Origin of the sequence: Paraburkholderia sediminicola, assembly GCF_046026855.1 — a bacterium.
Taxonomy (GTDB): domain Bacteria; phylum Pseudomonadota; class Gammaproteobacteria; order Burkholderiales; family Burkholderiaceae; genus Paraburkholderia; species Paraburkholderia sediminicola_A.
The window spans coordinates 403267-460370 of record NZ_JAQQET010000001.1; the positions used below are offsets into that span (position 1 = coordinate 403267).

Sequence of the window (57104 nt, forward strand, 5' to 3'; positions counted from 1 at the left end):
GCGTTGCTGACGCTCATCGCCGTATTCGTGACGCCGTCCAACCGGCTCGCCACTTTGCTCGCCGAATCGCGCGGCGGTAATCTGACCTTCTACGAAGAGAGTGCGGGCGGCACGGTGGCGGTCGTCGAACAGAACGCCGGCCAGCGACAGTTCCGGCGGCTCTATATCCAGGGTGTCTCCAACTCCGGAGACACGATGGCGTCGCTGCGATATATGCGCCTGCAAGCCCTGTTGCCTCTGATCATCCACCGCGAGACGCCTCGCACGGCACTGGTGATCGGGCTCGGTACCGGCATTACGGGCGGCGCGTTGCTGACCTGGCCCGGGCTGGAACACCGCGCGGTCGCCGAACTATTGCCGGCTGTCGTGCGTGCCGCGCCGCAGTTCAAGGGCAACTACAACATGAGTACCGACGCGCGCATGGACATCCGGATGCGTGACGGCCGGCGCGAACTGCTGCGCAATGCCGGGCGCTACGACCTGATCACGCTCGAACCGCCACCGCCGTCGGCCGCGGGGGTCGTCAATCTGTACTCGTCGGACTTCTACCGCCTCGCGGCGTCGCGCCTGCAGCAAGGCGGCATCGTCGCGCAATGGCTGCCGTTGCCGACGCAGAATGAAGAGGACACGCGCTCGCTGATCCAGAGCTTCATCCAGGTGTTTCCGCACGCCACGTTGTGGACTACCGAGTTGCACGAAATGATGCTGGTCGGTTCAATGCAGCCGCTCGAACTGGACGTGCCACGAATCGAGGCGCGCTTTGCGCAACCGCAGGTCGCTGCGGCGCTGCGCGAAGTCGGCATTGCATCGCCGGCAGCGTTGCTGGCCACCTGGATCACCGACCGCGCCGGTCTCGAGTACTACGCCGCGGACGCCCGGCCGGTCACGGACGATCAACCGCGTATCGAATACGCCACGTGGGTTCGTCACGACGCCTTCCCGGCGACATTGACACACCTGCTGGCACTTCACACAGCGCCGCCGTTGCAGGGCGCCGACGACGCGTTCCGCGCCGCCATGGAGAACTCGCGCAGCGCACTACAGAGCTTCTATTCAGCCGGACTGGACGCCTATAAGGGCGATCGCGAGGCGTGGGCAGAGGACATCGGCAATGTCTTACGCACTGACCCAGGCAACGCTTACTACCGATGGCTCATTGGAGACGGTAGTTAAATCAGGCGCCTTGCGTCGGGACGGACACCGGCGCATTGGCAATGCTTCACATCATGAAAGATCCTTTGCGTTCCAGCAAAGCCACACGCCGCTTTCTCCCCAGCGAAATCTCTTGAATTTAAGAACGATCAGTCTTAATATTCGTTCACCATGAGACGACACCCTGCTTCTACCCGCCCTTCCACCCCGCCGTCCGAGCGTGGGCGGCCGCGTGAATTCGATCTTGACGAAGTCACCGGGATTGCCGGCAAAGTATTCTGGGAGCAGGGCTACCATGCAACGTCGATTGAATCGCTATGTCAGGCGACAGGCCTTTTCCGCGCCAGCCTCTACAGCACGTTTGGCGATAAGCACGGGCTTCTCGTCGCCGCATTCGATCGTTACGCCGAGGGTGCGATTGCTCGCCTGAAAGAACGGCTGGCCGTCGATCTGCCGCCGCGCGAAGCACTTCGGGAGGCTTTGCTTCATTACACCCAGGTCGCCAGCAAGCTATCGGGACGCCACGGGTGCCTCATCACGAACGCAGCCATCGAAATGTTGCCGGATGACGAGGCTTTGCGTCCCCATATCGAAACCACATTGAGACGTATCGCCTCTCATCTCGTAGCCGCCGTGGTCCGCGGCCAGCAGGCGGGGGAATTCAACGCTGAGCTCGACGAGCAGTCTGTCGGCAACTTCCTGCTCTGCATGGTCCAGGGCTTGCGCGTGCTGGGAAAAGTAAATGTCAGCAAGAACGAACTGGTGTCGATCGTCGACATGACGATGCGCGCGCTAGTCTAAAAAATTTTGCGTATTTTTGGAACGATCATTCATGAATAAGCCCCTCGAATTTTCTGCCGTGCCGGCGTCCAGTCGTAACAGCCAGTCTGTCGGTCTGGTTGCGCAGTCGATCCGCGGTAGCTACTGGAAAGGTGTGGTGTTTTGCGTGCTGGCAACAATATTGATGGGCGTCATGTTTCCGGTGATGACGAGCGCCCTCGTGTATATCGACCCATTCACGTTTACGTCGCTTAGGTATCTGATCGCCGGCACAGCGTTTCTTGTCCTGCTGAAGATAAAAGAAGGAAAGGGAGCGCTGAAGGCAAATGGGGAATCGCTTGCATTGGCCTGGCTGCTCGGGTCGGTCGGCTTTTGCGGATTCGGATCTTTCGTCTTTCTGGGGCAGCAACTGGCCGGGCGCGAAGGCGCACTGACTGCATCGATCATGATGGCAACTCAGCCCATGATGGGCCTGCTCGTGAACGCGATCGCGCGCAAACGCCGCCCGCCGTTCTATTCGTTTCTGTTTATCCTGATGTCATTCGCCGGCGTCTCGCTTGTGGTGACAAAAGGGAATGTCGCTGCCGTTCTGCGCGAACCGCAGCACTATTCTGCAAACGCCCTGATTGTTCTCGGCGCATTGTGCTGGGTGATATACACCTTTGGCGCGTCTCACTTCAAGAGCTGGTCCGCACTCAAATACACGACGATGACCACGTGGCTCGGACTCACCACGATCATCAGCCTCAACGTATTGCTGTTCGCGCTTCACGCTGTACCCGTGCCATCCGCAACTGCATTGCGCGCGATCGTCCCTCACCTGCTCTATATGGGCCCAATCGCCGGCTTCATCGCGATCCTGTTCTGGAACATGGGTAACAGGATTCTCACCCCGCTCAACGGCGTTCTGTTCATGGACGTGTTGCCCGTCACGACTTTCGTCGTGTCTTCGCTGACCGGCGTGGTTCCGGGACATTGGCAAATCGCAGGCGCGTGCACGACTGGAGCCGCACTGATTTTCAACAATATCTATTTGCGACGTCAGGCTCGGAGAGCTGTTCTGCAAAAGTAGTGGAGCGGGTGCGCCCGGCGCTGACACTGCATCCCGGTCAGCACGTCAGCACAAAGAGAAATGTCAGACCGCTCGCCGCCGGTTCAACGGCTTTCAGAGCGGCGGCCGATTCAGGCCGACCCAAAGTTGAACAGACGGCCGTTGCCACTGGCGCCTCGCGTAGTCGGCCAATGTGGGCGGCACAGAGTCACCGTTCAGAACGAGACGGTTGAGCATGAGCGCGAGGTCCACGTCTGCGATACACCACTCATCAAAGAGGTACAACGCGTTGCCGGCGAGGAGCGTCTCGCAGGCAGAGAACAGTTTCGCAGCCGCAGCACGTGCTGCATCAGAAAGGGGTGCCGCGCAAGCCCCGTAAAACACGACCTCGGTGGAACGCTCCTGTCTGATGGGCATCAGATCGCTACGCAACCAGGCCTGAACTTGACGTGCTCGCGCGCGATGGTGCGGATCTGCCGGATACAACAGCGTGCCAGGAAAAACTTCGTCGACATATTCAGTTATTGCGGACGACTCGGACAAAGCGAAGTCGTCGTGAACCAGCGTAGGCACACGCTGCGTGAGCGAACTGGCGGCATAGCCGGGTTCGCGGTTTGCATGCCTGCTCAAGTCAATCGTTGAAAGCTCAAACGACAAGCCCTTTTCGTGAAGTGCCACGAAGGCAGACATGGCATAGGGACTTGCGAATTGAGCATCGGCGTAGAGGCGCAGACTCGTTGATGGCAATGTATTCTCCTGTTTGCACACGGCATTCAATATTCGTCACGGACGGACTGATAGGGACCACGCATTACTGAGCGCTTTCGGCGCGCGTTCATTTCAACCATCAGTATCCGTTTTTATTATCAACGATCCTGATAGGAGTGAACGGGTACGGGAACGGAAAACGTCGAAAGGAAACTGCCGCACTGGTAAAGTGCCCGTGATGTCGTTGCTCCCATAACGTATGCATCCACCTCGCGACGCCGCAATGCCGTTCAAGCCCAATCACTCTACCGCCCGCACCTCGATCGTGCACCGCATGCGGTATCTTCCGGCCGTCGCTGCCCTGAGCCTGTCCTTGCAGGGATGTACGCTGCACGGTGCGCCGTCATATGAAATCTTCGGCGCATATTTTCCGCTCTGGCTGTTGAGCGCGGTAGTCGGACTCGTTGGCGCGCTGATTGCCCATCGGATATTCGTTTCCACGGGGTGGGCGCTGATCGTCCCGTTGCAGCTCTCTGTCTGCCTGGCCATCGGTCTGACGGTCGCCGTGCTCTTCTGGCTTTCGGGAACAGGACAGCTCTTATGAAAAACGCCGGCTTGCGCAAAGCCCCCTTCAAAGGCCGTTTCATCGCGGGCGTGATCGTCGTGCTTGGCCTCGCGGCGGCCTGGTACGGTTATGACCGGACAACCCGCTTCCCGTCGACGGATGACGCAACGATCGATGCCGACGTCGTGCACGTCGCGTCGCCGGTCGGCGGCCGGATCATCACGCTCCCGGTGGAGGAGAACCAGCGTGTCGCAAAGGGCGACGTGCTCTTCGAGATCGATCCCGTGCCTTATCGGCTCGCGCTCGCGCAAGCCCAGGCCGACCTCGAAGTGGCCCGCGCGGCGCTCGAAACGCGGCGCAGGTCGATTGTCGGTGAGCACGCCAATGCGGTCATCGCCGGCGACCAGACCGGCAAAGCGGCACACAACTTCGAACTGGCGTCGCGCACGGTACAGCGGCTCACGCCGCTCGTGGCGAAGGGCTACGTGCCGGTCCAGCAACTGGATCAAGCACAAGTCGCGCAGCACGACGCCGCGTTGTCACTGAAGCAGGCGCAGGAGCAGAAGCAGGCGAGCGCGCAGACGATCGGCGACGAGGCAGGCGCCGTCGCCACGGTGCACGCGCGCGAGGCCGCCCTCGCGCTCGCGCAGCGCGGCCTCGACGACACCATCGTGCGCGCGTCGCAGAATGGCTTTGTCACGGGCCTGTCGGTGCTGGCGGGCGAGACGGTCGCACCGCATCAGTCGATCTTCACGCTCGTCCACGCGGATGAATGGTTCGCCGTCGCCAACTTCCGGGAGGGCGCGCTCGCGCGGATCCAGCCGGGTGATTGCGCAACCGTCTATTCCATGATCGACCGGAGCCAGGCGATTCACGGCAAGGTGGTCGGCATCGGCGCGGGCGTTGCGGATTCCGACCGTATCAATCTGCCGCGCACCTTGCCGATCGTCCAGCAATCCGTGAACTGGGTGCGGGTTGCCCAGCGCTTTCCCGTGCGCGTGCGTCTCGACGAGCCGGCGGCCCGGCTGGTCCGGATCGGTGCGAGTGCGATAGTCGAGGTCCGGCATGGCGCCGCCTGCCGGTGATCTTGCCCGACCGGGCCCCGCCGACATCCTGAAGCTGCTTGCCCCCTATCCGGGGCGAGCGGCGATGGCGACCCGCATCGCGCTGATCTGCGCGCTGACGGCGTTCGTGACGAGCGCGTACGGCACGCCCGAAGCCGCGATTTCCGCCTATGTCGTGTTCTTTTTGAACCGGCCCGACCGTGTGCTGAGCGTCGTGCTCGGTGCAGGATTGCTGGTGCTGGTCACGGTGATCATCGCACTGGTCATGGGGGTGGCCATGTTCGCGCTCGACGATCCGCTCTGGCGGGTTGCGTGTATCGCGGGGCTGTCGCTCGGGCTGCTGTTCGTGACGTCGGCGAGCAAGTTGCGGCCGGTCGGCGCGATCATCGCGATGATCGTCGGCTTTGCGCTCGACGAACTCGGCAACGTACCGTTCGGCGAAGTGGCGACGCGCGCCCTGCTCTACGCCTGGCTGATGGTCGCGATTCCGATCGGTGTCTCGATCTGCGTCAACCTGTTAATGGCGCCGTCGCCGCGGAAGCTCGCCGGGCGCGAGTTGGCAAAGCGCTTGCGAATCGCGGCCCGCAGCCTGACCGAACCTGGGGCTACGAACAGCGCACCCGGCGCATGCCTGCGCGAGGGGGACCAGCAAATCGGAACGTGGCTCAAGCTCTCCGTCGTCGACGGATCGTCGGTACGTGCCGATGTTGCCCCGCTGCGGCAAGCCGTTTCATCAACACTGGCGATCCTGGTCGCGGCCGAGCTGGCCGCGCGTGAACCCTCGGGCCGGCTGCCGGCATCGTTCGCCGGGCCGATCGCCGACACGCTGGAAAACATGGCTCGAATGCTCGAGGCGGGCGGCTATCCGGTCGACATCGAACTCAGCCTGCCTAACGTGGCGGAGCTGAAGCCGCTCGCGCGGATCGTCGTCGAGGATCTGCATGATGCGATCGTTCGCTTTGCCGTGGTCGAAGGCGAAAGCAAAGTCGAAACCGACGCGCCGGCCGCAGCCCAAACCCAGGCTCAAGTCGAAGCGAAAACCACGCCCGCATCCGCCGGCAAGCGCGGCGGCTTCTTCCTTCCGGACGCATTCAGCAATCCCGATCACATCCGCTACGCGCTGAAGACCACTGCGGCGGCGATGTTCTGCTATCTGCTTTATTCGCAGATCAACTGGCCGGGTATCCACACCTGCTTTATCACGGTCTACATGGTGTCGCTCGGCACCACCGCCGAGACCGTCGAGAAAATGACGTTGCGGATCGCCGGCTGTCTGGTGGGTGCGGTCCTGGGTACCGCGGCAATCATCTTCGTGACGCCGGTGCTGACCTCCGTCGCCGGATTGATGGTGCTCGTGCTGGTCGGTGCGTGGCTGTCGGCGTGGATCGCTTTCGGTTCGCCGCGTATCGCTTATGCCGGCTTCCAGATTGCCCTGGTGTTTTTCATGTGCGTGCTGCAAGGCGCGGCGCCTGGCTACGATCTGACGCTCGCGCGGGATCGCACGATCGGAATTTTGATCGGCAACGTGGTCGTCTATCTGGTTTTCACGCGCGTGTGGCCGGTCAGCGTGGCCGCGCGTGTCGACACTGGAATCGCCGCGCTGCGGCAGCAGTGGGAGCGGCTGACGACGCTCCCCCACGTCGGCACGCGCCGGGCGCAGGCCGCGAGCGTCATGGTTCAGTGCGGCGCGCTGCAACAGGACCTCGCGCTGATGCATTACGAGCCGTCGTGGGTTCGCCCCGAACCGCAGTGGATCGCCGAACGCCGCAGCGCACTGGCCAAGCTCGATGCACTCGAAGGGCCGATGTTCCTGCTCGCCGAACGACGCCCGGGCGATGCAGCGGTCGACTGCTGGTTTAAACGGGTCATGGGCGGGCTGCCGCTGCCGCCGGCCGAAACCGGTGCTGCGGCCGCAGAGGCTGCGGCTTTGCTCGCCACGCAGGGCCCACCCTCGCCGGTTATGCCGGATCCCACGTTGCCCGCCGCGCAGAACCCCGCTTTGCCGGTTGTGCCGAACCCCGCTTTGCCGGTTATGCCAGGCACAGCTTTGCCGGTCACGCCAAATGCGGCTTTGCCGGACGCGGCATCCGACGACGACGCATGCGCCGCTTTGCTGGACCTCGGCAATGCACGCCTCACTCAACTCGAACACGCTGCGTCGAATGACCCGGCGAAGGAACTCACAACTCATGCGCCGGCTTAACCCCTCCTCCGCACTGGCGATCCTGGCCGCGGCGGGTTTGGCCGGATGCGCCACGTCGGCCCTTGACATGGCGCCGGACAGCCCCGACCGTCCGTGGCAACCGCAGACGGACGCGGCCGGTGCCATTGTGCCTGGGCCCGCAGCTTCGGCTTCGGCTAGCTCGGCCAACTCCGCGACTTCGACTGCATCCCCACGCGGCTACCCGCTACCCGCGAATCCCGCGCTCGCCGCCGTGCCGCCTCCGCCAGCCCTGGAGCAGGCGCATGCATACGGACTACCCGAACTGATCGATCTGGCGGAATCGGCGAATCCGCTGACCCGCATCGCCTGGAACGACGCGCGCAATGTGGCGCTCGCGGCCGGCATCGCCAAGAGCGCCTATCTGCCGCAACTGTCGGTCGCGGCGATGGGGCAGTACGCCGGCGTTCATGATTCGAGCTCATCCGTGCTCGGCGATTCCTCGGCGAGCGCCACAGGTCATGGCATGACCTCGGTGCTATCGCTGCAATGGCTGCTGTTCGATTTCGGCGGACGCGCCGCGCGCGTCGAGGCCGCGTCGCAGGCATCGGTAATGGCGAACATCGGCTTCACCGCGGTCCACCAGCAGGTGATTTTCGACGTCAGCATCGCGTTCTACGCGTACCAGGCCGCGCACGCCCGCATCGCCACCACGCGACAAGGCCTCGACAACGCCGACGCGATCCTGGCCGCGGCACAGTCGCGTTACAAGCATGGCATCGGCACGGTCATCGAAGTGGCGCAGGCCAACCAGAATCGCGCGCAGGCCAAGCTCGCGCTCATTCAGGCCCAGGGCGCCGAAAGCAACAGTTATCTCGCGCTGATCTCCGCGATGGGGATTTCGCCATTGTCGAAACCCAGGATCGCGGAGATGCCGGCGCATACGCTGCCGGCACCGGCGAGCGACTCGATCGAGCGGATCGTGTCGACCGCCATCGCCCGCCGCCCGGACGTGTTGAGCGCCTATGCGGCCGAGCGCGTCAATCTGGCAAAAGTGAAAGCGGCCGAATCGGACTTCATGCCGAAGGTGTTCATCTCCGCGACAGGCGCGTACAACACCGGTAGTTCGTCGATTTCAGCGGTTCCGGCCATCGGTCAGCAACTGCCGACGGTGAACCTGAGCGGCGGCCGCTACGGCGGCAGCGTAATCGTCGGCGTGACAATTCCGCTGTATGACGGCGGCTTGCGATCGGCGGTACTCGCGCAGGCACGCAACGATGCCGACAGCGCGTCAACGCGTCTTACCCGAAGCCGCGAAGAAGCGGTTCGGCAAATCGTTACTGCGCAGAATACGCTGCAGACCAGTCTTGCCGCGCAGGCTGCCGCCAAAGAGCTGCTTGTTGCGGCGCAGACAACGTATGACGCCGCATTCGACGCGTACCGGCACGGTGTCGGCTCGGTCACCGACGCGCTGCTTGCGCAGAATCAATTGCTGGCGGCGAAGAACGCGGATGCGGATAGTTACAGCAGTGCATTGTCCGCTGCGGCGGCACTCGCGCTGGCAACTGGATCGGTTGAGTCGATTCCGATGCGGGACAACTGGTGAGGAAGCGGTTGCGCGTGCGGGCCGACTCTGCCCTGTTCCCGCGCGAATCACGAGGCCTGGCGGGCATTAATTTCCCCAATTTTTTTCGATTTTTGTTGGTATTTTTGTTGTTTAACGCGGAGGTAAGATCGTCGCAGCCTGAATAGAAGAAGGGGCAAAAAATGGCGATCACCTTGAATCTGTCAGCGTCCGCAAATCTGAACAAATCCCTGAAGATAGACGCCATTCGATTCCTCGCGGCTGTCTGGGTCTTGATGTACCACTTCCGCCCGCCCGCGTTTAAAGAACTTCTGCCACACCGGCTTGCCTTCATGGGCGGCGCATTGTGGTCAGGATCGACAGCGTTGTTTGCGGGTCCCGCCGCCGTCATCGTGTTCTTCGTCATTTCCGGCTATTGCATCCACAACGCATATCAAAGGGATGTCACGCTTAAGCCGATCAACTATTACGCGTCGAGATTCATCCGCATCGGCCTGCCACTGATCATTCTGCTGTGCCTCGTTCAACCTTTGCCGACGGGACAAAATTATCTGGAGTCCGTGCTTTGGTCGCTCTACTGCGAGATGGTGTATTACGCCGCTTATCCGATCTTGCGCCCACGGTTTCGCTACCTCGGCGAAATGATCGTTGGCTGCGCGCTTGCGGCAGGCGTGATGGTGGCCTCGGTTCGTCTGGTGGGCCACCCGGTTTGCCATGGTTGCGTCATTGAAACGTATGGCGTTCCGGGTACGGCTTTACTGTACGCGGCTGGATGGATCTTTGGCTGCCTGATCGCGGAAATCCAGCGCAACGCGGAGCAGTTCCACGTCCGTGGTGCGTATTCGCCACTCACCATGATGATCAAGCGCGGCCTTGATCGGAGTACTCATTACCTGGCAAACCATCTGGTTGCGCTGAGAGTGACCGTTGTCGCGGCCGGAGCGGCCGTTATGATTTTGCTCTCCGAATCGAATCTCAAACCAGCGGGTGTGCCGTTGATTACACCGGATATCACGCTCCCGCTATTTCAGTTCCTTGCGGCAATCTGGATCGCGGCGGAGACAGCCACGCCGTCCAGAAGCAGCGTTTGGTCCCGACTGGCTACTTTCGGAGCGTGGTCTTATAGCCTCTATCTCTGCCACAAGATGGCGCTTGCACTGCTGGAAATGACCAGATTCGATGACACATCGCGATTCGCATGGTTCGTACAGGTGGCGTTGGCGTTCGCCATCAGCTACGCGTTTTACCGGATGATCGAAAAGCCTTCGCATCTGATTTCCCAGCGACTGCGGAAATACACGCCGAATGCACCGGCCGCGCCGGCTGCTTAAGCCAGGCCTTTGCATTCATGCGCCCTCCAGATTGACATGGGGCACAAGGCAGCTATCAGGTGGAACAGCCATTTGCATAGCTGCCTTAGCCGGCGTCTTTATATTCAAGCCGGGCACGTAGCCAGGATGTGAATTCATTGAGGTTCCTGGGCAAGGTTCGACCCGCGGCCGGCAAGGCCATCAATCTGAAGGGGAGCTGAACAAATCCCCACGGCGCCACCAGCAGCCCTTCATCCAGCTCCCGTCTTATCAGCCGTTTTTCAACGAGCGCCACCCCCAGACCAGACAGCGCCGCCTCGATACAAAGGTGCGTATGGGGAAACGTAATCTGCCCGCCGGTTCCAATTCTGGTGCCCGTCTGCGCCTCCCAGTGCGTCCATGCACTCGAGGTGAAGTCGTGCGCGATACGCGCCCCCGTTGTTGCCGAGTTCCGGTAGCCGGGTATGCACACAGGCCCGAATGCGACAGGTGCCAGCGGGATCGCGCGGGAACGGTCCGCCTCCGGATACGAAGTGAGATCCCACGCAATGACCAGATCAGCACCTTCGGTCCTGATCTCTCGCGCCGAAGTCATGGAGAGGCGGATACGGATGTCCGGACACGCGCGATAGAAATCGGCAAGGTTCGGCACCAACCAACGCATGGCAAAGGTCGCACTGCAAGCCACGTGCAGGCCCGAGCCCTGCACCTGGGCCTGCAACCTGGTGTAGCCGTGCTCGAGTTGCTCGAACACGGAGCTGACGAGCACATAGAGGTCCTGCCCGTGCTGATTCAGCTTCAAACCCGTGCCTTCCTTGTCGAAAAGCGCTGAGCCGACGTGCTCCTGAAGCAGCTTCAACTGACGGCTCACGGCGCCGTGGGTTCGAAACAGCTCTTCGGCCGCCTTGGTCACGGAACCGTTCCTGGCGGTTGCTTCGAACGCGCGCAGCAAAGACAGCGGAGGCAATGTACGCACTTCAACGATCCCTTCGTTAAAAAAGCTGACCGATCTCGCAATAAAACTCGGTTTTCGAATACTACACAAGTGCGTATCTTCGCACTCAATGGAAATTGCTTCCCATAATAATTCAACGTATTTTTGCGAGTAATTTCAAAAAATAAAACTTTTTACTTCATATTATCGCGAATTCTTCGGACATTCATTCAATGGACATACGCCGGTTGCGCTTGTCTGATGGGACAGTTTTTCTATCGTAAAGGAGCGTTAAAAATGAGCCGGATCGCGCAGGTCATGGGTTACGAAGTCCTGGACAGCCGGGGGAATCCCACGGTTGAAGTAGAAATTATCCTGGACGATGGCTCGAAAGGCCGGACAACGGTACCGTCTGGCGCTTCAACCGGGGAGCGCGAGGCCGTCGAGAGGCGGGACAACGATCCTGCGCGGTATCTGGGTAAAGGCGTCACGGCGGCCGTCGATGCGGTCAACACCGAACTGCGGGATGCGCTGGTCGGCATGGACGCCATGGACCAACGCGAGGTCGATCAAGCCATGATCGAGCTCGACGGCACCGACAACAAGCAGCGTCTCGGTGCGAACGCGATTCTCGGTTGCTCAATGGCCGCAGCGAACGCCGCGGCCGCTTTCAACCGGACCTCGCTGTTTCGTTATCTTGGCGGGTTGCAGGCGTCTGTCCTGCCGGTTCCCATGATCAACATCATCAATGGCGGCGCACATGCCGACAATCCGCTCGATTTCCAGGAATTCATGATCTTGCCGATAGGCGCGACGTCGTTTGCCAACAGCGTGCGAATGGGAGCCGAAGTCTTTCATACGCTTCGTGGCGCGCTCAAGCACGCGGGTTTCAACACGAATGTCGGGGATGAAGGCGGCTTCGCACCCACGTTGCGCACCGCTGAGGAAGCGCTCGATCTGATTGTCGGCGCAGTCGAGAAGGCAGGCTATAAACCCGGCGTCGATATCGCGCTGGCGATAGACCCGGCTTCCAGCGAGTTCTTCAGCAACGGACGCTATGTCTATCCTGGCGAGGGCACTGAGCGCAGCATCGAGGAACAAGTCGATTATCTGGCGACGCTGGTGGCTACCTATCCCATCGTTTCCATCGAGGATGGCATGGCCGAGAACGATTACGCGGGCTGGCAATTGCTGACGTCCCGGCTCGGCGGACAATGCCAGCTCGTTGGCGACGACATCTTCTGCACCAACGAGCGCTTGCTTCAGGATGGCATTGACGCATCCATTGGAAACTCGATACTCGTCAAGATGAACCAGATCGGTACGCTCAGCGAAACGCTGGCAACGGTGCGAACGGCCCAGCGCGCCGCTTACAGCGCGGTGATCTCACACCGTTCGGGAGAAACCGAAGACGTCAGCATTGCGGATATCGCCGTCGCAACAAACGCCGGTCAGATCAAGACGGGGTCGCTTTCTCGCACGGACCGCACCGCAAAGTACAACCAGTTGATCCGTATCGAGCGTGAGTTGGGCTCACAGGGGACGTTTGCTGGCGCGGCACCGTTCGCGCCGCGTCGCGGACGACCCGCGCCGTAAAGGCTATACTGGACATACCGTCGGCACCCAGTCGTGCCACGGCGACTTCAAGATAGTGGCGTGCGACTTGACTACGCTTGTTTCCGTGACCGACGCGTCAAAGTTGCGTCGTACCGCCACCAAACGTTTGAAGCGTGTTCCACCAAGCCGGCACGCAGGTGTGTCTGGCGAAAGGGACACGATATTGTCGCCGGCCAGCAGTCAGTTCGCCGCGCGCAACCGAATCAGGCAACGCTGCCTTTTTGGACGGACGAATAGAGCCGTGGATCAGAAAAAAGGATAGGTGCGATGGCCAATCAAGTAATTTTCAGCGGCGCGCCGTCGCAGGCCTGCAACCTTCCGGCGCTCCTGAAGGGAGGCGCCGTCATGGCCATGATCGGCGCGATACATGTCTGCGCGTCGACCTCTTTTCCGTTTCAGTGGCACGTGCTGCTTGCACAAGCGGGCGCGGTCCTGATCGGTGTCAGCTTGCCGTTCGTCAAGACGGCGTTCACCCGAATCGTTATCGATACCGCACGGATTAGCTGGACGCAGGGCATTCTGCATCGACGTGTATCGATTCTCGAGCTTTCCCGGATTCAGCACATCACGTCGATCCAGCCTTGGTGGCAGCGTCTATTCGGCACCGGCACGCTCATCCTGATGACCGACGATCTGGCTCATCCTGTGAGGCGTTTGCCGGCCATCAGAGACGCGGACCATCTCCGCAAGCTGCTTGACGAGGCGATAGCTGCGCGTCGCGAACGGCTAAATCCCGCTAACACGTTTGATCCAGACGCACCCGGTTACACTCAGGCGCGCAGTGTTTGAACAGGTTGTTCCAATTGAATTGGGACCGGTCACGGCAGGATGCGGCGAACGACGATCGCGGAGTCAAGTGCTCGCGGTCAACGGGTCACGCATAACGCGCAAGGAACATATCGGCAGCAGATTCCGCGACTTGTCTTTGTTCATCCACGCTGAGCGTTGACTGGCCCATCGTCACCTGCGGCCAGAAAGCGAACGCTTTCACAAGGCCCTGCAACTGCTGCGAGGCGAACATTGGGTCCAGCGTCTTGAGGCGGCCATCGGCAGCGGCTGCGCGAATCCACACCGTCAAATCTTCCTCGCGCTCGCCCATGCGAGCCACCATATCGCGCGCGCGCTCCGGCGAATGAATGCCCGCCGCAATCGCAACGCGCGCCAAGGACAGAAACGCCTCGTCGTTCAGGAGGCTCAGCTTTTTTAACAGAAGCTGGAGCAACTGCGCCCGCAACGGATGCACGGAGGAATAAGCAGGCGCCTCCTCCGTGTCACTCGACTCCCACAACTGCCGCAGGATCGCTGCGAACAGTGCTTCCTTGCTTGGAAAATGGTTGTAGACCGTACGCTTCGAGACACTCGCGCGCGCTGCGATGCGGTCCATGCTGGTCGCGTCGAAGCCGGCCGCAAGAAACTCTTCGATAGCGGCCCCAATTACGGCGGCGCGCTTGCGATCGGTCAGGCGGAGGGGGGTATCGCTGGTATCCATCCTTAAATTTTACACCGGGGAGTTTACTTTTCTCGAAAATAAACTACACTCAACAGTCTACTTTATGTTTCGAGGCGGTTTGCATGACATCGTTCACCGGTTCTATTCGCCGCGCCTTGGGCCTGACGGCGGCGCGACGCGGGCGTGAATCGTTCGATACGTCGGCCCAGCACGACGGCGAGCGCTTTCGTAACGTCAAACCGCGTCCGGTCGAAGGAATCCGCAAGACCTTGAGCATCGTGTGGAATATCTTCTTCAACAAACCGGACGGCACGGTGCCGGCGGCCCCCCTGCCCGTCGACGCACTGTCGCGTGAACAGCTTGAGGCCGCGCCTGACCGAAGCCTGTATCGCCTCGGGCATTCGACCATGCTGCTCAAGCTGCGCGGTCAGTTCTGGCTGACGGACCCGGTCTTCGCTGAACGTGCATCGCCGTTCAAGCGATTCGGTCCAAAGCGCTTTCATGCGCCACCCCTTGCGCTCGAAGACTTGCCGCCGCTCTCCGGCGTGATTCTGTCGCACGACCACTACGACCACCTGGACCGCGAAACCGTGCTGGCGCTCGCGGCTACGACGGCCGTGTTTCTGACGCCGCTGGGTGTCGGCGACCGTCTGATCGAGTGGGGTGTCGACGCGTCGAAGGTCCGCCAGTTCGACTGGTGGCAGAGCGTTGAGATCGACGGTCTGGCGTTCACGGCAACACCGGCGCAGCATTTCTCCGGCCGCAGTCTCTTTGACGGCAACAGCACCTTGTGGGCCTCGTGGGTCATCGTCGATGACGCTTTGCGCGTGTTCTTTAGCGGCGACACGGGCTACTTTGATGGATTCAAGACGATCGGCGAGCGGCTGGGTCCGTTCGACGTGACGCTGCTCGAAACCGGCGCCTACGATGCCCAATGGCCGTACGTGCACATGCAGCCCGACGAGACGGTACAGGCACACGTCGATCTGCGCGGCCGCTGGCTGGTGCCGGTTCACAACGGCACGTTCGATCTGGCGATGCATCGCTGGCAGGAACCGTACGAACGCGTGGTCGGGCTCACCGCCGCGCGCGGCATTCCGCTTGCGACGCCCCGCATGGGAGAGCGGCTGGATCTGAGCGCACCGCACCGCGGCGGGAAGTGGTGGCGCGAGGTTGCGGAGAGTGTTCAGGAGCCCGTAACGCGGCGGCGGCGCCTTGGCCGGCTGTCCTTTTGCAGCGGCAAGAAGGAGCACGCTTAGGCACTGACGGCCGCGGGTCTAGTCCTGATACCCGGGGTCTGTCCGGTCGGGAACATCGAAATCGGTAGCGGGCCTTCCGTGATCGCTGCGATCGCCATGCCCGCGCGATGCAAAATTGTCATCCGAATGGCGGTCGCCAGGCCTATGCGTCCGGCGATCCCCCGCAAGCAGCCCATATAGCGCGCTGTCCGACACTTCGTCGCCCACGGTCCAGCGCTCGCGCAAGAGTCCTTCACGCGCAAATCCGAGTCGTTCGAGAAGCCTGGCCGAAGCGAGATTGCGAGGGTCGATATCCGCCTCGATGCGCCGCAAGTTCAGCACACCGAACGCGTGCTCGATCAGTGCGGAAGCCGCCTCGATCATGTATCCGTTGCCCCAGTGCTTGCGTTGCAGACTAAAACCTATCTCCGCTCGCCGGCATTGCTCGTTCACATGGAAAAGATCGCAAGTGCCGAGTACTTCTCCAGTGGTTCGATGTTCGACTATGCCAATGAAGTCCTTGCCGTCAGCGGATGCCTTCAATGCCCCCGCGATACGTTCCTCTGCCTGGTCCAGATGGGTCATCGCCGAAAATGAAAAGTAGCGCATCGCCTCTGCGTCCGACCAGATCGCGAACAGTGCCTGCAGGTCCTCATGGCGAGGGGGCCGCAGAATGATGCGCGGGGTAGTCAGCGTAACGAGCTGGAAAGAAAGCATGATGTAATGGATCGCCTCGAGCAGAACGCGCAATTAAAGCGTGAGGGGCACGACCCAACAACTTCGTGCGGTGAGGCCGTAACGAAATTGGCCACCGCTCTGGCGCATTGACGGCTACAACGCGGACGCGGCCTCCCGCAACGGCGAGTGGCCAGGTGGCGACCGGCGCGATGCCCATGCGTCGCTCGCGGCCAAAATCACGCCATAGCGCACTTCTGCTAGCGCTGCGGCGAGCAAGCCTCAACCGCGGAGCGCCACAGTAGTCACAATGAGAGCCGAGAAGATCAGCGCAGGGGCGAGATGCCCGAACGGCTCACGGTTTCGGAACAACGTGAAGAGCACGACGGCCAGGATCGCACCGGCCAGCGTTAGGCCGAGAACTCTGGTTTGTTGTCCAAAAAGAAGTCCCGCACACAACAGCTCAAGAGCGCCACAGAGCAAATGAAACCATGCCGGGTAACCCCAGCGCGCGAAGTCACGCTTCACCGCGCCAAGTCCTGTGAGATTGACCACCCCTGCAACCGCGAACAGAACCGCTACGATCATCGCGAGAATCGATTCGAAAGATGCGCTGTTCCACGCCATGGTCATGCTCCATTGATTTGCTGAAAGTGCTTTTGTACGGAGAGGTCCGCAATCAGGCCGAGGCCATGGGGCTTCCACGCAAGAACTCGCCGGGCATGCTGGCCGCTTACTGTCTGATCGAGCGCCAATGCGTCAGCGAACGGTCCAAGCGATTTGCGGGCATCGTCGAGCGGCCACGCCTCGACGCGATCAGCGCCGATCGACGCCCGAATCGCTTCACCCATTTCGGCAACGGCAACGGCATCTTCCGCAACCACGTTGAATATCTGTCCCGCAACTCGACCGTCCCCGCTTGCCGCTCGCTCCACCGCGCTCAGGTAAGCCGTGGCGAGATCATCGACGTGAACGGCAGGCCAGTGGTTACGACCATCGCCGACGACCCTCACACTGCCGGTCTGATGGGCCATGCCGGCAAGCATGCCGAAAACGCCACCGCCGTAGCCGTGCACCATCGCCGGTCTGAGGATCACTGCGGCAATCGAGCGGCTTGCTGCTAGCGCCTGCACACGTTGCTCCACTGCAGGCCGCCAGGCGATGAGTGGTGTCGGGTTCAGCGCCGATGCTTCAGTCGCGGACTCCCCCTCCGTATTGCCGTAGACCCAGGTGCCCGACGTATAGACAAACGCCGCGCCCGGATGCAAATGCGAAAGCATCGCTACCGCCGCGGCTTCATCAGCCGCAGCGGCGGAAGCATCGTTGGTCGACGCGGCGTGCACCACGCCATCAGCGGCGCCGGCGGTCGCAGCGAAAGACTGTGGCTCGCGCAGGTCGCCGCAATGCAGTGTCACACCGAGACGTGCCAGCGCGCTCGCGGCCGCCGAGCTTTCCTCGCGCACCAGCGCCGTCACCTGATGGCCGAGGCTGATTGCCTTGCGCGCGACCGCTTGCCCGATAAAGCCAGTACCACCTGTCATGAACAGTTTCAAAGCGTTCTCCAATGATTGGCTACGAAGTTGAATAGTCATACAAACGAGACTTATCAGTCTCGTTTTGGTGAATCTAAACGAGACTACCCAGTATTGTCAACTACTCATCGATCTGTTATTTATCTTGCATGGACACTTCTTCTCTCCCCGGCCTGAGCCCGCTGCAATGCCGCAAGCGATCTGCAATCCTCGACGGCGCGAAAACCGTTTTCTTACGCGAGGGTTTCGGTTTGGCAACAATGGACGATGTCGCCTCGGCCGCCGGCGTCGGCAAACAGACGGTCTACCGTCACTTCAAGTCGAAGGAGGCGCTCTTCGTTGGTCTGGTGAGTTCAATGTGCGCGCAGGTGGGCGCGCTGCTTGCCAGCGCTCAGGGCGAGCAATCCGACGGCGCACCCGAAGTCGAGTTGCGCGAGTTGGGATGGTTGCTGGCACGAAGCCTTATCGCGCCGGATAATCTGCGGCTTTACCGGGCCATCGTTGCTGAGGCCGAGCGTCTTCCGGAACTCGGCCAGGTGTTTTACGAAAATGGTGCAAAGGTCGTGCGTGCCTTCGCCGCAAAAATTCTGCGAAAGCGATTTGACGAATCGACTGCTGCATTGCGGGCAGCGACATTCGTTCAGTTGGTGCTAGGCGATGCGTATCTGGAACTGTCAATTGGCTACACGGTGCCCGATGTTGAAGCGCGCTTTGCGCTGCAGATTGACGAGGCGGTAGCGGCTGCACTTCGATAAGGAGCGCCGCATAAGATGTTGAGCCGCTGCATGCCGCATAAGCCATTGCCTGACCGAAATTTCCTGCGCTCGCACAGACAACTTCGCAGTCGCGCGGAACGTTGGCCATATAAAGACAAGCACCCCGCCCCTTGAACGAGCGAATCGGATTTACCGTTTCCACCTTCAATACGGCCCGAACGCCGAGCACATTCGAGAGTGACTCACACTCGAATTGAGGTGAATTGAGGAATACCGGATCTATCAAGGCCGACGCACTTTCAATGCGAGTCATTGAAATCCGTGGCCGTTCATTCATACCTGCGTCCTCGATAAATTCGTAAGGGATAGCCTACACCGCGTCCCTTGATGCTGCGACCGCAAATCAATCGCCTGCCCGGGTTGGGCTGCAACGGATCCATGCCGACGACTCATTTCCACCCTACGCTAGAACGGTATTCCCATCCGCTGACGTCCGGGTTGGTCCAAATTGATGCGATGCACGCACAGCGTTGCCTATGCATAATCGAAATGCTCGCCTTTGGCAGCGCTCGATATTACCCTTGGCTGACAAACCCGAATCGTGCTGAGCGCATCTCAATCCATAGGAGCGCTCAATGCTGCGGACATATCGAGGAAATTGCCATTGCCAATCAGTGAGGTTCGAAGCTCAGATTGATTTCAGCCGGGGCACCGTGAGATGCAACTGCACCTTCTGTAGCAAAGTGCGGCTCTGGCTCGTCAACGTTCGCCTAGAGGCGTTCCGTCTTCTTTCCGATGAAAATGCACTCATGGTATATCGAGGCAAAAATCCGGTTGCGCATCATCCGTTCTGTAAGCGGTGCGGCGTCCACGTATTTGATCGCATTGATATGCCAAACGAAACCGGATTCCCATACATTAATATCAACATCATGTGCGTCGATGACCTTGACGTTGACGAAGCGTTGAGTGCACCGATTGTCTACGCGAATGGCCTGCAAAACGATTGGGGCAATCCGCCATCGGAAACCCGGCATCTTTGATTCTGTCGATTGTCGACGGTCCTGGCCGCAGTGCCGAACCGCTGAAGCTGGCCGAATCCGGAAGTTCGATGAAGGACCGACTTCGACCCTGAGTGCTCCTCTCCGAGCGACCCGAACATGTCCGCTTCAGCGGCAACAGTGGCCACATGTTCACCGCGAAGTCACTGTTGCCAACCGATAAAGCAGCCCGTCAGGACACAGGCCATATCGCTGCAGTTACCTGCAACTTCTCGTTGACTATGTCGCCGCCCCAAGGATGCGATGGACCGATCAACCGCGAAGTGCACGCGGACTGAAGCGAACCTGCTGGCCGGCGCGGCGTGCAGCATCTATCAGGGCCACGCTGGCGGGCGAGTCTGAGCGAGGAAACGCGTAGAAACGTGCAACAGGCAACGCGGGCAATCCTTGTTTGCGACCTAACTGGCACAGGCCTTCGACTCGCTGACTATCGGCGATGACCGTAACAGCAAAACCCGAGCGCGCCGCCGACAGGCAGCCCGCCATGCTGCTGCTTTCGAACACCAACCGCCACGCCCGGCCCGCCTTGTTCAGTGCTGTAATCGCTGACTCCCGATAGATGCATGGATCGGGAAAGACGGCTAGCGGCAGCGGCTGGTCAGGATCCAGTGGTTGATCCTCCGAGAACGCCCAGATTAGCGGCTCTTCCCACAATAGTTCGCCGCCTTTTTCAACACGGCTGCATTGCTTGCCGAACACAAGATCCAGACGCCCGCGCTCTTGCTGGCGCAATAGATCGGCCGTGACGCCGACTTTCAGATCGATCGTCGCTTCAGGATGCCATTGGCGAAAACGCTGCAATACCCTGGGCAGCCAGGTTCCAGCAAAGTCTTCCGATGCACCGACCCGCAACAGCCCGCGCAGCGGCGCGCCGCGCAGTTTCGCGCGGACCTCGCGTTCCAGATCAAGGATATTGCGGCCGTAGGCGTACAAGGTGTCACCGCCCTGCGTCAACTCAAGGCGGCGAGTCGTGCGTGTCAGCAGGCTAATCCCGACGATCAGTTCCAGACGCTTGATATGCCCACTCACGGCCGACGGCGTCAGCGCCAGACGCTCAGCGGCCGTGGCAAAGCTACCGCTGTCCACGACTTCGAGAAAGGTGCGCAGTAACACGGTATCGAGCGGAACACCGTCGGCGGTGGCTAGAATCTCCATCAAATCATTCGACACGAAAAGTTATCAATGGGCAATGATTATTCACCAATCGATACGAGAAGTCGAGCTATCGTGACACATCCCTGTTTGCACGAGGAAAACCATGAACACCTACCGCCACGTCGCTACTAAGCGGCTCGACATCGCCTATCTCGAATGGAACCCACAGGGGCCGCGCACAGCGGTGCTGCTGCATGGCTGGCCAGACAGCCCGCAGTGCTGGAAGAGCGTCGCGCCCATACTGGCCAGCTCGGGTTACCGCGTGCTCGCGCCGGCGCTGCGAGGCTTCGCGCCCACCCGGTTCCGCGATGCGGCCACGCCTCGAAGCGGCCAGTTGTCCGCACTGGGCCGCGATCTGCTGGATTTCCTCGACGCGCTGGGTCTGGAACGGCCGGTTTTGGTCGGCCATGATTGGGGCGCACGCGCGGTCGCAAATGCTTGCGGCTTGCGAGACGGCGTGGCCTCACATCTGGCGATGCTATCCGTGGGATACGGCACCAACGACCCGGACCAGTTGTTGACCCTGCAGCAAGCGCGCAATTACTGGTACCACTGGCTTATGGCCACGCCGCGGGGCGCGCGCGTGGTGCGGGACGAACGTAAGGCCTTCGCCCGACAGATGTGGGACACCTGGGCGCCAGCCGGCTGGTATGCGGAGGCCGACTTCGACGAGGCAGCGCAGGCATTCGACGGCGACGATTGGGCCGAGATCGTGCTCCATTCTTACCGCCACCGTTGGGGCTTTGTCGACGGCGACGCTGCCTATGCCGAGGACGAGACGCGTCTGAATCCCGTACCCGGGCTATCGGTTGCAACGCTGGTGCTGCACGGCGGGGCGGACACCTGCAACCATCCCGATAGTTCCAGGGGACGGGAGGCTTTTTTCCTCGGGCGCTACGAGCGAAAGGTGCTTGATGGAGTGGGACACTTTCCGCAGCGCGAAGCGCCGCAGGAAGTTGCCGATGCCATTCTGCAGTTCTGTCGATAAGACTGAGCGAAGGTTTGCCGTTTCGGGCCGACGTTGTGGGCGTTCGCGTATCGACACGGCAGCCCGCTTTACGCGTTACAAGGGACGTTCAAACGCACGTCATGAAGGTCCATTGCTGGCCGATTTCCGTCCCAATGCGGTCCGCGGCAGCCTCAGCGGTTCACCACCCGCGCCGGAATGAAGGCCCAAACCAGAAAGGCAGACAGGGTCAACGAACCGGCAACCAGGTACAGTCCTGACGACAGCGTGCCAGTCTGGCCTTTCAGCCAGCCGATAACGGTCGGACTGACGAACCCGGCCAGATTCGCGGTTGAATTGATCAGCGCGATACCGGCGGCGGCGCCTACCCCGCCCAGAAACGACGTCGGTAAAGCCCAAAACATAGGCAGCGCGCTGATAATGCCTACCGCAACCATCGTCAGTCCCAGCATCGACAGCACGGAACTGCCGGCCATATTGGCACACAACACGAAGCCGCAGGCTGCGAACAGGCTTGGCACGATCACATGCCAACGTCGTTCGCGCCGCCTGTCCGCGCTGCGGCCGGTCAGCAGCATGCCAATCAGTGCGGCCGTATAGGGGATCATCGTCATCACGCCGATCAACGCAGGGCTCTTGATGCCAGTGCCCTTGATGATGGTCGGCTGCCAGAAGCTCAGCGCATACGAGCCCATGATGATGCCGAACAGGATCAGCGAGAGCAGCCAGACACGGCCGGAGCGGAACACCTGGCTAACCGAACCATGTGTCCTGGTTTTGCCTTCCATGTCGAGGTCGAACTGAACCTGTGCGCGCTCTTCGACGCTGAGCCATGTAGCGTGCGCCACCTTGTCGTCGAGCCGGCGGTAGACCATCACGCCAAGCAGAATACCCGGCAAAGCTTCCAGGATGAACAACCACTGCCAGCCATGCATGCCGGCGATGCCGGCCGTCGCGGTCATGATGTAGCCCGAGAGTGGGCCTCCCACGATGCCGGACACGGGATTGCCCGCGGTCAGCAACGCCACCATCCGGCCGCGCCTGTGCGACGGGAACCAGTAGGTCAGATAGAGCAGCATGCCAGGATAGAAGCCGGCTTCCGCAATGCCAAGAAAGAAGCGCACGACGTAGAAATGCAATGGAGTACTAACCCAGGCGGTGCACATCGAAAGGACCGCCCAGGTGATCATGATTCGCGCGATCCAGCGCCTCGCGCCAAGCTTGTGCAGCAACAGATTGCTGGGCACTTCAAAGAAAAAATAGCCAATGAAAAACATGCCCGCGCCAAGACCGTAGACCGCCTCGCTGAACTGTAGATCGTTCAGCATTTGCAGCTTGGCGAATCCCACATTGACGCGGTCCAGATAGGCCACCACGTAGCAGGCGAACAGCAGCGGCAGGAAGCGCCAGGCGATACGCCTGTAGACCGCGTCGGCTGATTCGGCAATGCGAGCGTCGGTCGCAACATTGTGAGGGTGGGTATTCAAAAAGTGTCTCCGGTTTTTCGATTGCGATCGATGCGGTATCGGTGATCGCAGTGTCACTTTTTCAGAGCATTAAAAGAACCACCTTCCGGTGCGTTTAGACCATAAAATATTTTTTGTTTGAGGGATCTTCATCAGTTAAGCTAAAACGATGAATACCGACTATCTGGAAAGCTTTGTGGCGGCCGTCGATTGCGGCTCGCTAGCAGAAGCGGCGCGCCGCCTCGACGTGACGGCGGCCGCGCTGGCAGCGCGCGTGCATGCGCTGGAAGTGGACCTCGATATGCAGCTTCTCAAGCGTGCCGGCCGGGTGGTCAAGGCAACAGAAGCCGGCCTCAAGATTCTCGAGCCGGCGCGCGCGCTGTTGCGCGACGAGCGTAATTTGCGTGTTATCGCGAGCGACGGCGCGCGGGTCGGCGAGTTGCGGCTCGGCGCCTTCGTTTCCGCCCTCACCAACGTCCTGCCGCCGGTGCTCAAAAACCTCTATGCGCGCTATCCGGAGTTGGCTTTGTTCATCACCCCTGGGGCATCCGTCGAGCTATGCCGCAAGGTAGGCAGCGGCGAGCTTGACGCGGCGGTGGTAGTCGAGCCGCAGTTCGCCATTCGCAAGACCTGCGAATGGCGTCCCTTCCTGGATGAGCCGCTGGTAGTCGTGGCTCCAGCCACCATGGCCGGTCGCGACGCGCACGAGGTGCTGCGCAACGAGCCGTTCATTCGCTACGAACGCTCGGTGCTCGGCGGTCAGTTGGCCGATCGCTACCTGCGCGATCATCAGATCTATCCCCATCAGCGGCTTGAGATCGATGGACTATTAGCGATCGCCGCGCTGGTCGACCAGGGCATTGGCGTATCGCTGCTGCCGGACTGGGTATCGCTCTGGTCGAGTGGCATGTCGCTGGCGCGGCTGCCGTTGCCGGGCCGCGCTCCAGTACGGCGCAGTGGCTTGATCTGGGCCAGCAATGGGCCTCACGCGGCCTTGGCTCGCGATTTTTTCCAGGAAGCACAGGCGATTTTCGGAACCGCCAAGCCCATGCCTCGCGGTGCGGCACGCAGCCGCTAGCCCTTCGGCGTCGTGTCGTGAATCCTGGCGGCACGCAAGAAATCGAAATCGACACCCTTGTCGGCCTGCAGCACTGTGTCGAGGAACAGTTTCCGATACCCGCGTTCGGCTGTCGGCACCTCTACCGGCGCGGCAGCCGCGCGGCGTGCCAGTTCGGAGTCCGATACGAGCAGCGTGATTTCTCGGGCGGCTACGCTGAGCCGGATACGATCGCCGTTTTGAACGTAGGCTAGCGGGCCCCCAATGGCCGCCTCAGGCGTCACGTGCAGCACGATGGTGCCGAAGGCGGTGCCGCTCATGCGCCCGTCGGAAATGCGCACGATGTCTTTGACACCAGCGCGCGCCAGCTTTTTCGGAATCGGAATATAACCGGCCTCCGGCATCCCCGGCGCGCCTTTCGGACCGATGTTTTTCAGTACCAGAATATCGTCCGCCGTAACGTCGAGGTCGTCCGAGTCGATGCGTTCGGCCATATCCTGACCGTTCTCGAACACCACCGCGCGTCCCTCGTGCTGCATGAGTTTGGCATCGGCGGCAGATTGCTTGATGATCGCGCCGCCAGGTGCGAGGTTGCCTTGCAAGACGGCAATGCCGCCTTGCGGATAGATCGGGTCGGCGATTGTGCGCACCACGTCCTGTTCGAAGCCAGGACCGGCCAATTCGATCTCTTCGCCCAGGGTACGCCCGGTGACGGTCATCGCGTCGAGCTTGAGCAGCGGCTTGAGTTCACGCAGCAACGTCGCCATGCCGCCGGCGTGGTGGAAATCTTCCATGTAATGCTGGCCGGACGGTTTCAGGTCCAGCAACACCGGAGTTTCGCGACCCATGCGGTCCAGTGCCTTCAGATCGACATCCAGTCCCATGCGTCCCGCAATCGCTGTCAGGTGCACGATGCCGTTGGTCGAACCGCCAATCGCAAGTAACACGCGGATGGCGTTCTCGAATGCATCGGCGGTCAGGATCTTGTCGATTGTCAGCCCGCTGCGTGCCATCTGCACCGCCTGGGCGCCGGTCTCCTCGGCGATGCGGATGCGATCGGCCGTCACGGCCGGCGGCGATGCGCCGCCCGGTACCGTCATCCCCAGTGCTTCGGCCACGCAAGCCATGGTGCTGGCGGTGCCCATCACCGAGCAGGTGCCGACACTCGCCACCAGTTGGTTGTTCACGGCGGCAATTTCCGCGCTATCGATTTCGTCGGCACGGAATTTACCCCAATAGCGGCGGCAATCGGTACACGCGCCGACGCGCTCGCCGCGATGCGAGCCGGTCAGCATGGAGCCTGTAATCAGCTGGATGGCGGGAATATTCGCCGATGCAGCGCCCATCAACTGCGCCGGCACGGTCTTGTCGCAGCCTCCGATCAGCACGACCGCGTCCATCGGTTGAGCGCGGATCATCTCCTCGGTATCCATCGACATCAGGTTGCGCAGGTACATGCTGGTCGGCTGCGAAAAACTCTCATGGATGGAAATGGTCGGGAAATCCATCGGCAAGCCGCCAGCCAGCATCACCCCGCGCTTGACCGCCTCGATCAATTGCGGCGCGTTGCCGTGGCACGGGTTGTAGGCGCTGCCGGTGTTGGAAATGCCGACTACCGGTCGATCCAATGCTTCGTCGGTATAGCCCGCGCCTTTGATGAAAGCTTTGCGCAAGAACAGGGAGAAGCCGCTGTCACCATAGTTGGTGAGACCCTTACGGATCCCGGTGGCCGGTGCGGCGAGCGAATCTTCTGGTTTAGTCTTGGACATGGAGAAACCCGGCATAAGATGAATGAAAAAGGGGCACGGCAAGTGCGGGCAGCGGGGCTGCGCACATGCCTTGCGGGACAGCGTTCACATTCATTATGGAAAATGCGGGACAACAAAAAAACCCGTTTTTGATATCTTCAAACAACAAAAAATTTTCTATCCGGCATGGGTGGCGCAACACCTTCTGGTCGATGCAGGTCCACGATCAACAGTAGGCGAATAGGAAGAAAAGGTGAGAACTCCCGGTCGCACAAAAAGCGCTGTCGCGCGCGGCACAACCGTGGGGTCGAACCGCCGTCAACTGCCCGGGTCGTACGAGGTGGCCGGCGTCGCGAGCGCGGCTTGGCGAGGGGTTGAAACTGATCCATCGTCAGTCCGTTCCGTCGGTGTTCTACGATTGGGCAGACCGGTCAATGTATCGGACCTCGCACGCGATCGATCTGATCATTGAGACGGGCGACCGAATTGGCGAGAAACGCGACCCTGGCATCGAGGCGGGAAAGAAGCAGCGTCACGATAAGAATCGCAAACGCAAACGGAATGACGGCGGCAGCGAGCCATTGAGGCTTAATGCCATTCGCTGCACCGCAAATCGATCCAACGGGGAAATTCGCCGCGGCCATGCCGGTGTAATGCATACCTGCAATGGCAACGCCCATGACACAGGCCGCACCAACGCGCTTGGGCATCACATGGTTCTGATCCGCTCCGCGGAGTGTGTTTGCGACCCACAGTGCCGAGGTGGAAGCCGCAATTGCAATCAGAATTGACCCAGCAAAGATAGTTGGCGCGTAGCGAATCGCGGGGTTCATCAGCATCGCCGCCATCCCCATGTAATGCATGCCGGCGATACCCAAGCCCATCATCGCCCTGCACTGTTCTCGAAGCTGGGTTGATTTTAGAGCAAGTTGCCTGATTGTCACCCCGACGGCGCCTGTTATGCGCGAAAGCTGACGCGTAATTGTGGCCGGGCTCAATTCGCCTTAACCTGTCACCAGGCCCTCAACCAGGAAGCGCGCGATGCAAGCACATCCTTTGCGTCTTTTTCCCGGCGACGATTTGCGTGTCGCCCTCGAAGACGTGCTGCGTCAGGTCAAGGTGCAGGCGGCCTTCGTGATCCAGGGCATTGGGAGCCTCAGCGTTGCCCAATTGCGATTTGCCGGGGACGAAGATCCAACGGAGTTGCGCGACGATCTGGAAATCCTGACGCTCGCGGGGTCCCTATCATCCGATGGAGCGCATCTGCACATGTCGGTTGCCGACTCGCGCGGTCGAGTATTCGGCGGTCACGTGGGACGCGGTTGCACGGTCCGTACAACTGCGGAGATATTGCTGGCGCTTCTTCCCGAACATCGTTTCTCCCGGGAGCGCGACTTCCACTCGGGGTTCATGGAACTGGTGATACGAAATGAACCACGCATGGAGTAGGCTCAACGGATACGTCTGGACAGCGTTACGCCCGGTGCGAGTTGGTAAAATCGCATGCTTCTAATTTGCTCGGCGGTTTCAAAATGAGGTTCGACTGTTGACGAAGTGCAATGCGTCGTCGGGTGCTCTGGTGTCCTGCATGGCCGAATCTGGGCCGATGCTGAACTTCCGTGTTCACGTCGCCAGATTACGAAGAACGAAAGGCCGACTGAACGGCCCACTATGCGCCGGATGCCGAGCTGTCAGGGCGCTATGACGTCTGCGACCTTTCCAGGTTCAGGACCGATACCGGTTGCGTTTTCGGCGGACTCGGCCAGCCACACCAGTCTCTCCATTTTCAGTTGTCCCATGCGCTTCGAGGTCCGCCGCGAATCGACCAGATTCACAACTACGAGATCGAGCGACGGCACCACAACCGCATACTGGCCCAAATGACCATCGGCCCAGTAAGCAGGCCTTAGGAGTGCCACTTTCTGGCCACGAGATCCGCTCACCGGCGTGCTGGTCCACCACATATATCCGTACCCGCCGGTCGACGTGTCGGAATACGAATGCGTTGATTCAGCGACCCATTCCAACGGAACGATCTGCCGGTCGCGCCAACGACCATTGTGCAGATAGAGCAGCGCGAAACGTGCAAAATCTCGCGCGCTCAAGTTGAACGGATAGGCAGGGTACCGCGTGGCGAGGCCGCCCGACACATAGTGACCGTCTGACGATCGATAGTCCTGCATACCAATTGGGGCAGCGATCTCCGTCTCCAGCGCCTTGAAAATGCTTTCGCCGGTTGCCTTCTCGTAGATCGCGCCGACCGTATTGAAGTCCCAGTTGTTGTAGTACCAGAATGTGCCCGGCGGATGGCTGTAGCGCGGAGGCCTGGACGCTTCCATCCCCGATGTCTCGTACACGGTGGGGTGATAAACCCCTGAGCGTGCCTCCAGCAACATGCGCACAGTGGCCTGCTTTTCCGTCGGCGAAAGTGAGGGTTCGTAGTCATCGATGCCGAGTTGCGCCAGCGTATCGTCGAGGTGCACCTGGCCGCGTGCGACTGCGATGCCGATCAGCGCACTCGCGAAACTCTTGCGTGCCGAGTGGAGGTTGGATTTCCTCGACACATCGCCCCATTCGGCCACGACCAGCCCGTCATGGACGATCATGCCGGATGTCGAGCCTTGCTGTTTCGCGTAGGCAACGGCGCGGTCGATACCCTCCTGTGAAAAACCCTGCGTAGCCGGTGCAGCCTGCGTCCACTCAGCGCCTGGAAACGGCGACTGCGGACTGTAGTCGCCAAGCGCGGATGCGGATGCCGGTTCCGGTGCCCGATTCGATGCACATGCGGCGAGCGTCAAAACAAAGCCGGCTGCTGCAAACCCACGTGCCGGAGACCTGAAGATGTTATTTTCCATTGCTTCGTTTCATATCCCGGGTTGTGTGGATTGCTGATGTTTGGCGAGAAAGTCAAATTGACGACGATTTTTACATCGACCTCCACGGGTCGAAACCGGCCCGCCCTGCCCGTTGCGCTGCCCCTGGTCCTCCCGGTTGTTGGTCTAAATACCACCAATATTATTCTCATGCCTGACCGGTTAAATCCAGGACTCATAGCGGACACTCAGCGGAAGACCGTAGCCCTCCTCCGCTGCGAGCGTGAAGGCGCGAGCTAAGGCTCTGGCGAATGGCTTGATCGACATGGGTATAGATCATCGGTCGACCCGGCGCACTTTGAGGAACGATCTCCATGCGTGCTCTCCTGCTGTTGTCTCTCGCGGTCATTTTTCGTCGTCCGCCCGCGACGGCTCAAGCAACACGTGTGGTCGTCGACTACTGAAACGACAGATTATCCAGCGAGTCGTCCTCTGTACGCTACGACAAAAACAAGTACTGATATGCTTGGCCACCTACACTAGCGCGCTCCAGGCGGGCTAGTGGCTCAACATAAAGTTCAGCCGCACGGGGCGGATCAAAACTGGATGAAAATCAGCGATGAACACTGCTTTGAACAACGACCCGCTACATACTGCCATACCGCCTGGCCGCTTGTTGTTGCCGCCGAAGCCCCCGACGCTTGCGCCCGGCATCGTGCATAGCAATTTCAGCGTTCAGGGCGACGCCCGTCAAAGCTTCCTGGCCTGGCAGGAGCGTATGAGTCCTGTCTACGATATACAGCCCCCGTCAAAACGAGCCGAGGATACGTTCGACGCATCCCTGTCCCGTTACACGATCGACAATCTGAGCCTCTTCGACTTCCGTACCGGGCCGAACCTGGCCGTGCGATCGTTGGGGCGGGTTTCGACCGAAAGCGTTCGCGACATCAGCTTCAACGTATTCCTTGAAGGGCGACCAGGGGAATTCCTGGGCGGCAAGTCGGGGCTCGACGCGCCGCACCTGCCACAAGTGCCCAGTATCCTTGCGCTGGACATGGATCAGCCGTGCACAGTCCGGAGTTTTCATGGTCGGATACTGCTCCTTTTCGTGCCACGCGCCCTGGTGGAAAGGTCGTTCCCTGATGCCGCTTCGCTGCATGGCCGTTGGGTCCACGCCACCACCCCTTTGACACGCATGCTGATCGAGCATCTGGTGGCGCTAAAGCGGCAAATCGTCGGACTGAGCAAGGAGGAAGCACACCAGTCCTGTCTCACCGCGGTAGAACTACTCGTCGCAGCGTTCAGCCGTCAAGCGGGTCTTTCCGGCAACGGCCGCGCGGCGGTACGTGCTGCTGTTTATGGACAGGTGCGGCGGCATGTCGAGACCCACCTGCACGATCCGGATTTGTCGCCTGACAGTATGTTGGCATCGCTGCATCTCTCGCGCGCCAGCGTGTACCGCATATTCGAGCACGAAGGTGGCCTGGCCGCCTACATCCGCAGCCGCAGGCTACGAATGGCGGCCGACGAGTTGGTGCGCTTTCCGCAGATGGAGGTACAGGACATTGCCTCCGGGCTGGGTTTCAACGATGCGTCGACCTTTACGCGCGCATTCCGTCGCGCCTTCGACATTGCGCCGTCGGAATTGCACGAGTACGCGCCGCTGCTCCAGCGCGGCCATGCAAGTGCGGAGCGCTTCACATAGACAGGCAATGTGTGTGGCCACTTGTCCTTTGCACGGCATCTGATATCGACAGCCGGAGAAACCTATCGGTGCCTACGGGTTTTTCCTGGTCTCAACCTATGTCGATACTGGCATCGTCTAGTCGTCGTAAGGGTATGTCCAACTTCTCCACGAAAGGCGAGCACACCATGACTACCGGAACAGTCCATCTGCAACGCGTCTTGCGCGCGACTCCCGAACGCATCTATCGGGCCTTCCTCGAACCCGACGCAATAGCGAAATGGCTTCCTCCCTACGGGTTCACCTGTCAGGTCCACCACATGGAAGCCCACGTTGGTGGCACTCACAAGATGTCCTTCCGTAACTTCGGCACCGGCAACAGCCACTCGTTCGGCGGCGAGTACATCGAACTGGTGCCGTTCGAGAAGATTCGCTACTCGGACCGATTCGACGACGCTAACCTGCCCGGCCAGATGCACGTCACCGTCTCATTGCGGCAGGTGTCCTGCGGAACCGAGCTCACCATCGTGCAAGAGGGCATACCCGAGGTCATCCCTGTGGAGATGTGCTACCTCGGCTGGCAGGAGTCGCTTGTTCAACTGGCAATGCTGGTCGAGCCCGTCATCCCTGGCTGACAACGCCGGCACCAGCATCTACGCCTCTGCCTGAGGTGCCGCACGTCAGCCATTATCGACATACCTCACACGAAGGAAAGGGCGACGGTCCACGATCGGCGCCTTCAATACGTCCACCCTGTCGCGCCGTAATCATGGTGCGATTCGCACATTCGCACCCGCCGAAGTCACGACAAAACGCCCCCCGCCAAACCCAGATTCGACGGGACGTCAGCGTGTCGCGTTGCAAAACACCATCCAGCCGCGTAACGACCTGTTGTAGTTTTTTTGCTCGGGCAATAATAACTTCGCCGGATGGTCGTGTGGATTACAACGGTGACTTTGCGATGGCGCCCATTGTGCGTCGTAGCAGACGCCTGGTTCGCGCCAGCACACATCTCGATCAGGGTTAACCCATCGAAACGATGCGGCGCAGCACGTACAGTTTTTGCATACCAGTTGTCCTCAAACGCGGGAGCATCTCCACCCAGGAGTGTCCAGCGGTGTTTCCTCAGTTCCACGAACTCAAAGGAGATGACAGATGGAAATCCGCGATCCTTCCCCCGGCCTCTACAACGAAGATCTCGCGCCCGCCAGGCAACGCAACTGGGGGGCCTTCAGCATCTTCAACGTGTGGACCTCGGATGTGCACAGCCTGTGGGGTTACTACCTCGCCGCCAGCCTGTTCCTGCTGTGCGGCAGCTTTATCAACTTCGTGCTGGCAATCGGGCTCGGCTCGCTGGTGATCTTCGCGCTCATGAACCTGATCGGGTACGCGGGCGAGAAGACCGGCGTGCCTTACCCGGTGCTGGCGCGCGCCTCCTTTGGTGTGTGGGGCGCCAACCTGGCGGCACTGGTGCGCGCGGTGGTGGCCTGCTTCTGGTACGGCGCGCAGACGGCAGCCGCTTCCAGCGCGATGGTCGCGCTGCTGATCCGCAGCGACAGCCTGATGGCATTCCACAAGGGCACGCAGTTCCTCGGCCACTCGGGGCTGGAAGTGATCTGCTACGTGATTATCTGGGCGCTGCAATTACTCATCATCCAGAAGGGCATGGAGACGGTGCGCAAATTCCAGGACTGGGCCGGGCCGGCAGTGTGGGTCGCGATGCTGATCCTGGCGATCGGTTTGTGCGTCAAGGCCGGCGGTTTCTCTTTCACTAGTGGCATTCCAATGAATGTGCTGCTCGATAAGACCAGCGACGCCGGCGTCAGCGGCGAGCCCGGCTCGTTCTGGGCGTTGATGGCAGTGGGCGCAACCTGGATCACCTACTTCGCGGCGCTCTACCTGAATTTTTGCGATTTCTCGCGCTACGCGAAAAACCGCGATGCAGTGAAGAAAGGAAATCTGTGGGGCTTGCCGGTCAACCTGATCGCGTTCTCGCTGGTCGCCGGCGTCACGACCATCGCTGCCTTCAAGGTGTACGGCGAAGTGCTGCTCCACCCCGAACAGATCTCGGCCAAGTTCGACAGCTGGGTGCTGGCGCTCATCGCGGCGCTGACCTTTGCGGTCGCCACGCTGGGCATTAACGTGGTGGCCAATTTCGTCTCGGCGGCGTTCGACATCTCCAACACGTTTCCCAAGCGGATCAGCTTCAAGAAGGGCGGCTACATCGCCGCTGCCATCGCGCTGGTGCTCTACCCGTTCGCGCCGTGGGAAGGCAACGCTGCGCACTTCGTCAACGCCATCGGCGCCACGATGGGCCCGCTGCTGGGGATCATTCTGGTGGACTACTACCTGGTGGCCAAAGGCAACATCAACGTCGCGGCGCTCTATCAGGAGTACGGCGAGTACCGCTACGAAGGCGGCTGGAACGTCAACGCGCTGGTCTCCGCGGCCGTCGGCAGCGTGTTTTCGACCTTCCTGCCTAACTTCACCAACCTGCTGCCGGTCTGGTGGAATACCTATGGGTGGTTCTTCGGCGTGGCGATCGGCGGCGGCATGTACCTGATCATGGCGACGCTGCGCCCGCGTGCCGCGATCGCGCCGACCGGCGCTTGAGGTATCTCCGGGGAGCGGATCAGGGTGACAAAGGCGCGTAGAACAGGCACGGCAACAATCCGATGGCTGGACGTCCGCGGTCATGCTAGGATTTCCTGCAAACAACTCCGGAGACTGGTATGCCGTTCATCTGCGAAAACGTTGAATGCCGCGCCGTGCTGGCCCGCGGGCAGGTCAAATCCATTCACGAGAACGAGGGATGGTGCTTCTACTGTCCAGACTGCAAAACAAGGAACGCGTTAAACGATACCGGCGTGCCGGGTGGTCCTGTTGAGTTGATCCAGCCGGAGAGATCCGATCTCCCACACAAAGTCATTGCAACGGCTCGACCCTTGGAGGACGGCAGGTATGCGGCGCAATTACGCGTGCAAAGGGCGCTCGGTATGAAAGGGACTTACGCGGTCGAAGAAAATTGGGAACAACTCGGTGTATTCCCAGACCCGCACGAGGCCGTCGCGCATGCGAAGTCCATTGCGGCAGACTTGCTGGACCGCAAGGCATAGTCCCGCACGGAGCGCCGGCTCAGCCGTGCGCTCCATGCGTGAATCTTTAAGCTTCGGCAGGAGCGAGCTTGACGAATAATCGGGCCGCTTCGTTGCCGTGAGACAAAGCGCGCAGTGCAAGGGAGAGCGCTAGCTGCGCGTCGTGGGCGACTGCGCTGCGGTCCTGATCGAAGAGCTTGACCGCGTGGCGCATATGCTGCGCCGCCTGATCGTGAAGCTCCGCTGCCGCTGTGTGATGTTTTGCCGCTTCGCTGCTGGTGCCTGGACCGGTTGATGCAGGCGTTGCCTGTGGTGTACTGGCGCTGTGTGCACCCGCAGCGTGTGCCTGATCGATCGAGTGTAACGTGTGGCCGTGAGCCACCATCGCCTGGTGTGCGGCATGGGCATAGTCTTTACCGGCCTCGAAATGCCGCGCCGCCCCGCGGTGATATTGCGCTGCCTGCTCGTGATGTGACGCCGCGGCTTCAAGATGTTCTTTTTTGCTGTGCTTCGTACTCATACCGGCTCCTGTAAAACTGTTGGACTTACTCCGATGATGATTTGCGCATCATCCGGTGCAGGCGAAATCAACCGCACTTAAACCCGCCATGCCGGCCCATCAGGAAAGTCATACTGATCGAGCGACGCCGCATGCATTTCAATGCTGTAGCCAGAACGTTGCGGCGGCATATAACGGCCATTCCGGATCACGACAGGATCGACAAAATGTTCATGCAGATGATCCACGTATTCGAGCACCCGGTTTTCTAGCGACGCCGACACGCAGATATAGTCAAAAAGCGAAATGTGCTGCACGTACTCGCACAAACCGACGCCGCCCGCGTGCGGGCACACGGGCACGCCGAACTTCGCCGCCATCAGCAGGACGACGATTACCTCGTTCAGACCGCCCAGACGGCAGCTATCGACCTGACAGAAGTCGATTGCATGCGCCTGCAGCAACTGCTTGAACATCACGCGGTTATGGCAGTGCTCGCCCGTCGCCACGCCGATTGGATGAATCCGCTGGCGGATGGCCGCATGGCCGAGAATGTCGTCGGGACTCGTGGGTTCCTCGATCCACCACGGATCGAATTGCGCCAGGCGCCGCATATTCGCAACCGCTTCATCGACATCCCACACCTGGTTCGCATCCATCATCAGCTTGCGGTTCTCGCCGATTTCTTCACGCAGAATCCGGGCTCGGCGCATATCTTCTTCGAGATTGCCGCCCACCTTCTGCTTGAAATGCGTCCAGCCTTGCGCGACGCCTTCACGGGCGAGCCGGCGGATCTTGTCGTCGTCGTAGCCGAGCCAGCCGGCCGAAGTCGTGTAGGCCGGATAGCCGTGCGCGAGCATGTCCTTTTCGCGCTCGCCCCGGGTCTTCGCATGGCGGTGCAACATGGCGATCGCTTCTTGCGGCGTGATCGCGTCGGTCACATAGCGGAAGTCGAGACAACGCACCAGTTCTTCGGGGCTCATGTCGACGAGCAGCTTCCACACCGGCTTGTCTTCCGCTTTTGCCCACAGGTCCCAGACCGCATTCACCACAGCCGCCGTCGCCAGATGAATGGCGCCCTTGTCCGGGCCGATCCAGCGCAGCTGGCTGTCTGACGTCAGCGTGCGCCAGAAAGCGCCCATGTTCGCTGCGATATCCTCGAGCGTTTTGCCGACGACGAGGGCGCTAAGCGCGTGTACCGCACTCACGCATATCTCGTTGCCGCGTCCGATGGTGAACGTGAGGCCGTGGCCTGTCAGCGCCTGCGGCGAATCGGTTTCGAGCGTCACATAGGTGGCGGAATAATCCGGCGCGGCGTTCATGGCATCGGAGCCGTCGAGTGAACGCGAGGTAGGAAACCGGATGTCCCGGACAGACAGCTTGGTGATTGTGGGCATTGAACCCTCTCCTCTACGACAGCTATCGACTTCTGCCTATCAGCAAAGAGGGTCGTGGCATCGAAAAACGCCGCGACCCTTCCTCTCTCGCCGCGCCTTGTGGCGACGCTCAATCGTAGAGCACGGCGGCGATCTTGGGATCGCTCATATTGCTCTTGTCATACCAGTAGAAGCCCGTGTCGACTTTCTTGGGCAGCTTCTCGCCCTTCAACGCCTTCACCGCGGAGTCGACGACGCATTTGCCGATGCCGACCGGGTTCTGCGTAATGGCACCGGCCATCAACCCCGAATTGATGTCGTCCTTTTGCTCCTTGCCGGAGTCGTAGCCAATCAGGACGAGTTTCTTGCCCGATTCCTTGACGCCGATCGCGGCCCCTTCGGCCGAGCCTTCATTCGAGCCGAAAATGCCCTTGAGATTGGGATTGGCCTGGATCATCGTCTTGGCGATTTCCGCCGACTTCAGATGGTCGCCGCCGCCATACTGGACCGAGACGATCTTGATGTTCGGATGCTTCGCTTTCATCTCATTCAGGAAGCCGTCGCGGCGATCGATGCCGGTGCGGCTCGTCTGGTCGTGCACGACCAGGCCGACTTCACCGGCATTGCCGATCGCCTCGGCCATCTTGTCGGCGGCGAGTGCGGCAGCGGCAATGTTATCCGTCGCACAGGTGGTCAGCGGAATGTCGCTGTCGACGCCGGAGTCGAACGCAATGACCGGTATCCTGGCGGCCTGCGCCCGCTTCAACAACGGAATGGCCGCTTTGCTGTCGAGCGCGGCGATGCCGAGCGCCTGGGGTTTCTTGGCGAGCGCGGCCGAGAGCATGTCGATCTGCTTATCGACCATAGCCTCGGTTTCCGGACCTTCGAACGTGATCCTGACGTTGTGCTCCTTGGCCGACTGTTCCGCACCGGCTTTGACGGCCTGCCAGAACTGATGCTGGAAGCCCTTCGAGATGAGCGGGATGTAGACGTCTTGCGCGTACGTAACACTCGTCCCGCCAATGAGCGCGCCAACGCCGACCACGACACTGATTAGTCTTCTTTTCAACATGGGGTTTCTCCTCCTAAGTTGGCCATCAACCTTCAGCCGTTGGGGGAGCCTTTGGCGCTCCCTTTTCTTGATCTTGTTCCGCGCAACACCAGCCTTCGTCGAACTTCGTCAGCTTTTCCTGCGCCGCAAAATATCGGCATAGACGGCGAGAATGATGATGAGGCCGGTCACCACGATCTGCCATTCCTGAGCGACGGACATGATGCGCAGGCCGTTGGTCAGCACGCTCATGATGAAAGCGCCGATGATCGTGCCCAGAATCGTGCCCGATCCACCGCTGAGCGAGGTCCCGCCGATGACCACGGCCGCGATCGCTTCGAGTTCGTAACCTTGACCTAGCGCCGGCTGGGCCGAATTCAGGCGCGAGGCGATGAGCAGCCCGGCAATGCCGCAAATTGCGCCGGCAAGACCGTAAATGGCGATCTTCCACCGATCGACATTCACGCCGGAAAGGCGGACAGCTTCTTCGTTGCTGCCGAGCGCAAAGGTGTAGCGGCCGAGCGCCGTGCGGTTGAGCGTGATCGAACTCACGACCGCAAGGAAAAACAGAATCAGGACTGCGTTTGGCACAGGCAGACTCGGCAGCAGATAGCCGATGAGCGAATCCTGAGAGATCCGGTAGAAGTTTTCGGTGTCGCTGAAATAGATCGGCTTGTCCGCCGAGACAACGAGTGAAAGCCCTTTCAGCAGCAGCATCATGCCTAAGGTGGCAATGAACGGCGGTATTTTCATTTTCGCCGTGAGGGTTCCCGAAATACTTCCGCAGATCGCGCCGGTCCCAATCGCCGCCACGACGCCGGTCCACATCGGCAAATGCCAATAGGTCAGAAACACGCCGCAAATAACCGCCGTGAAGGTCATCAACGTGCCGACGGACAAATCGATGCCTCCGGTGATGATGACAAACGTGCAGGCAATCGCAAGAACGCCGTTGACCGCCGTCGCCTGCAGAATCCCGAGCATATTGTCCATCTGCATGAACGCGGGAGACGCGAAGCTGAAAAAGACCAGCAGCAGGATCAGGCTCCCGAAGGCGAGCAGCTTTTGCAGCGCGGTCGGCGTGAAGACGCGGGCTCTAAGGCCGGACAAGCGTCCCTCGTTAGCGAGCGCCGAAGTATCCGATGGCAGTGTCATAAACTGAACGTCTCCTCTTCAGGCTCACGCCGCTTTCAAGGTTTCACGCTGCGTCGCCAGTTGCATGATGCGCTCCTGCGTCGCCTCCGTCGCGAGAAGTTCGCCGGTGATGCGCCCCTCGCACATCACAACGATCCGGTCGCTCATGCGCAAGATTTCCGGCAGCTCCGAGGAGATCATCACGATCGCCTTGCCTTGCTCGGCAAGTGCGCGCAGCAGTTTGTAGATTTCGCTCTTGGCGCCGACGTCGATACCGCGCGTTGGCTCATCGAAAAACAGCACATCGCAGTCGCGTTCGAGCCATTTCGCAATGACTATTTTCTGCTGATTGCCCCCCCGAAAGAAGCCGCACCTCCTGCGCCGCGGAGGGCGTACGAATGGCGAGCAGACTGATGAAATGAGAGGCCGTCCGGCGTATCTGGGCGCGGCGCAAGAAAAAATTGAGCGACAGAAACTTGCGCAAGTTGGACATCACGATGTTCGCTTCGACGCTCATTCCAGTCGCAAGACCGAAGCGCTTACGATCTTCCGAGAGATAGCCGATGCCGCGCGCTACCGCATCGCTCGGATTCCTGATCGTCACCTTCGCCCCTTTCACGACAATCTGGCCGGATTCAACCGGATCGGCGCCGAACACCGCGCGGGCGACCTCCGTACGGCCGGCGCCCATCAAACCGGCAAAGCCCAATATCTCGCCTTTGCGCAGCGCGAAGCTGACGTCTCTGACCAGCGGTCCGGCATTCAGATTTTTGACTTCGAGTGCGACCTCGCCTTTGCCTGCCTCGTTGCGGGAAGGCGCTGCGTCAGTCAAGGTTCGCCCGACCATCATGCCGATAATCGCTTCGACGCTGGTGTCCCCAGCGGTGACCGTGGCCACATATTCCCCGTCACGCAACACGGTGACGCGGTCGGCAATCTGCTTCAGCTCGTCCATCTTGTGTGAGATGTAGACGATCCCCACACCCCGGCTCTTCAGCTCACAAATGATGCGGAAGAGCTCGGCGATCTCGGCGTCGTTAAGCGCCGAAGTAGGCTCGTCCATGATCAGGACGCGCGAGTCGAAGGACAAGGCCTTGGCGATCTCGACCATCTGCTGCCTGGCAACGGTGAGGGTGCTGACAACCGCGCGCGGGTCGAGAGTCACATGCATGCGGGCAAGAATGTCGCGCGCTTGCGCATTGAGTTTGTCTTCGTCGAGGAACAAGCCGAGGCGTCCGCGCGGCTCGCGACCGATAAACATATTCTGGGCGACGGTCAGATGATTCATCAGTTGGAGTTCCTGATGAATGATGCCGACGCCCAAGGTCTGCGCTTCGCGCGGGCTCAAGAACTCGACCGGCTGACCGTCATAGAGGATTTCGCCCGTATCCCGGGTGTAAACGCCGGCGAGGATTTTCATCAGCGTCGACTTGCCGGCGCCATTCTCGCCCATCAGCGCGTGGACCTCGCCCGCCATGAGTTCGAACTGGACTTCGTGAAGCGCCCTCACGCCGGGAAAGCTCTTGTTGAGCCTTTTGACGGAAATGAGGGGGGTCATGGCGTGGATTGAACGACAATTTCGCAACCGCCGCTGGCCTCATTGCGAGGAGCGGGTCGAAAAAGCGTTGGGCACCGCTGCCCCGGGTGTCGCCGGGTATTGCGGCTGGAATCGCGGCTGAAATCGTAACGAGAAGCCAGACACATTGCTGGGCCCCCAAACCGATGTGCCACGATTTTACGCTGCTGGATGGCAGCGGCTCAATTAGGCATTCCCTGGTATCGTCAGGCAAATGTTGCGGGATTCAGTATGCGGTCAATGAACCCCGCTCCTCATCTGCCGATGCGATAGCCCCAACGCCGCACTACGCTTCGGCCAGAATCTGCTGGATGACCTGCTCGAAGGTTTCCACGGGTTGTCCGCCGCTCACCAGATAGCGGCCGTTAAAGATGATCGCCGGCACCGACTGGATGCCCTTGGCCTGGTATTCCCGCTCTTCCGCACGAACCTCGTCGGCATAGTCTCCGTTTCGCAGCACCCTACCCGCCGCTTCGGCATAGAGCCCCACGGATCGGGCCGCGTCGACCAGGACTTCGTGATTGCTCGGGTCTTTGCCCTCGGAATGATAGGCCCGCAGCAGCGCCAGTTTGAGTGGCAACTGCTTGCCCTCGATGCCGGCCCAATGCATCAGACGGTGCGCATCGAAGGTGTTATAGACGTGCGCACGCGGGCCGAAGGTAAAGCCGACGCTTGCCCCACGCTCGCGGATCATCGCTTGCGTTTCGGCGATCTGCGCCGGTGTGCGTCCGTATTTTTTGCCAAGATAATCGACAATGGCCTCGCCGTCCGGACCCATTTCCGGATTCAACTCGAAGGGATGTACCACTATCTGGGCATCGACCGCTTCGCCAAGACGCGATAGTGCAAGCTCGAGCGATGACAGGCCGATTGCACACCACGGGCATGCGATATCGGAGACGAAATCGATTGTGAGTTGTTGAGTCATAGCTTTCCTGACGAGAATAACCTGTGGCACGGCCGCCTCGGTGCGACAAAAAACGGCCCACAGAGTAGCCTAGCCTGAATCGCCAATATTTGCAGAGCCGCGCACCGGACGCACGCCGAAGCGGTCATCCGCGCTGCGTCAGTCCGGCATTCCGTTATGGTCGCCGAGCGGTCTGGCGGGCCAGTCGACCCAGCGATCCTTGCGGGTCAGCTCGTATGCTTCATTGACCGGGTAACGAATGCGGTTGTCGTCGCGCGGACGTTCGCCGATCACCATCAGCCTGACTTCGTCCTTCGTATTGTTGATGAAGGTGTGGCAGATTCCCGTGCCTGCCGGAAACGCCACGGAATTTCCTTCGGCAATGGCATGAAGCACGCCGTCGATCCAGACATCGGGCTTGCCTTCGAGCACATACACAAATTCCTGCTCGGTACTTTCGGCATGTGGATACGACGTCCGCCGGCCGGGCAGAAGTCTCACATGATGAATGCCAATACGCGTGATGCCGAGTGCCTCGGAAAGCGGTGCGTCCAGCGCCATTTTCTCGGTATCGCCGCGATAGGAATGCGCATCCGGTTCTTCGAGTTCAGTCCAGTGCTTGATGAAATCGGGTCGGCTCATCGGTCATTCTCCTTCAGGAACCACGGTCGATAATAGCCGCTTGCACAAGGAACGCAACGCATTCGGTCCAGCAACGAAAACCCACGTCGCCCCCAGTCATTCTGGCGCACGAATGTTGAATGGTTTTCCCGGCACCCAGGCCCAGGTCGCAATCACCTTCGCCCCCGCAGGACCCGCGGTAGTGACGTGAATGACATCGGCGGGCATCCGGTAGCTCTCACCCGCGTGAACGATGCGTGTTGGTTGACCATTGACCTGCACCGTCACCTCGCCCTCCAGCACATAAGCGACCTCAGGCCCGGTTGCTTTATGCCGCGGCTTCGAGGCGTTCGGAGGAAATTCGGCAATACCCATGCCCATTTCCCGATCGGTTCCTGGAATCGTGACCCGTTGCAAAACGACTGTGTCTTTCGCCGCCGGCGCGTTTTCGGCCGCTTCGACTGATGGTTGGACACACATGAGCGCCGAAAGAACAAGCGGAAGGTAGCGAGCGCTTTTCATCGAAGATGGTCCTGCTTATTGGCCGTCGTTGGCGAGTGACGTGAGAATCCGGTATGCCGCGGTGACCCGCTCATCAATCGGGAAATTCTTGTTGGCGAGAATCACGATCCCCAGCCGCTTCTGCGGAATGAACGCGATGTACGCGCCGAAGCCGTTGGTCGAGCCGGTTTTATTGATCCAGACGTCGTCACGAGGAGGCTGCGGCGGCGTTATTTCAGTAACCGGTGTTGCGTTGAAGATCATCGCCGACGAATTCCCATCCAGAAGCGTCTGCAATTTGACGGGATAGAGATATTGCTCCCATACCAGGTCCTGGGTCATCGGCCCTGCCTTGAAGTACCCGGTGTGGGTATCTGTGATCGCGCGCTGAAGCTTCGGGTCGAGTTTGATCAGACTCATGTTGGCTTCCACGAAGCGGATCATGTCCGCAGCCGTGGTCCGGATGCCGTAGGCTTCATCGGACAGAACCCCGGGTGCCATTCTGATCGGCGCACCTTCTTTCGTGTAGCCCTGAGCGTAATCGCTCAATTTCCCAGCAGGAACGTTGATGTAGCTGCGCTTCATATCAAGCGCGGGAAACAGACGGTTTTCCATCAGCACGCTAAAGTCCTGACCCATGCTCTTCGCTGTTATGAGGCCAAGCGCGCCAATGCCGGGATTGGCATAAGTCCGAACCGTTCCGGGCGCATAGGTGGGGTGCCACTGCCTGAAATATTCCATCAACTGATCGTTGTTGCGGATGTTGTCGGGCACTTGCAAGGGGAGCCCTCCGGGCGTGTGCGTACCCAGATTGAGAAGGCTGACATTACCGAACTTGCTATTGCGCAGAGACGGGAGATACTTGCCCGGCTGATCCGACAAAGACAGATAGCCGCTTACCTGTGCATACGAGGCCAGCGTCGCCGTCAAAGTCTTGCTGACCGAACCCAGTTCGAACAAGGTGTCGCGCGTGACTGGCTGTCTGGTTTCGGTCGACGCCAGGCCGTAGTTGAATACGTAATGCCTGTCACCGTCGACGATGCCCACCGCCATGCCGGGAATACGATTGCTCGCCATGATCGGTTGTATGGCACGGTTCACTGCACTCGCGATTCTGTTTTGCTGATCGTCGGCCGCGTGGCTGACGGCCGCGGCCGCACAGGCAAAAAAAGTTGTTGCTATAAGGCTGATGGTTCTGAGCTTCATTTCCTGATCTGTCAATTTCGCGCAGGTGGGCGACGTTCGGGCGGGTTCGCTGAAAAAGGAGTATGCGTGCTCACAGATTCATCGACTATCGACGATATCTTGTCCGTGGCGAAAGAAAATCTTTCGCATAACACGCGATCTCCTCCCACCGTTTGCCGTTAATTCCCCGCCCGCGCTTCGACGATCAGTAAGATCCCATATAGTCGCGCTTGCCGATATCGACGCCGTTGTGACGCACAATCGCGTAGGCCGTCGTAACGTGGAAGAAAAACTGCGGTAAACCGTAGTTTTGCAGATAGGCGCTGCCAACCAGCTTCTTCTCTTTCGGCGTGCCCGGACGCAGGACGATTTCCTTGCCCTCGCTACCTTCGAACTGGGCGGCCTCGAGCCCGCCGATGTACGTCAACGCCTTGGCGATAAGCGCCTGCAGGTCCGCAAACGTAACTTCGGTATCGGGCCACGACGGCACCTCGACGCCGGCCAGGCGCGAGCTGATACCTTTGGCGAAATCGGCCGCGATCTGTACCTGGCGCACGAGGGGAAACATGTCCGGGAACAGGCGCGCCTGCAGCAGCGCGTTCGGCTCGATGTTCTTTTCGGTGACGTGTGCTTCGGTTTTCTTCAGCACTTCGGACAATGCAGTCAGCATTTGCTTGAAAACTGGGACGGAGGCGCTGTAGATGGAACTCGTCATGATCACTCTTTCGGTCAATGTGGGATGCCGGCGCGGAAGATACCGCGTCGGCCGGTTTAATGTCTGGCTGGCGATAAAACGTGCTGGCGGTCAGGCAACAGACCTGAAGCGGGGGGAAGGTTACCATCGTCCTGGTTCGAACGTCTGCTCAATCCTGCCAGCGGATCCGGGCGCGGACATGGTTCGTCGCTGAGTTCGTGCAGGTGATATTCTTGCTGCTCACTGCATTTCTACACGCGGATGCACGTGTCAAACGATTCCCGATGTTCCCGATAGAACGCCAGGGGGCCGAAGCAACAACGCTTTCTTGCATCGCCCGGCACAGTACTGATAGATCGGCTTCAGACGAAGACGAACAAACAGGATTGAAAGTCATGAACGACAAGCAGGATGTGGCGCCAGACAGCACAGCAGCGCGAGTGGCCTTGTGGCGCGCGCTGCATGTCGAGGCCGATCCCCCGCCGCATGTGCTGGAAGACACAATCGGCCTTAAGCTACTCGCCCCGGACGAAAACTGGCGCAGCCGCGGGGACATGGACCCGCAGTTCACCCGTCCCTTCCGCGCTTCAATCGTGGCCCGCGCTCGCTTCATTGAGGACCTGGTCGTGGAACAGGCCGGCCGCGGGCTGAGTCAGTACGTCATCCTCGGCGCGGGCCTTGACACCTTCGCACAGCGGCGGCCGGAGATCGCTTCCCGCCTCAGGGTGTTCGAGGTCGACCCGCCCGGTCCTCAGGCATGGAAGCGTGAGCGCCTGATCGAACTCGGTTTCGGCGTCCCGGACTGGCTGCGCTTCGTGCCGGTCGATTTCGAGGCAGGGGGGACCTGGCGGGACGGGCTCATGGCCGCCGGCTTCGACGAAAGCAGGCCGGCAATCGTGGTCTCCACGGGCGTCAGCATGTATCTCACCAAAGAAGCGAATGCGGCCACGCTGCGCCAGGTCGCGGCCCTCGCCCCAGGATCGACGCTCGCCATGACGTTCCTGCTGCCGCTGGAACTGGCGGACCCCGAGATACGTCCCGGGCTCGAGATGGCGGAAAAGGGAGCACGAGCCAGCGGCACACCGTTCCTCAGCTTCTTCACCCCGCCGGAGATCCTGGCGCTGGCCCACGAAACGGGCTTTACGGAAGCACGGCACGTGTCAGCGGCAGATCTTACGCAGCGCTACTTCACGGGAAGAACAGATGATCTGCGGCCGCCAAACAATGCTGAGGAACTGCTGGTAGCCAATACATAGCTGCCGCATACTTTCCGGCATCGACATAAGCCCTGCGCCGGGGAAAAGCGCGAATGAGCCAGGTCAATGAACACCCGCTACCTCGTCGGCGAACCCAAATCACCAAGCCCGTGGCGACGCCTGCTATGGCTTTGGATCGCGTTCTGGCTGCTCATGCTGGCAGTGGGGATGCAGGAATCTTTGTGGACAGGCAAACTGCTCATCTGGCAGCCGCTCGTCAACTACGGCTCGTCAGCGCTCGGCGCCACCGTGCTGGCTGCCGTGCAGAAGAGACGCGCGGACCGGTTCGACAGTTTTCTCAACCAGCCACTGCAATGGTTTCTCCGCGTCTGGGCATGGATGCCGCTGCAACTGGTCCTTTACGTCACTGCGGTGTACGCGTTGCGGATCGGCATCTACGCACTCGCCGGCGTAAGGTTCCGGCACGGGCCGTGGGCCGAAGTGGCGGCTTACGAAGTGACGCAATTCGTGCTGTTCTACGCGTTACTCGGGGGTGTTCAATTCGGCCTTCGTTCCTATAGAGCGTGGGCCGCCGAGCGGTTGCGCTCCGCACAGCAGGCAAACCTGGCACGGCAGGCACAACTTGCCCAGTTGACCCAGCAACTGCAGCCACACTTTCTCTTTAACGCGCTGAACACCATTTCATCGCTGATCCACAGCGATCCCGACACGGCCGACATGCTGCTCACCCGGCTCGCGACATTGTTGCGCGCCGCCACCGACGCGAGCCAGCATCCCGAACAGTCACTGGCCGACGAACTGACGCTGCTTCACGCCTATGCGGACATCATGGCCCGGCGTTTCGCCGATCGGGTCCAGATTTCGTGGGAGGTCGATACCACAGCACAGACTTGCCGTGTCCCCACGCTCGGACTTCAGCCGCTGCTGGAGAACTGCTTCCGGCACGTCGTCGAGCGGCGCAATGCATTCACGCACATCGCGATACGCATACAGCGCAGCGCGAGATATCTGCAGATCGAGATTGAGGATGACGGAGATTTGCAGCACCTTCCTGTTAAGCGTGGTGTGGGCCTTGGTAATCTCGAGGACCGTTTGCACTCGTTGTACGGCACGCAGGCGAGTCTCGACTTGCGACTGCGACCGGGCGGTGGCCTGATCGCCGGGATGAGACTGCCGTGCGTGTGCTGATCGTCGACGATGAAGCGCTAGCACGCAGCAAACTGCTGCGCATGCTTCGGGCATTTCCCGACGTCGAAGTCATTGGTGAAGCCGCCGATGGCGCGGCGGCGCTGACGCTGGCCGCACAGCTACGGCCGGACGTGATCTTCCTCGACGTACAGATGCCCGAGATCGATGGCTTCGACGTGGCCGCGTCGCTGCCGGACGACGGTCCGGCGCTAGTGTTCGTGACCGCATTCGACCAGTATGCGTTGCGAGCATTCGACGCTCATGCAGCCGACTACCTGCTGAAACCTGTCGAGCCGGAGCGCCTGCAGCGCGCCGTGCAGCGCTTGCGCAAATCGGTCCGTGGCACGGCCCGCCCGAGCGTCGGCATGCCCGCCCATCTGATGATCGCCGAGCGAGGGCAAACGCATGTCGTGCGTTGCACCGATATCGAATGGCTGGAGGCCGCCGACAACTACGTCAACATCCATCTACCCGGGCAGAGCCTGCTGATACGCCGCACGCTCGCCGCCCTGCTCAATGACCTCGACCCGGCGTTTGTCCGTACACATCGCGGCGCTGCCGTGGCACTGGCCGCCGTGCTCACTGTGCGGCCACGGGGAAAGGGCGATGCCACCGTCGTTCTACGCAGCGGTGTCGAGGTGCCCTGCAGCCGGCAGCATCGGGAAACACTGATGCAACGCCTCCGGCAATAACGCAGATCGCGCAATCCGCCCCACCGCAGACCCAACTCGTCCCAGTTCGATTGCGAACCAGGGGGCGTCAAACTACGCTGGCTGGTATCACGATAGGGATGATCCGGTCATGGCTGCGTTGCTCACGATACTTAAGTTCGCTGTCGTCCTGGTCCTCGCCTCTTCATTGGCCGAGGCTCTGGTGCTTTCTGTCCGGCGCGGCTGGCGCGGCTACGACTGGAGGGCGGCCAGTATCTCGGTGGCCGACTATCTCGTTCGTGAGTATCCGTTGCAATGGTTGCTACCGCTTGCATTCTGGAGCGACTCAATGAACTGGTTCTGGCGGCACAGGCTCTGGACTTTACCGATGAACCATTGGAGCGGTTGGCTGGCGTGCTTCGTTGGCCAGGAGTTCTGCTATTACTGGTATCACCGTGCAGCCCACCGGACGCGCTGGTTCTGGTGCACCCACGCCGTCCACCATTCATCCAATGAACTCAACCTGGCCGCCGCGTACCGTATCGGTTGGACTGGCCGCCTTACCGGTTCGCTGCTGTTCTTCGTGCTCGCGCCGCTATTCGGTATGCCGCCCCAGATTGTGCTGATGCTGCTTTCGCTCAACCTGCTCTACCAGTTCTGGCTGCACGTAACCTGGGTTCCGCGTCTTGGGCCGTTGGAATGGATTCTCAACACACCTTCCGCGCACCGTGTGCATCACGCGTGCAACATCGAATACCTCGATGGAAATTACGGCGGTGTGCTGATCGTGTTCGATCGACTATTCGGTACTTACATCGCGGAACGGCGCGACGTACCGTGTCGCTTCGGTCTGGTCCGGCCGACAACGACTTATAACCTGCTGGCCATCGAGTTCGATCACTGGCGCGCGCTGTGGCGCGATCTCATGACCGCGCGTTCCATCCGCGAGGTATATGGCTATGTGGTCAAGCCACCTGGCTGGCGGCCGGATAACAATGGAGAAACGACCGAAGATCTACGGCGCCGGGCAGATCCACCATCCTTCAGAGTGGAACAGGGATAGGGGCTCACATCGGAATGAGAGACGGGCAATTGATAGTGCTAAAGCTGCGCTTCGATAGCCGCCTTGTCTATCACTGACCATACGTGCTCAATCTTTCCACCCTGAAATTGATAGAACACGTTCTCGGTAAAGGACACGGTCTTCCCGTTTACGTTGAGGCCAAGGAATTTTCCCTTCGGCGTACAGAGGAAGGCCAGGCGGCTAGCTATATAAGGCGAATCGGAAACCAGCAGCTGGATGTTGAAATGGAGGTCTGGGATTTCACTGAAGTCTCTCTCCAGCATCTCGCGATAACCCGACAACCCGATCCGCTGACCGTTGTAGTACACGTCGTCATGAACAAATTGCCCCAGGTTTGGCCAGTCCTGTTTATTCAGGCAGGCAATGTAGTCTCGGTATACGTCGGAGAGGTCGGCTTTATTCATGGCGATTGCCCTATCCTTTTACAAGGTCCTGCAGCAATGTGGGACGAGTTGATATTCTGCAGCCAAGAATAGCACCTCGAAAATCGAATCGCTCCCCGCCGCCATGTCCAGCTTTTGGGAAATGAAGGAGCGGTTCACCGCCCCTCATTTCCGCCTAGATAACCATCCCGCCCGAGACTTCTATACGCTGGGCATTGACCCAGCGATTGTCTTCGGACAGCAGCGACGCGATCATGGGGCCGATGTCGTCGGGCAAGCCCGCACGGCCGAGCGCCGTCACCTCCGCCACGCGCTTGTTGATCTCGGGATTGTCGCGGACCATGCCGCCACTGAAGTCCGTGGCGACTGCGCCTGGCGCGACGGTATTGACGGCGATTCGACGCGGACCGAGCTCCTTCGCCAGATAGCGAGTCAGAACCTCAATCGCGCCTTTCATGGACGCATAAGACGCACTACCCGGAAAAGCGACGCGGGTTAAGCCCGAGGAAATATTCACGATGCGGCCCCCGTCATTGATGAGCGGCAGCAGCTTCTGCGTCAGAAAAAATACGCCCTTGAAATGGACGTTGTAGAGACTGTCCAGTTCTTCCTCGGTTGTCGTGTCGAACGGCGCGTGATACGAAATGCCGGCGTTGTTGACGAGGTAGTCAAAGCGCACGGCGCCCAACTGGACAAGTGAGGCCCGGACCTGCGCCACGAACGAGTCGAACGTGCTCACTTTCCCGGTATCGAGCGGCAATGCAATGGCGCTTTGCCCCTCCTCTGCCACCAGGTTCACGACCTTTTCGGCTTCTGCCTGATTGGAACGATACGTGAAGATGGAACTGACTCCGCGTTTCGCGAGGTGCAGCACGGTATTGCGGCCCAGGCCGCGACTGCCTCCTGTCACGATTGCGATCTTCGAGATGGCATCTGCTGATTTTCCTGCTGTCATTCCGCGCTCCACGTTAGGTGTGTAGCTGCAAGCTTATTCCGGCCGGTAGCGAGGCTGAATGCCCTAACTGCCCTACTTCTTGCCTAATCCTGCCCGGGCCTCTACCTCGCGACACGACAGGCTGTAACATGAAGGAACGCGGGCGTGGAGAGATTTCATATGTCAAATGCCTTGATCGAAGGCGTCAAACGCTATACCGACAAGCAAGCCGGGAGGGAGAGCCCGTTCGTGACCGCCATCGAAGGTTTAACCATCCTCCGCTCGGATCATGAAAGACACCCCTCTCATCTGATCATGAAGCCAGCGCTCTGTGTCGTCGCGCAAGGTGCCAAGTGGACGACATTCGGTGACAGGCGGTACGACTACAGGGCAGGACAAGCCCTGGTCGTCAGCGTCGAGATGCCGGCCTTCAGCAGGGTGGCGAAAGCCAGCCCAGCCGAGCCCTACCTCGGTATTATTATTGAGTTCAACCTTGCCATCATGCGCGATGTCATGGCGTCTCTCGACACGCCACCTGCGCCGGAAGACAATTTCGGGCGCGGCGTTTTTGTCACCGACTTTGACGGCCCGCTCGCTGACTGCGTGCTTCGCATGGTGCATCTCCTCGATACGCCTCAGGCTATTCCCATTCTCGCGCCGATGATCATGCGAGAGATCTGCTACTGGTTGCTAACGGGCCCTCACGGCAACGAGGTCGCCAAGGTCGTGCTGGCAAACAGCCATGTGCAGAGAGTCGTCACTGCCATCCATGCCTTACGGGACCAATTTGCTGAGACGGTACGCATCGAGGATCTGGCTGCCGTCGCGCAAATGAGTCCGTCGGCATTCCATAGGCAGTTCAAGGCGCTGACATCGATGACGCCGTTGCAATACCAGAAGCAGCTTCGCCTGCTTGAAGCGCGCCATCTGATGGTGGCCGGAATCGCCAACGCCGAAGCCGCGGCCTATCAGGTGGGCTATGAAAGCGCATCGCAATTCAGCCGTGAATATTCGCGCATGTTTGGAGCGCCACCTCGGCGTGACATAGCGACATTGAAAACTGCAACGGCCTAGCGTTCCGCCGACAAAGCCCCCCGAAATAACGCGACTCCCCCTCAACAACTGCCGCGCGCCGCCGATAACACATATGGGGCTTCTGTGGATTGAATGTCTTCAATGATTCATGCGCTCAGGTGTAAGCTAGGCGAATTTCAAGAATCCACCCCGCCCGTTCGCCGCCAAAACGACAGAACGACCGAACGCCGGGAGGGCTAAACCTGCCATCCAGACGGACGGCAGGTTAATGGAAGGTTATATTCAAGCTACCTTCTCGCGCGGGAGACACTGTGATTCGACATGGCCTTGGCGGTTTGCTGCTTGCGCTATGCTGTCTTGGCAGCGCGATGGCGGCCGGTCCCGATTGCTCGCGTTCATTTACGCTCGCGTTGCACGACCACGGCCTGCTCTATTCCGTCGACACCGACACCGGCATCGACAAAGACTTCGCCGACGAACTCATCCGCCGCAGCGGCTGCCAGATCCGGGTCAGCCTCATGTCACGTGCCCGTATCTGGAAACTGATCGAGTCCGGCGCACTTGATTTCAGCCTGTCCGGAATTACCAACGACGAGCGTAATCAATACGCGGATTTCGCCTGGTATTTCCGGAACAAATACTATTTGCTGGTGCGCAAGGATGCCGGCATCCATCAACTGACCGATTTCGAGCACAACAAGCAGTTTCAGCTTGGCGTTATCCGCAGCTTCCGTTACAGCGATTCCGCCAACCGGCTGGTCGATAAACTATCGGCCGAAAACCGCGTCAGCCAGGCAGGCGGCCTCGATCCGCTGTATCAGGCACTGATCCTCCGGCACATCCAGGGCATGATTATCGAACCCTTCGACTATCCTGCTCTCGATGAAAAGAAAATCCGCGACGTGACTACCATTGTGGAGTTCAATGACCCCGCCGTACCGCACGGCCTCATCATGTCGAAGCGGGCGCTGTCGGCAATCGAGCGGGAAAAGTGGCGCGCCCTCGTGAATGACATGCGCGCGGACGGCACCGTCCAGCGCATCTTCGAGAAGTACTTCAAACCCGACCTCGCTGATTCGATGGTCGACCTCCAGACGCCACCGTGAGCTGGGCGCGCCTGGTCCTGCTCCCGTTAATGGTCTTGTCCACTTCACTCAGTGTTACCTGGATACTTTGGGACCACGAACGGCAAGCTGCCCGCCATGAACTGCTCGCCCAGTTCAACTTCTCGCTGGGCGACGCCGTCAGCCGGGTCGAACAGCGTATGGCGACCTACGAGCTCCTGCTGCGCGGCGTGCAGAGCCTGTTCGCCGCCACCGGCGAAATCAACCGTGACAAATTCCGCAGCTACGTCGGCACGCTCAATCTCGACGCGAACTTCTCCGGCATCCAGGCCATCGGCATCGCCGAATGGGTACCGGCGACGCAGAAGAATGCTCATGTGGCCGCCATGCGCCAGCAAGGTCTGACCGGCTACACCATTGAGCCCCGAGGCTCGCGCGACAACTACGCACCCGTCATCCAGCGTGAGCCGTATATTGGTCTCAATCGCGCGTCGCTGGGCGTGGACGCGTGGGCCGACCCGGTGCGGCGGCGCGCCATGGAAAAGGCGCGCGATTCCGGAATGGCAAGCATCTCCGGGAAGGTCCGTCTTTGGGTGGATACCGAGGCCGACGCGCGCCCCGGTTTCATCATGTACCTGCCAATCTACGCACAAGGGCAATCGCAGGACAGCGTCGCCCAGCGCCGGGCGCACCTGGTCGGCTGGGTCTACGCTTCGTTCCGCATGCACGACGTCATCGCAAGTCTGTACGGCGATCAGCCGCCGGGACTCAGCATCGCCATCTACGACGGCATTGAACCGTCCCCCGCGGCACTGCTGCACAGAACACCTGCAACAGGCGGCCAGCATCCGCTCACGATCATTTCGGCCAACGAGTATCTGGTCGTTGGCGGACACGACTGGACGCTTTCGATGAGCGCTCAGGACGACTTCAAATCCCGTTTCGGCCGCAACGCTGAACTGCTGATCGCCAGCGCCGGCATCGGTCTTAGCCTGCTGCTCGCGCTGCTCACCTGGCTAATGATGACCGGTCGCGGCCGCGCGCTGCGGCTCGCCTCCGCGATGACACAGGAATTGCGCGAGAACGAGGAAAAATTCCGCGCGATCGCCGACTGCACGGTCAACTGGGAGGTCTGGTGGGGCCCGGACGGCAAGCCCCGCTGGATCAACCCATCCGTGCAGGAATACACGGGCTATACGGTCGAAGAATGCATGGCCATGCCCGACTTTGCAGGCACCCTGATCTATCCGGAAGATCGCTCCCGTGTCGCCCCTGAGTTTCTGAAGGGACTTCAGGGCTTTCGCGGCGATGATCTCGAGTTTCGTTGCGTTCGCAAGGATGGCTCACTGGTCTGGCTTTCCGTTTCGTGGGTTCCAATCAGCGATGCCAAAGGCGATTTCATTGGCTTTCGCACAAGCGGGCGCGACATTACCGAGCGTAAACAGGTCGAGACCGAACTGCGAATCGCCGCTGTCGCCTTCGACTCGCAGGAGCCGATGATGATCACCGACGCCAACGCCAACATTCTGCGCGTGAACTCGGCTTTCACCGAATGCACCGGCTATACCGCCGGCGAAATTGTGGGCCAAACACCGCGAATACTTCAATCAGGCCGCCACGGCACCACTTTTTTCCGCGAGATGTGGGAAGCCATCCACCGGACTGGCGGATGGCAGGGAGAAATCTGGGACCGCCGCAAAAATGGCGAGGTGTATCCCAAGTGGCTCACGATCTCCGCGGTAATGAGAGCAGATGGTGCTGTCAGTCACTATGTCGGCACGCATCACGACATTACCGAACGCAAGATCGCGGAGGAAAAAATCAAGGAGTTGGCCTTCTTCGACGCGCTGACCCGTTTGCCCAACCGCACCCTGCTGCTGGATCGGCTGAAACAGGCGATCACCTCCAGCGCCCGCAGCGAAGCGTGCGGCGCCTTGCTGTTCATCGACCTCGATCACTTCAAGACCTTGAATGACACCCTCGGCCACGACAAAGGCGATTTGCTGCTGCAGCAAGCGGCGCAACGTCTGGCGGCCAGCGTACTCGAGAGCGACACCGTGGCGCGGGTGGGTGGAGACGAGTTCGTGGTGGTGCTGGGGAGCTTGCATGAAAACCGCGAGGAGGCAGCGAGCCAGACCGAGACTCAGGGCGAAAAAATTCTTTCAGTCCTTGGCATGCCGTATCAGCTTGGCGACATTGAATACCGCAGCACCGCGAGCATTGGCGCCACCGTATTCATGGGGCAGCAGGCTTCCATAGACGAGCTCCTGAAGCAGGCCGACCTCGCGATGTACAAGTCGAAAGAGAGAGGACGCAATGCGGTGTGCTTCTTCGATCCGGACATGCAGACTGTCGTGGTGGAGCGGGCTGCGCTCGAGGCGGGACTGCGCAACGCAATCGAGGAAGATCAGTTTCTGCTTCATTATCAGGCACAGGTCGACGGCGCTTGCGTCACGGGCGTCGAAGCGCTGGTGCGCTGGCAACATCCCTTGCGAGGTATTGTGCCGCCTGCCGATTTCATTCCACTGGCTGAAGAGACCGGATTGATTCTTGCATTGGGCGGCTGGGTTCTGGAAGCGGCCTGCACGCAACTGGCGCAATGGGCAACGCGGCCCGAGATGGCTCATCTCACGATTGCGGTCAACGTCAGCGTCCAGCAGTTCCGCGAACCCGACTTCGTGGACAAGGTGTTGGCCATCATTAACCAGACAGGCGCGAGAGCAGACAGGTTGAAACTGGAACTGACGGAAAGTGTGCTGGTGGACAACGCGCAGGACATCATCCAGAAGATGGGTGCGCTCAAGGCGAGAGGCGTTGTCTTTTCACTGGACGATTTCGGTATCGGATATTCGTCGCTTTCCTACTTGAAGCGTCTGCCTTTGGATCAGTTGAAAATCGACCGGTCGTTCGTGCGTGATGTCCTCGTCGACCCCAACGACGCCGTGATTGCCAGAACCATCGTGGCGCTTGCGCAGAGCCTCGGCCTGGGGGTTATCGCCGAGGGTGTGGAGACCGAGGCTCAGCGAGACTTCCTCGCTGCCGCGGGGTGTCATGCGTACCAGGGCTACTATTTCTGCCGCCCGCTTCCCATCGAGGGCTTTGAAGCGTTTTTCAGCCAGCTCGAGTCGCGCCAGTGCGTGGCTGAATGATCTCGGCACGCCAGATTTAACGCGCCGCCCTCCCCTGTCAATGCCCAGATTCGCGCCAGACATGAAGGCCCGAGTCGTTGCTCGCCATGTCGTTGTCTTGCGCAAATAAGGCGAACGTCATGCTGCCGGCCGGGATTTCATGCGTGCTTGCAGTTGCGCGGATACAGGGCTTCAGCGCGAGGCAGATTCGAGCACCCGGAATCAGACGAGTCCAGCTGATTGAGCGCAATGTACGAGGCAAAATCATCCTGTTAAAGTGATGGCATTATTCAGGTATACGTCCTCGGAGGTTACGCATGGCCCATGTGAACGACGACGGGAGCGGCAATCGGCTCGGCAACTATCTGAAGAACCGGCGGACCAAGCTCGATCCCGCGTCCTTCGGCATTTTTGGTGGCCGGCGGCGGACGGCGGGACTGCGCCGGGAAGAGGTGGCGCAGCGCGCCAACATCAGCGCGGCCTGGTACACCTGGCTGGAGCAGGGTCGCGGCGGCAATCCGTCGGCGGACGTGCTGGACCGCATCGCCCGTGCACTCATGCTGACCGAGGTCGAGCGCGAACACGTATTCCTGCTCGGCCTCGGCCATCCACCCGAAGTCCACTATCGCGGCGGTGACGCGATCACGCCACGACTGCAGCGCCTGCTCGACGCGCTGCCCTATAGCCCGGCGATCGTCAGGACTGCGACCTGGGACGTGGTGGCCTGGAACCGCGCAGCCGCGGCCGTGCTCACCGACTACGGCACGCTGCCACCTGAAAAACGCAACATCCTGCGCATGATTTTCAGCGATCCCCGCGTTCGTGCCGCGCAGTTCGATTGGGAAAGCGTAGCCCGCTTCGTGGTAAGCGCCTTCCGGATCGATGCCGCGCGCGCAGGCGCCGACGCCGAGGTAGCGCCGCTCGTCGACGAACTGTGCCGGTCAAGTCCCGAGTTCGCCGCCATGTGGCGAGACAATGAGGTGCAAACCCACGGTGACGGGGTCAAGCACCTGCGCCACCCCGTGCTCGGGCCGATTTCGCTGGAATTCTCATCCTTCGCGATCGACGGGCGGCCAGATCTTCAGATGATCGTCTACAACCCGGCGACACCGGTCGATCAGGAGCTGATCAGGTCTCTGATCGAGAGAACGCCGGCAATCGCTGCGGAGTGAACCTGGAGGTGTCCCCGTTCGCCGGACCCAGGGAAATCCCTCGCAATGCAGGCGACCGCCTGACAGCCCGCAGAGGCACGCATGGACTACGTGATCTCGTGCGCAAGTGCAACAATCGACCATGCTAGGCTACGCGTAGCTATCGTTCCGCGTGGTAAATTCCGCCGTCAGGAAAAGAAACATCGAAAGCTCGGGTGGCCTGAACAGGCCCGCCCGCACCCCTCGCTCAGGCTAAGCGCAGGCGAAACAAGGTGGATCGATGATCGACGTCAACCAGCGTATTGTCCGGCGGCTGCGCGTGTGCATCGCGCTTTGCGGCAGCGCCGCAGTGGCCGGCTGCATGGTCGGCCCCGACTACCGCACGCCCGCCGCGCCAGCTACCGACACCTACACCGCCTCGCCGATGCCCGAGCAGACGGCCTCTTCTCCGGGGGCCGCCGGCTTGCCGCAGCGCTTTGTGCCGGGACAGGATATTCCCGCCGCCTGGTGGGCGCTCTTTCATTGCGAACCGCTCGATACGCTGATCCGTCAGGCGCTCGTCAACAGTCCGAACATCGTCGCGGCGCAAGCTGCATTGCGGCAGGCGCGTGAAAACTTCTCGGCGCAAGCCGGCGGCTCGCTGCTGCCCAGCGTCGACGCGCAACTCGGCGCCACGCGCGAAAAAGTGAACGGCATCGCGTTCGGCCAGCCTGGACTGGTCGAAGAGTTCAATCTCTACAACGCATCCGTCAACGTGTCGTACAAGCTCGACGTGTTCGGCGGCGCGCGGCGCGAACTTGAAGCGTTACACGCGCAAATCGATTACCAGCGCTTCCAGTTGCAGGCCGCTTATCTCGCGATGTCAGCCAACATCGTGACCGCGGCTGTCAAGGAAGCGTCACTGCGCGCCCAGATCGAAGCAACCGAGCGGATCGCCGCGGAAGAAGACGAGCAACTGGGCGTACTCGGCAAGCAGTTCGAACTGGGAGGCGTGGGCCGTACGACGGTACTCGCGCAGCAGACCCTGTTGGCGCAGACCCGCGCAACGCTGCCGCCGCTGCAACTGCAACTCGACCAGGTGCGCCACCAGCTCGCTGTGCTGGCCGGCAAACTGCCCAGCGACACGGCCTTGCCCGAATTCAGGCTCGAGATGTTTTCGTTGCCCGAGACGCTGCCCGTCAGCCTCCCGTCGGCACTGGTGCAGCAGCGGCCCGACATCCTCGCCGCCGACGCCGTGCTGCATCAGGCCAGCGCGCAGATCGGCGTGGCGACCGCCGCGATGTATCCGCAGATCACGCTGTCCGCCAGCTACGGCGCCGAGGCGCTGACGCCGGCCCAGGTGTTCAAGGCCGGCAGCACGATCTGGAGCCTGGGAGCCGGTCTGCTGCAACCGGTCTTCCACGGCGGTCAACTGAGTGCGCAGAAGCGCGCGGCCGAGGCGGCGTACGAGCAGGCCGACGCCCAATATCGTGAAACGGTGCTGCTGGCGTTCCAGAACGTCGCGGACTCGCTACGCGCGCTCGATCACGACGCGACCGGCCTGAAAGCCCAGACGGACGCCTGGCGCTCCGCCAACGATTCGCTGGAACTGACGCGCGGGCAATATCGCATCGGCGGAGTGAGCTATCTGTCGCTTCTCGATGCGCAACGCCAGTACCAGCAAACGGTGGTGAGCCTTGCGCAGGCACAGGCGTCCCGCTACGCCGATACCGCGGCCCTCTTCCAGTCGCTCGGTGGCGGCTGGTGGAACGCCGCCGCGCCGGCCACCGCTGCCGCAACGACGCATTGACACATCGCAGGACGGAACACTCGCTTCACTGCTCTTCGCAACACGCGCTGTCAGGAACGCTCAGGAACGCAACGTCCGGCGCCTCGCGCCAATGCCGTGCAAGGACATCACGATGACCGAAAGAAAACCGATGACAAAGCGGATGGTGATCATGCTGATCTGCGTCGGCCTGCTGCTGGCCGCGCTCGTCGGCTTCAACCTGTTCCGCGCGCACATGATCGCGAAGTTCATGGCGGGCAACGCGGCGCCGCCCGCCACTGTCTCGGCGGTGGTCGCCGGCTATCAGTCGTGGCAACCGCAGCTTGCGGCGGTCGGCAGCCTGCGCGCCGTGCGCGGCGTCGATGTCACCACCG

At 60.5% G+C, this 57104-nt stretch carries 52 protein-coding genes and 3 pseudogenes (2 of these 55 only partly in view); 31 read left to right on the top strand and 24 right to left on the bottom strand.

Translation table 11 applies throughout. The features are described 5' to 3' along the window. From PQR40_RS01755 to PQR40_RS01765, 3 genes are all read left to right on the top strand, one after another. On the top strand, positions 1 to 1173 hold the final stretch of the coding sequence (locus PQR40_RS01755) for a fused MFS/spermidine synthase (RefSeq protein ID WP_408227772.1). 1530 nt of this gene lie to the left of the window's left edge; the window shows 1173 of its 2703 coding nt (coding positions 1531–2703); the start codon falls outside the window, past its left edge; it ends in the stop codon at positions 1171 to 1173. Positions 1174 to 1323: 150 nt separating this feature from the next. Continuing rightward, entirely contained in the window at positions 1324 to 1953 is a 630-nt protein-coding gene (locus tag PQR40_RS01760) for a TetR/AcrR family transcriptional regulator (protein ID WP_408227769.1), read from the top strand. A gap of 31 nt (positions 1954 to 1984) precedes the next feature. Then, on the top strand, positions 1985 to 3004 hold the full coding sequence (locus tag PQR40_RS01765) for a DMT family transporter (protein WP_408227766.1): 1020 nt from the start codon (positions 1985 to 1987) through the stop codon (positions 3002 to 3004). Positions 3005 to 3097: 93 nt separating this feature from the next. On the opposite strand, the gene yfcF is transcribed toward PQR40_RS01765, so the two are convergent. Further along, positions 3098 to 3730: a glutathione transferase gene (gene yfcF / locus PQR40_RS01770; RefSeq protein WP_408227763.1), complete on the bottom strand. Its 633-nt coding sequence runs from the start codon at positions 3728 to 3730 to the stop codon at positions 3098 to 3100. A 295-nt stretch (positions 3731 to 4025) separates the two neighbouring features. Here yfcF and PQR40_RS01775 point away from each other — a divergent pair, with 295 nt between their 5' ends. The 5 genes from PQR40_RS01775 to PQR40_RS01795 all read left to right on the top strand — a co-directional run bounded on the left by PQR40_RS01775 (position 4026) and on the right by PQR40_RS01795 (position 10397). Beyond that, on the top strand, positions 4026 to 4295 hold the full coding sequence (locus PQR40_RS01775) for a hypothetical protein (RefSeq protein ID WP_408228075.1): 270 nt from the start codon (positions 4026 to 4028) through the stop codon (positions 4293 to 4295). Continuing rightward, complete coding sequence (mdtN, locus tag PQR40_RS01780; protein ID WP_408227760.1) at positions 4292 to 5341, top strand: multidrug transporter subunit MdtN; 1050 nt, start codon at positions 4292 to 4294, stop codon at positions 5339 to 5341. The genes PQR40_RS01775 and mdtN overlap by 4 nt, the downstream gene beginning before the upstream one ends. After that, positions 5322 to 7523, top strand: a complete 2202-nt coding sequence (locus tag PQR40_RS01785; protein WP_408227757.1) for an FUSC family protein — start codon at positions 5322 to 5324, stop codon at positions 7521 to 7523. Before mdtN ends, PQR40_RS01785 begins: the two co-directional genes overlap by 20 nt. Continuing rightward, positions 7510 to 9087, top strand: a complete 1578-nt coding sequence (locus PQR40_RS01790; protein WP_408227754.1) for a TolC family protein — start codon at positions 7510 to 7512, stop codon at positions 9085 to 9087. Before PQR40_RS01785 ends, PQR40_RS01790 begins: the two co-directional genes overlap by 14 nt. 161 nt (positions 9088 to 9248) lie before the next feature. Further along, a complete protein-coding gene (locus PQR40_RS01795) occupies positions 9249 to 10397 on the top strand; it encodes an acyltransferase family protein (protein ID WP_408227751.1) in 1149 nt (382 codons plus the stop codon). An 85-nt stretch (positions 10398 to 10482) separates the two neighbouring features. On the opposite strand, the gene PQR40_RS01800 is transcribed toward PQR40_RS01795, so the two are convergent. Beyond that, positions 10483 to 11352, bottom strand: a complete 870-nt coding sequence (locus PQR40_RS01800) for a LysR substrate-binding domain-containing protein (RefSeq protein WP_408227748.1) — start codon at positions 11350 to 11352, stop codon at positions 10483 to 10485. A gap of 255 nt (positions 11353 to 11607) precedes the next feature. Here PQR40_RS01800 and eno point away from each other — a divergent pair, with 255 nt between their 5' ends. Together eno and PQR40_RS01810 are read left to right on the top strand one after the other, a co-directional pair. Then, on the top strand, positions 11608 to 12906 hold the full coding sequence (eno, locus tag PQR40_RS01805; RefSeq protein WP_408338926.1) for a phosphopyruvate hydratase: 1299 nt from the start codon (positions 11608 to 11610) through the stop codon (positions 12904 to 12906). Positions 12907 to 13194: 288 nt separating this feature from the next. Continuing rightward, positions 13195 to 13716 carry a PH domain-containing protein gene (locus tag PQR40_RS01810; protein ID WP_408508294.1) on the top strand — a complete coding sequence of 174 codons (522 nt, stop codon included), beginning with the start codon at positions 13195 to 13197 and terminating at the stop codon, positions 13714 to 13716. Positions 13717 to 13801: 85 nt separating this feature from the next. Here PQR40_RS01810 and PQR40_RS01815 read toward each other — a convergent pair whose 3' ends face one another. Next, on the bottom strand, positions 13802 to 14416 hold the full coding sequence (locus PQR40_RS01815) for a TetR/AcrR family transcriptional regulator (RefSeq protein WP_408508295.1): 615 nt from the start codon (positions 14414 to 14416) through the stop codon (positions 13802 to 13804). 83 nt (positions 14417 to 14499) lie between these two features. On the opposite strand from PQR40_RS01815, the gene PQR40_RS01820 reads away from it, so the two are divergent. Further along, on the top strand, positions 14500 to 15636 hold the full coding sequence (locus PQR40_RS01820; protein ID WP_408508296.1) for an MBL fold metallo-hydrolase: 1137 nt from the start codon (positions 14500 to 14502) through the stop codon (positions 15634 to 15636). 150 nt (positions 15637 to 15786) lie between these two features. Here the strand turns inward: PQR40_RS01820 and PQR40_RS01825 are convergent. The 3 genes and pseudogenes from PQR40_RS01825 to PQR40_RS01835 all read right to left on the bottom strand — a co-directional run. Next, positions 15787 to 16332, bottom strand: a pseudogene (locus PQR40_RS01825) (GNAT family N-acetyltransferase); the annotation flags it as partial. 240 nt (positions 16333 to 16572) lie between these two features. Next, complete coding sequence (locus PQR40_RS01830) at positions 16573 to 16917, bottom strand: DoxX family protein (protein WP_408227733.1); 345 nt, start codon at positions 16915 to 16917, stop codon at positions 16573 to 16575. A gap of 2 nt (positions 16918 to 16919) precedes the next feature. Further along, positions 16920 to 17843, bottom strand: a complete 924-nt coding sequence (locus tag PQR40_RS01835) for an NAD-dependent epimerase/dehydratase family protein (protein ID WP_408338918.1) — start codon at positions 17841 to 17843, stop codon at positions 16920 to 16922. A 128-nt stretch (positions 17844 to 17971) separates the two neighbouring features. Between PQR40_RS01835 and PQR40_RS01840 the strand changes: the two genes are divergently transcribed. Further along, positions 17972 to 18577: a TetR/AcrR family transcriptional regulator gene (locus PQR40_RS01840; RefSeq protein ID WP_408227727.1), complete on the top strand. Its 606-nt coding sequence runs from the start codon at positions 17972 to 17974 to the stop codon at positions 18575 to 18577. Positions 18578 to 18620: 43 nt separating this feature from the next. On the opposite strand, the pseudogene PQR40_RS01845 reads toward PQR40_RS01840, so the two are convergent. Continuing rightward, positions 18621 to 18875 (bottom strand): annotated as a pseudogene (locus PQR40_RS01845) (pyridoxal-phosphate dependent enzyme); the annotation flags it as partial. Between the two features lie 298 nt (positions 18876 to 19173). Here PQR40_RS01845 and PQR40_RS01850 point away from each other — a divergent pair. Further along, on the top strand, positions 19174 to 19581 hold the full coding sequence (locus tag PQR40_RS01850; RefSeq protein WP_408508297.1) for a GFA family protein: 408 nt from the start codon (positions 19174 to 19176) through the stop codon (positions 19579 to 19581). Between the two features lie 270 nt (positions 19582 to 19851). Here the strand turns inward: PQR40_RS01850 and PQR40_RS01855 are convergent, their stop codons facing one another. Next, entirely contained in the window at positions 19852 to 20754 is a 903-nt protein-coding gene (locus tag PQR40_RS01855; protein WP_408508298.1) for a LysR substrate-binding domain-containing protein, read from the bottom strand. A gap of 103 nt (positions 20755 to 20857) precedes the next feature. Here PQR40_RS01855 and PQR40_RS01860 point away from each other — a divergent pair, with 103 nt between their 5' ends. Further along, a complete protein-coding gene (locus tag PQR40_RS01860) occupies positions 20858 to 21742 on the top strand; it encodes an alpha/beta fold hydrolase (RefSeq protein WP_408508299.1) in 885 nt (294 codons plus the stop codon). 152 nt (positions 21743 to 21894) lie between these two features. On the opposite strand, the gene PQR40_RS01865 is transcribed toward PQR40_RS01860, so the two are convergent. After that, the gene (locus PQR40_RS01865; RefSeq protein ID WP_408508300.1) at positions 21895 to 23208 is read right to left on the bottom strand and encodes an MFS transporter; all 1314 of its coding nucleotides are present in this window, start codon (positions 23206 to 23208) and stop codon (positions 21895 to 21897) included. A 148-nt stretch (positions 23209 to 23356) separates the two neighbouring features. Between PQR40_RS01865 and PQR40_RS01870 the strand changes: the two genes are divergently transcribed. Then, positions 23357 to 24265, top strand: a complete 909-nt coding sequence (locus tag PQR40_RS01870) for a LysR family transcriptional regulator (protein ID WP_408508301.1) — start codon at positions 23357 to 23359, stop codon at positions 24263 to 24265. Here the strand turns inward: PQR40_RS01870 and PQR40_RS01875 are convergent. After that, complete coding sequence (locus tag PQR40_RS01875) at positions 24262 to 26013, bottom strand: IlvD/Edd family dehydratase (RefSeq protein WP_408338914.1); 1752 nt, start codon at positions 26011 to 26013, stop codon at positions 24262 to 24264. The two genes, PQR40_RS01870 and PQR40_RS01875, sit on opposite strands and share 4 nt — an antisense overlap. Positions 26014 to 26035: 22 nt before the next feature. Between PQR40_RS01875 and PQR40_RS01880 the strand changes: the two genes are divergently transcribed. Further along, positions 26036 to 26236 (top strand): hypothetical protein, encoded by a 201-nt coding sequence (locus PQR40_RS01880; RefSeq protein ID WP_408508302.1) that lies wholly within the window; start codon positions 26036 to 26038, stop codon positions 26234 to 26236. Between the two features lie 187 nt (positions 26237 to 26423). Here the strand turns inward: PQR40_RS01880 and PQR40_RS01885 are convergent, their stop codons facing one another. Further along, complete coding sequence (locus tag PQR40_RS01885) at positions 26424 to 26936, bottom strand: MHYT domain-containing protein (RefSeq protein ID WP_408508303.1); 513 nt, start codon at positions 26934 to 26936, stop codon at positions 26424 to 26426. Positions 26937 to 27033: 97 nt separating this feature from the next. Here PQR40_RS01885 and PQR40_RS01890 point away from each other — a divergent pair, with 97 nt between their 5' ends. Next, complete coding sequence (locus PQR40_RS01890; protein WP_408508304.1) at positions 27034 to 27441, top strand: PPC domain-containing DNA-binding protein; 408 nt, start codon at positions 27034 to 27036, stop codon at positions 27439 to 27441. 242 nt (positions 27442 to 27683) lie between these two features. On the opposite strand, the gene PQR40_RS01895 is transcribed toward PQR40_RS01890, so the two are convergent. Then, positions 27684 to 28847 carry a serine hydrolase domain-containing protein gene (locus tag PQR40_RS01895; RefSeq protein ID WP_408508305.1) on the bottom strand — a complete coding sequence of 388 codons (1164 nt, stop codon included), beginning with the start codon at positions 28845 to 28847 and terminating at the stop codon, positions 27684 to 27686. A gap of 577 nt (positions 28848 to 29424) precedes the next feature. On the opposite strand from PQR40_RS01895, the gene PQR40_RS01900 reads away from it, so the two are divergent. The 4 genes from PQR40_RS01900 to PQR40_RS01915 all read left to right on the top strand — a co-directional run bounded on the left by PQR40_RS01900 (position 29425) and on the right by PQR40_RS01915 (position 33605). Further along, the gene (locus PQR40_RS01900; RefSeq protein ID WP_408508306.1) at positions 29425 to 30510 is read left to right on the top strand and encodes a helix-turn-helix domain-containing protein; all 1086 of its coding nucleotides are present in this window, start codon (positions 29425 to 29427) and stop codon (positions 30508 to 30510) included. 167 nt (positions 30511 to 30677) lie between these two features. After that, positions 30678 to 31124, top strand: a complete 447-nt coding sequence (locus PQR40_RS01905; protein WP_408227700.1) for an SRPBCC family protein — start codon at positions 30678 to 30680, stop codon at positions 31122 to 31124. 520 nt (positions 31125 to 31644) lie between these two features. Beyond that, positions 31645 to 33102: an NCS1 family nucleobase:cation symporter-1 gene (locus PQR40_RS01910; RefSeq protein WP_408227697.1), complete on the top strand. Its 1458-nt coding sequence runs from the start codon at positions 31645 to 31647 to the stop codon at positions 33100 to 33102. Between the two features lie 119 nt (positions 33103 to 33221). Beyond that, positions 33222 to 33605, top strand: a complete 384-nt coding sequence (locus PQR40_RS01915; protein ID WP_408227694.1) for a hypothetical protein — start codon at positions 33222 to 33224, stop codon at positions 33603 to 33605. A 46-nt stretch (positions 33606 to 33651) separates the two neighbouring features. On the opposite strand, the gene PQR40_RS01920 is transcribed toward PQR40_RS01915, so the two are convergent. The 10 genes and pseudogenes from PQR40_RS01920 to PQR40_RS01965 all read right to left on the bottom strand — a co-directional run bounded on the left by PQR40_RS01920 (position 33652) and on the right by PQR40_RS01965 (position 43149). Beyond that, positions 33652 to 34104, bottom strand: a complete 453-nt coding sequence (locus PQR40_RS01920; RefSeq protein WP_408508307.1) for a hypothetical protein — start codon at positions 34102 to 34104, stop codon at positions 33652 to 33654. A 77-nt stretch (positions 34105 to 34181) separates the two neighbouring features. After that, entirely contained in the window at positions 34182 to 35480 is a 1299-nt protein-coding gene (locus PQR40_RS01925) for an L-fuconate dehydratase (RefSeq protein ID WP_408227688.1), read from the bottom strand. 109 nt (positions 35481 to 35589) lie between these two features. Then, positions 35590 to 36531, bottom strand: coding sequence for an ABC transporter substrate-binding protein (locus PQR40_RS01930; protein ID WP_408508308.1), 942 nt, complete (start codon positions 36529 to 36531; stop codon positions 35590 to 35592). 108 nt (positions 36532 to 36639) lie between these two features. Further along, positions 36640 to 37665, bottom strand: coding sequence for an ABC transporter permease (locus tag PQR40_RS01935; RefSeq protein WP_408227685.1), 1026 nt, complete (start codon positions 37663 to 37665; stop codon positions 36640 to 36642). A gap of 24 nt (positions 37666 to 37689) precedes the next feature. After that, positions 37690 to 39202 (bottom strand): annotated as a pseudogene (locus PQR40_RS01940) (sugar ABC transporter ATP-binding protein). A gap of 304 nt (positions 39203 to 39506) precedes the next feature. Beyond that, positions 39507 to 40148 (bottom strand): DsbA family oxidoreductase, encoded by a 642-nt coding sequence (locus PQR40_RS01945; RefSeq protein ID WP_408508309.1) that lies wholly within the window; start codon positions 40146 to 40148, stop codon positions 39507 to 39509. Between the two features lie 138 nt (positions 40149 to 40286). Further along, positions 40287 to 40769 carry a cupin domain-containing protein gene (locus tag PQR40_RS01950; RefSeq protein WP_408508310.1) on the bottom strand — a complete coding sequence of 161 codons (483 nt, stop codon included), beginning with the start codon at positions 40767 to 40769 and terminating at the stop codon, positions 40287 to 40289. Positions 40770 to 40865: 96 nt separating this feature from the next. Further along, on the bottom strand, positions 40866 to 41270 hold the full coding sequence (locus tag PQR40_RS01955; protein ID WP_408508311.1) for a cupin domain-containing protein: 405 nt from the start codon (positions 41268 to 41270) through the stop codon (positions 40866 to 40868). Positions 41271 to 41285: 15 nt separating this feature from the next. After that, positions 41286 to 42455 (bottom strand): class C beta-lactamase, encoded by a 1170-nt coding sequence (ampC, locus tag PQR40_RS01960; protein ID WP_408508338.1) that lies wholly within the window; start codon positions 42453 to 42455, stop codon positions 41286 to 41288. Between the two features lie 184 nt (positions 42456 to 42639). Next, positions 42640 to 43149: a DUF1993 domain-containing protein gene (locus PQR40_RS01965; protein ID WP_408227667.1), complete on the bottom strand. Its 510-nt coding sequence runs from the start codon at positions 43147 to 43149 to the stop codon at positions 42640 to 42642. A gap of 374 nt (positions 43150 to 43523) precedes the next feature. Here PQR40_RS01965 and PQR40_RS01970 point away from each other — a divergent pair, with 374 nt between their 5' ends. The 4 genes from PQR40_RS01970 to PQR40_RS01985 all read left to right on the top strand — a co-directional run bounded on the left by PQR40_RS01970 (position 43524) and on the right by PQR40_RS01985 (position 47246). Further along, complete coding sequence (locus PQR40_RS01970) at positions 43524 to 44384, top strand: class I SAM-dependent methyltransferase (RefSeq protein WP_408388021.1); 861 nt, start codon at positions 43524 to 43526, stop codon at positions 44382 to 44384. Positions 44385 to 44450: 66 nt separating this feature from the next. Further along, the gene (locus PQR40_RS01975; protein ID WP_408508312.1) at positions 44451 to 45533 is read left to right on the top strand and encodes a sensor histidine kinase; all 1083 of its coding nucleotides are present in this window, start codon (positions 44451 to 44453) and stop codon (positions 45531 to 45533) included. Next, a complete protein-coding gene (locus PQR40_RS01980) occupies positions 45521 to 46225 on the top strand; it encodes a LytR/AlgR family response regulator transcription factor (RefSeq protein ID WP_408227658.1) in 705 nt (234 codons plus the stop codon). The genes PQR40_RS01975 and PQR40_RS01980 overlap by 13 nt, the downstream gene beginning before the upstream one ends. Positions 46226 to 46334: 109 nt before the next feature. Then, complete coding sequence (locus PQR40_RS01985) at positions 46335 to 47246, top strand: sterol desaturase family protein (protein ID WP_408508313.1); 912 nt, start codon at positions 46335 to 46337, stop codon at positions 47244 to 47246. Between the two features lie 38 nt (positions 47247 to 47284). Here PQR40_RS01985 and PQR40_RS01990 read toward each other — a convergent pair whose 3' ends face one another. Continuing rightward, positions 47285 to 47671: an ester cyclase gene (locus PQR40_RS01990; protein ID WP_408508314.1), complete on the bottom strand. Its 387-nt coding sequence runs from the start codon at positions 47669 to 47671 to the stop codon at positions 47285 to 47287. Positions 47672 to 47825: 154 nt separating this feature from the next. After that, positions 47826 to 48605 (bottom strand): SDR family NAD(P)-dependent oxidoreductase, encoded by a 780-nt coding sequence (locus tag PQR40_RS01995; RefSeq protein WP_408508315.1) that lies wholly within the window; start codon positions 48603 to 48605, stop codon positions 47826 to 47828. A gap of 159 nt (positions 48606 to 48764) precedes the next feature. Between PQR40_RS01995 and PQR40_RS02000 the strand changes: the two genes are divergently transcribed. From PQR40_RS02000 to PQR40_RS02025, 6 genes are all read left to right on the top strand, one after another. Continuing rightward, positions 48765 to 49658, top strand: coding sequence for an AraC family transcriptional regulator (locus PQR40_RS02000; protein ID WP_408388017.1), 894 nt, complete (start codon positions 48765 to 48767; stop codon positions 49656 to 49658). A gap of 272 nt (positions 49659 to 49930) precedes the next feature. After that, a complete protein-coding gene (locus PQR40_RS02005) occupies positions 49931 to 50725 on the top strand; it encodes a substrate-binding periplasmic protein (protein WP_408338887.1) in 795 nt (264 codons plus the stop codon). After that, entirely contained in the window at positions 50722 to 53832 is a 3111-nt protein-coding gene (locus PQR40_RS02010) for a bifunctional diguanylate cyclase/phosphodiesterase (protein WP_408508316.1), read from the top strand. The genes PQR40_RS02005 and PQR40_RS02010 overlap by 4 nt, the downstream gene beginning before the upstream one ends. A 296-nt stretch (positions 53833 to 54128) precedes the next feature. Beyond that, positions 54129 to 54983 carry a helix-turn-helix transcriptional regulator gene (locus tag PQR40_RS02015; RefSeq protein ID WP_408227637.1) on the top strand — a complete coding sequence of 285 codons (855 nt, stop codon included), beginning with the start codon at positions 54129 to 54131 and terminating at the stop codon, positions 54981 to 54983. Between the two features lie 259 nt (positions 54984 to 55242). Then, a complete protein-coding gene (locus tag PQR40_RS02020; RefSeq protein ID WP_408338881.1) occupies positions 55243 to 56751 on the top strand; it encodes an efflux transporter outer membrane subunit in 1509 nt (502 codons plus the stop codon). Positions 56752 to 56863: 112 nt separating this feature from the next. After that, positions 56864 to 57104, top strand: the 5' end (the start) of a protein-coding gene (locus PQR40_RS02025; RefSeq protein WP_408338879.1) for an efflux RND transporter periplasmic adaptor subunit. 911 nt of this gene lie beyond the right edge of the window; 241 of the gene's 1152 nt are visible here — the first part of the coding sequence; the start codon lies at positions 56864 to 56866; its stop codon lies off the right edge, out of view.

Bases quoted from the DNA above. Each gene is read 5' to 3' on its own strand.
- PQR40_RS01760 (WP_408227769.1), top strand. From the start codon at position 1,324: ATGAGACGACACCCTGCTTCTACCCGCCCTTCCACCCCGCCGTCCGAG.
- PQR40_RS01765 (WP_408227766.1), top strand. From the start codon at position 1,985: ATGAATAAGCCCCTCGAATTTTCTGCCGTGCCGGCGTCCAGTCGTAAC.
- PQR40_RS01775 (WP_408228075.1), top strand. From the start codon at position 4,026: ATGCGGTATCTTCCGGCCGTCGCTGCCCTGAGCCTGTCCTTGCAGGGA.
- mdtN (WP_408227760.1), top strand. From the start codon at position 4,292: ATGAAAAACGCCGGCTTGCGCAAAGCCCCCTTCAAAGGCCGTTTCATC.
- PQR40_RS01785 (WP_408227757.1), top strand. From the start codon at position 5,322: ATGGCGCCGCCTGCCGGTGATCTTGCCCGACCGGGCCCCGCCGACATC.
- PQR40_RS01790 (WP_408227754.1), top strand. From the start codon at position 7,510: ATGCGCCGGCTTAACCCCTCCTCCGCACTGGCGATCCTGGCCGCGGCG.
- PQR40_RS01795 (WP_408227751.1), top strand. From the start codon at position 9,249: ATGGCGATCACCTTGAATCTGTCAGCGTCCGCAAATCTGAACAAATCC.
- eno (WP_408338926.1), top strand. From the start codon at position 11,608: ATGAGCCGGATCGCGCAGGTCATGGGTTACGAAGTCCTGGACAGCCGG.
- PQR40_RS01810 (WP_408508294.1), top strand. From the start codon at position 13,195: ATGGCCAATCAAGTAATTTTCAGCGGCGCGCCGTCGCAGGCCTGCAAC.
- PQR40_RS01815 (WP_408508295.1), bottom strand. From the start codon at position 14,416: ATGGATACCAGCGATACCCCCCTCCGCCTGACCGATCGCAAGCGCGCC.
- PQR40_RS01820 (WP_408508296.1), top strand. From the start codon at position 14,500: ATGACATCGTTCACCGGTTCTATTCGCCGCGCCTTGGGCCTGACGGCG.
- PQR40_RS01830 (WP_408227733.1), bottom strand. From the start codon at position 16,917: ATGGCGTGGAACAGCGCATCTTTCGAATCGATTCTCGCGATGATCGTA.
- PQR40_RS01840 (WP_408227727.1), top strand. From the start codon at position 17,972: ATGGACACTTCTTCTCTCCCCGGCCTGAGCCCGCTGCAATGCCGCAAG.
- PQR40_RS01850 (WP_408508297.1), top strand. From the start codon at position 19,174: ATGCTGCGGACATATCGAGGAAATTGCCATTGCCAATCAGTGAGGTTC.
- PQR40_RS01855 (WP_408508298.1), bottom strand. From the start codon at position 20,754: ATGGAGATTCTAGCCACCGCCGACGGTGTTCCGCTCGATACCGTGTTA.
- PQR40_RS01860 (WP_408508299.1), top strand. From the start codon at position 20,858: ATGAACACCTACCGCCACGTCGCTACTAAGCGGCTCGACATCGCCTAT.
- PQR40_RS01870 (WP_408508301.1), top strand. From the start codon at position 23,357: ATGAATACCGACTATCTGGAAAGCTTTGTGGCGGCCGTCGATTGCGGC.
- PQR40_RS01875 (WP_408338914.1), bottom strand. From the start codon at position 26,013: ATGTCCAAGACTAAACCAGAAGATTCGCTCGCCGCACCGGCCACCGGG.
- PQR40_RS01880 (WP_408508302.1), top strand. From the start codon at position 26,036: ATGAAAAAGGGGCACGGCAAGTGCGGGCAGCGGGGCTGCGCACATGCC.
- PQR40_RS01890 (WP_408508304.1), top strand. From the start codon at position 27,034: ATGCAAGCACATCCTTTGCGTCTTTTTCCCGGCGACGATTTGCGTGTC.
- PQR40_RS01895 (WP_408508305.1), bottom strand. From the start codon at position 28,847: ATGGAAAATAACATCTTCAGGTCTCCGGCACGTGGGTTTGCAGCAGCC.
- PQR40_RS01900 (WP_408508306.1), top strand. From the start codon at position 29,425: ATGAACACTGCTTTGAACAACGACCCGCTACATACTGCCATACCGCCT.
- PQR40_RS01905 (WP_408227700.1), top strand. From the start codon at position 30,678: ATGACTACCGGAACAGTCCATCTGCAACGCGTCTTGCGCGCGACTCCC.
- PQR40_RS01910 (WP_408227697.1), top strand. From the start codon at position 31,645: ATGGAAATCCGCGATCCTTCCCCCGGCCTCTACAACGAAGATCTCGCG.
- PQR40_RS01915 (WP_408227694.1), top strand. From the start codon at position 33,222: ATGCCGTTCATCTGCGAAAACGTTGAATGCCGCGCCGTGCTGGCCCGC.
- PQR40_RS01920 (WP_408508307.1), bottom strand. From the start codon at position 34,104: ATGAGTACGAAGCACAGCAAAAAAGAACATCTTGAAGCCGCGGCGTCA.
- PQR40_RS01925 (WP_408227688.1), bottom strand. From the start codon at position 35,480: ATGCCCACAATCACCAAGCTGTCTGTCCGGGACATCCGGTTTCCTACC.
- PQR40_RS01930 (WP_408508308.1), bottom strand. From the start codon at position 36,531: ATGTTGAAAAGAAGACTAATCAGTGTCGTGGTCGGCGTTGGCGCGCTC.
- PQR40_RS01935 (WP_408227685.1), bottom strand. From the start codon at position 37,665: ATGACACTGCCATCGGATACTTCGGCGCTCGCTAACGAGGGACGCTTG.
- PQR40_RS01945 (WP_408508309.1), bottom strand. From the start codon at position 40,148: ATGACTCAACAACTCACAATCGATTTCGTCTCCGATATCGCATGCCCG.
- PQR40_RS01950 (WP_408508310.1), bottom strand. From the start codon at position 40,769: ATGAGCCGACCCGATTTCATCAAGCACTGGACTGAACTCGAAGAACCG.
- PQR40_RS01955 (WP_408508311.1), bottom strand. From the start codon at position 41,270: ATGAAAAGCGCTCGCTACCTTCCGCTTGTTCTTTCGGCGCTCATGTGT.
- ampC (WP_408508338.1), bottom strand. From the start codon at position 42,455: ATGAAGCTCAGAACCATCAGCCTTATAGCAACAACTTTTTTTGCCTGT.
- PQR40_RS01965 (WP_408227667.1), bottom strand. From the start codon at position 43,149: ATGACGAGTTCCATCTACAGCGCCTCCGTCCCAGTTTTCAAGCAAATG.
- PQR40_RS01970 (WP_408388021.1), top strand. From the start codon at position 43,524: ATGAACGACAAGCAGGATGTGGCGCCAGACAGCACAGCAGCGCGAGTG.
- PQR40_RS01975 (WP_408508312.1), top strand. From the start codon at position 44,451: ATGAACACCCGCTACCTCGTCGGCGAACCCAAATCACCAAGCCCGTGG.
- PQR40_RS01985 (WP_408508313.1), top strand. From the start codon at position 46,335: ATGGCTGCGTTGCTCACGATACTTAAGTTCGCTGTCGTCCTGGTCCTC.
- PQR40_RS01990 (WP_408508314.1), bottom strand. From the start codon at position 47,671: ATGAATAAAGCCGACCTCTCCGACGTATACCGAGACTACATTGCCTGC.
- PQR40_RS01995 (WP_408508315.1), bottom strand. From the start codon at position 48,605: ATGACAGCAGGAAAATCAGCAGATGCCATCTCGAAGATCGCAATCGTG.
- PQR40_RS02000 (WP_408388017.1), top strand. From the start codon at position 48,765: ATGTCAAATGCCTTGATCGAAGGCGTCAAACGCTATACCGACAAGCAA.
- PQR40_RS02015 (WP_408227637.1), top strand. From the start codon at position 54,129: ATGGCCCATGTGAACGACGACGGGAGCGGCAATCGGCTCGGCAACTAT.
- PQR40_RS02020 (WP_408338881.1), top strand. From the start codon at position 55,243: ATGATCGACGTCAACCAGCGTATTGTCCGGCGGCTGCGCGTGTGCATC.